50 protein-coding genes and 1 riboswitch (2 of these 51 running past the window's edge) are annotated in these 57,351 nt (G+C 64.1%); of the genes, 10 read left to right on the forward strand and 40 right to left on the reverse strand.

Annotation, left to right across the window (positions count from 1 at the left end):
* Positions 1-226, forward strand: partial view of a M20 metallopeptidase family protein gene (locus tag G394_RS0108925; RefSeq protein WP_028577361.1) — the 3' portion only. Its footprint begins 941 nt before the window's first position; only the last 226 of its 1,167 coding nucleotides appear in the window; its start codon lies off the left edge, out of view; the stop codon is at positions 224-226.
* Between the two features lie 424 nt (positions 227-650).
* Here G394_RS0108925 and G394_RS0108930 read toward each other — a convergent pair whose 3' ends face one another.
* The 14 genes from G394_RS0108930 to G394_RS0108995 form a co-directional block, all read right to left on the reverse strand.
* A complete protein-coding gene (locus G394_RS0108930) occupies positions 651-977 on the reverse strand; it encodes a hypothetical protein (RefSeq protein ID WP_028577362.1) in 327 nt (108 codons plus the stop codon).
* A gap of 31 nt (positions 978-1,008) precedes the next feature.
* Complete coding sequence (locus tag G394_RS20165; protein WP_051307078.1) at positions 1,009-1,731, reverse strand: M48 family metallopeptidase; 723 nt, start codon at positions 1,729-1,731, stop codon at positions 1,009-1,011.
* 32 nt (positions 1,732-1,763) lie between these two features.
* On the reverse strand, positions 1,764-5,357 hold the full coding sequence (locus G394_RS0108940) for a PEP/pyruvate-binding domain-containing protein (protein ID WP_028577363.1): 3,594 nt from the start codon (positions 5,355-5,357) through the stop codon (positions 1,764-1,766).
* A gap of 163 nt (positions 5,358-5,520) precedes the next feature.
* On the reverse strand, positions 5,521-9,210 hold the full coding sequence (locus G394_RS0108945; RefSeq protein WP_043775269.1) for a pyruvate carboxylase: 3,690 nt from the start codon (positions 9,208-9,210) through the stop codon (positions 5,521-5,523).
* A 36-nt stretch (positions 9,211-9,246) separates the two neighbouring features.
* On the reverse strand, positions 9,247-10,077 hold the full coding sequence (locus tag G394_RS18630) for a biotin--[acetyl-CoA-carboxylase] ligase (RefSeq protein WP_084435492.1): 831 nt from the start codon (positions 10,075-10,077) through the stop codon (positions 9,247-9,249).
* A 15-nt stretch (positions 10,078-10,092) separates the two neighbouring features.
* Positions 10,093-11,352: a CheR family methyltransferase gene (locus tag G394_RS18635; protein ID WP_084435494.1), complete on the reverse strand. Its 1,260-nt coding sequence runs from the start codon at positions 11,350-11,352 to the stop codon at positions 10,093-10,095.
* Between the two features lie 28 nt (positions 11,353-11,380).
* Positions 11,381-12,460, reverse strand: coding sequence for a protein-glutamate methylesterase/protein-glutamine glutaminase (locus tag G394_RS0108960; protein ID WP_028577365.1), 1,080 nt, complete (start codon positions 12,458-12,460; stop codon positions 11,381-11,383).
* A gap of 18 nt (positions 12,461-12,478) precedes the next feature.
* Positions 12,479-12,931, reverse strand: a complete 453-nt coding sequence (locus G394_RS0108965) for a chemotaxis protein CheW (RefSeq protein ID WP_028577366.1) — start codon at positions 12,929-12,931, stop codon at positions 12,479-12,481.
* A gap of 21 nt (positions 12,932-12,952) precedes the next feature.
* Positions 12,953-15,028: a methyl-accepting chemotaxis protein gene (locus tag G394_RS20170; protein WP_051307080.1), complete on the reverse strand. Its 2,076-nt coding sequence runs from the start codon at positions 15,026-15,028 to the stop codon at positions 12,953-12,955.
* Positions 15,029-15,067: 39 nt separating this feature from the next.
* On the reverse strand, positions 15,068-18,256 hold the full coding sequence (locus G394_RS0108975; protein ID WP_245578300.1) for a hybrid sensor histidine kinase/response regulator: 3,189 nt from the start codon (positions 18,254-18,256) through the stop codon (positions 15,068-15,070).
* A 186-nt stretch (positions 18,257-18,442) separates the two neighbouring features.
* Positions 18,443-18,745, reverse strand: a complete 303-nt coding sequence (locus G394_RS0108980) for an STAS domain-containing protein (protein ID WP_028577368.1) — start codon at positions 18,743-18,745, stop codon at positions 18,443-18,445.
* A gap of 331 nt (positions 18,746-19,076) precedes the next feature.
* On the reverse strand, positions 19,077-20,459 hold the full coding sequence (locus tag G394_RS0108985; RefSeq protein ID WP_028577369.1) for an NAD(P)/FAD-dependent oxidoreductase: 1,383 nt from the start codon (positions 20,457-20,459) through the stop codon (positions 19,077-19,079).
* 2 nt (positions 20,460-20,461) lie between these two features.
* Complete coding sequence (typA, locus tag G394_RS0108990) at positions 20,462-22,303, reverse strand: translational GTPase TypA (protein ID WP_028577370.1); 1,842 nt, start codon at positions 22,301-22,303, stop codon at positions 20,462-20,464.
* A gap of 194 nt (positions 22,304-22,497) precedes the next feature.
* On the reverse strand, positions 22,498-22,995 hold the full coding sequence (locus tag G394_RS0108995; RefSeq protein ID WP_028577371.1) for a hypothetical protein: 498 nt from the start codon (positions 22,993-22,995) through the stop codon (positions 22,498-22,500).
* Positions 22,996-23,165: 170 nt separating this feature from the next.
* Positions 23,166-23,314, forward strand: a riboswitch (FMN riboswitch).
* Between the two features lie 73 nt (positions 23,315-23,387).
* Here G394_RS0108995 and ribB point away from each other — a divergent pair.
* From ribB to G394_RS18645, 5 genes are all read left to right on the forward strand, one after another.
* Positions 23,388-24,044: a 3,4-dihydroxy-2-butanone-4-phosphate synthase gene (gene ribB / locus G394_RS0109000; RefSeq protein ID WP_028577372.1), complete on the forward strand. Its 657-nt coding sequence runs from the start codon at positions 23,388-23,390 to the stop codon at positions 24,042-24,044.
* An 87-nt stretch (positions 24,045-24,131) separates the two neighbouring features.
* On the forward strand, positions 24,132-24,596 hold the full coding sequence (ybaK, locus tag G394_RS0109005) for a Cys-tRNA(Pro) deacylase (protein ID WP_028577373.1): 465 nt from the start codon (positions 24,132-24,134) through the stop codon (positions 24,594-24,596).
* Between the two features lie 297 nt (positions 24,597-24,893).
* On the forward strand, positions 24,894-26,492 hold the full coding sequence (locus tag G394_RS0109010) for a nuclease-related domain-containing protein (protein ID WP_028577374.1): 1,599 nt from the start codon (positions 24,894-24,896) through the stop codon (positions 26,490-26,492).
* A gap of 265 nt (positions 26,493-26,757) precedes the next feature.
* Entirely contained in the window at positions 26,758-26,988 is a 231-nt protein-coding gene (locus G394_RS0109015; protein WP_028577375.1) for an AbrB/MazE/SpoVT family DNA-binding domain-containing protein, read from the forward strand.
* Positions 26,978-27,334, forward strand: coding sequence for a type II toxin-antitoxin system PemK/MazF family toxin (locus G394_RS18645; protein ID WP_156902554.1), 357 nt, complete (start codon positions 26,978-26,980; stop codon positions 27,332-27,334). The genes G394_RS0109015 and G394_RS18645 overlap by 11 nt, the downstream gene beginning before the upstream one ends.
* A 47-nt stretch (positions 27,335-27,381) precedes the next feature.
* Here the strand turns inward: G394_RS18645 and G394_RS0109025 are convergent, their stop codons facing one another.
* The 14 genes from G394_RS0109025 to G394_RS0109090 form a co-directional block, all read right to left on the reverse strand.
* The gene (locus G394_RS0109025) at positions 27,382-27,858 is read right to left on the reverse strand and encodes a ferritin-like domain-containing protein (protein WP_028577376.1); all 477 of its coding nucleotides are present in this window, start codon (positions 27,856-27,858) and stop codon (positions 27,382-27,384) included.
* An 8-nt stretch (positions 27,859-27,866) separates the two neighbouring features.
* On the reverse strand, positions 27,867-28,697 hold the full coding sequence (locus tag G394_RS0109030) for an FAD/NAD(P)-binding protein (protein ID WP_028577377.1): 831 nt from the start codon (positions 28,695-28,697) through the stop codon (positions 27,867-27,869).
* The gene (locus tag G394_RS0109035) at positions 28,694-29,722 is read right to left on the reverse strand and encodes a 4Fe-4S dicluster domain-containing protein (protein WP_028577378.1); all 1,029 of its coding nucleotides are present in this window, start codon (positions 29,720-29,722) and stop codon (positions 28,694-28,696) included. The genes G394_RS0109030 and G394_RS0109035 overlap by 4 nt, the downstream gene beginning before the upstream one ends.
* Positions 29,722-30,678: a 4Fe-4S dicluster domain-containing protein gene (locus G394_RS0109040; RefSeq protein ID WP_028577379.1), complete on the reverse strand. Its 957-nt coding sequence runs from the start codon at positions 30,676-30,678 to the stop codon at positions 29,722-29,724. Before G394_RS0109040 ends, G394_RS0109035 begins: the two co-directional genes overlap by 1 nt.
* An 8-nt stretch (positions 30,679-30,686) precedes the next feature.
* A complete protein-coding gene (locus G394_RS0109045) occupies positions 30,687-31,190 on the reverse strand; it encodes a hydrogenase iron-sulfur subunit (RefSeq protein ID WP_028577380.1) in 504 nt (167 codons plus the stop codon).
* The gene (locus tag G394_RS0109050; RefSeq protein WP_028577381.1) at positions 31,157-33,139 is read right to left on the reverse strand and encodes a CoB--CoM heterodisulfide reductase iron-sulfur subunit A family protein; all 1,983 of its coding nucleotides are present in this window, start codon (positions 33,137-33,139) and stop codon (positions 31,157-31,159) included. Before G394_RS0109050 ends, G394_RS0109045 begins: the two co-directional genes overlap by 34 nt.
* A gap of 10 nt (positions 33,140-33,149) precedes the next feature.
* Positions 33,150-34,034 carry a CoB--CoM heterodisulfide reductase iron-sulfur subunit B family protein gene (locus G394_RS0109055; RefSeq protein WP_028577382.1) on the reverse strand — a complete coding sequence of 295 codons (885 nt, stop codon included), beginning with the start codon at positions 34,032-34,034 and terminating at the stop codon, positions 33,150-33,152.
* The gene (locus tag G394_RS0109060; RefSeq protein WP_028577383.1) at positions 34,027-34,587 is read right to left on the reverse strand and encodes a 4Fe-4S dicluster domain-containing protein; all 561 of its coding nucleotides are present in this window, start codon (positions 34,585-34,587) and stop codon (positions 34,027-34,029) included. Before G394_RS0109060 ends, G394_RS0109055 begins: the two co-directional genes overlap by 8 nt.
* Positions 34,588-34,924: 337 nt before the next feature.
* Entirely contained in the window at positions 34,925-36,337 is a 1,413-nt protein-coding gene (gene lpdA / locus G394_RS0109065; protein WP_028577384.1) for a dihydrolipoyl dehydrogenase, read from the reverse strand.
* A gap of 115 nt (positions 36,338-36,452) precedes the next feature.
* On the reverse strand, positions 36,453-36,839 hold the full coding sequence (gene gcvH, locus G394_RS0109070; protein ID WP_028577385.1) for a glycine cleavage system protein GcvH: 387 nt from the start codon (positions 36,837-36,839) through the stop codon (positions 36,453-36,455).
* 25 nt (positions 36,840-36,864) lie between these two features.
* Positions 36,865-37,686 carry a thioredoxin domain-containing protein gene (locus G394_RS0109075; protein ID WP_028577386.1) on the reverse strand — a complete coding sequence of 274 codons (822 nt, stop codon included), beginning with the start codon at positions 37,684-37,686 and terminating at the stop codon, positions 36,865-36,867.
* A gap of 54 nt (positions 37,687-37,740) precedes the next feature.
* Positions 37,741-39,189: an aryl-sulfate sulfotransferase gene (locus tag G394_RS0109080; RefSeq protein ID WP_028577387.1), complete on the reverse strand. Its 1,449-nt coding sequence runs from the start codon at positions 39,187-39,189 to the stop codon at positions 37,741-37,743.
* A gap of 212 nt (positions 39,190-39,401) precedes the next feature.
* Positions 39,402-40,298 carry a transporter gene (locus G394_RS0109085; protein WP_028577388.1) on the reverse strand — a complete coding sequence of 299 codons (897 nt, stop codon included), beginning with the start codon at positions 40,296-40,298 and terminating at the stop codon, positions 39,402-39,404.
* 373 nt (positions 40,299-40,671) lie between these two features.
* A complete protein-coding gene (locus G394_RS0109090; RefSeq protein WP_051307081.1) occupies positions 40,672-41,376 on the reverse strand; it encodes a Crp/Fnr family transcriptional regulator in 705 nt (234 codons plus the stop codon).
* Positions 41,377-41,599: 223 nt separating this feature from the next.
* Between G394_RS0109090 and G394_RS0109095 the strand changes: the two genes are divergently transcribed.
* From G394_RS0109095 to G394_RS0109105, 3 genes are all read left to right on the forward strand, one after another.
* Entirely contained in the window at positions 41,600-43,003 is a 1,404-nt protein-coding gene (locus G394_RS0109095) for an SLC13 family permease (protein WP_051307082.1), read from the forward strand.
* 306 nt (positions 43,004-43,309) lie between these two features.
* Positions 43,310-43,639, forward strand: a complete 330-nt coding sequence (locus G394_RS0109100) for a PilZ domain-containing protein (protein ID WP_028577391.1) — start codon at positions 43,310-43,312, stop codon at positions 43,637-43,639.
* Between the two features lie 100 nt (positions 43,640-43,739).
* Positions 43,740-44,087 (forward strand): PilZ domain-containing protein, encoded by a 348-nt coding sequence (locus G394_RS0109105; RefSeq protein ID WP_028577392.1) that lies wholly within the window; start codon positions 43,740-43,742, stop codon positions 44,085-44,087.
* 431 nt (positions 44,088-44,518) lie between these two features.
* On the opposite strand, the gene G394_RS20175 is transcribed toward G394_RS0109105, so the two are convergent.
* The 12 genes from G394_RS20175 to nifH all read right to left on the reverse strand — a co-directional run bounded on the left by G394_RS20175 (position 44,519) and on the right by nifH (position 56,574).
* The gene (locus G394_RS20175) at positions 44,519-45,928 is read right to left on the reverse strand and encodes a D-alanyl-D-alanine carboxypeptidase family protein (protein WP_051307083.1); all 1,410 of its coding nucleotides are present in this window, start codon (positions 45,926-45,928) and stop codon (positions 44,519-44,521) included.
* 395 nt (positions 45,929-46,323) lie between these two features.
* A complete protein-coding gene (gene nifB, locus G394_RS0109115) occupies positions 46,324-47,580 on the reverse strand; it encodes a nitrogenase cofactor biosynthesis protein NifB (protein WP_028577393.1) in 1,257 nt (418 codons plus the stop codon).
* Between the two features lie 234 nt (positions 47,581-47,814).
* Positions 47,815-49,167: a nitrogenase component 1 gene (locus G394_RS0109120; protein WP_028577394.1), complete on the reverse strand. Its 1,353-nt coding sequence runs from the start codon at positions 49,165-49,167 to the stop codon at positions 47,815-47,817.
* The gene (gene nifE / locus G394_RS0109125; RefSeq protein ID WP_028577395.1) at positions 49,160-50,548 is read right to left on the reverse strand and encodes a nitrogenase iron-molybdenum cofactor biosynthesis protein NifE; all 1,389 of its coding nucleotides are present in this window, start codon (positions 50,546-50,548) and stop codon (positions 49,160-49,162) included. Before nifE ends, G394_RS0109120 begins: the two co-directional genes overlap by 8 nt.
* Complete coding sequence (locus G394_RS18655; RefSeq protein WP_084435498.1) at positions 50,526-51,020, reverse strand: GNAT family N-acetyltransferase; 495 nt, start codon at positions 51,018-51,020, stop codon at positions 50,526-50,528. Before G394_RS18655 ends, nifE begins: the two co-directional genes overlap by 23 nt.
* Positions 51,021-51,043: 23 nt before the next feature.
* On the reverse strand, positions 51,044-51,346 hold the full coding sequence (locus G394_RS0109135; protein ID WP_028577396.1) for a (2Fe-2S) ferredoxin domain-containing protein: 303 nt from the start codon (positions 51,344-51,346) through the stop codon (positions 51,044-51,046).
* Positions 51,347-51,373: 27 nt separating this feature from the next.
* Positions 51,374-51,715: a NifB/NifX family molybdenum-iron cluster-binding protein gene (locus tag G394_RS0109140; RefSeq protein WP_084435500.1), complete on the reverse strand. Its 342-nt coding sequence runs from the start codon at positions 51,713-51,715 to the stop codon at positions 51,374-51,376.
* A gap of 45 nt (positions 51,716-51,760) precedes the next feature.
* Positions 51,761-53,137: a nitrogenase molybdenum-iron protein subunit beta gene (gene nifK / locus G394_RS0109145; RefSeq protein ID WP_028577398.1), complete on the reverse strand. Its 1,377-nt coding sequence runs from the start codon at positions 53,135-53,137 to the stop codon at positions 51,761-51,763.
* Between the two features lie 140 nt (positions 53,138-53,277).
* Entirely contained in the window at positions 53,278-54,918 is a 1,641-nt protein-coding gene (nifD, locus tag G394_RS0109150) for a nitrogenase molybdenum-iron protein alpha chain (RefSeq protein WP_028577399.1), read from the reverse strand.
* Positions 54,919-54,959: 41 nt separating this feature from the next.
* Positions 54,960-55,334: a P-II family nitrogen regulator gene (locus G394_RS0109155; protein WP_028577400.1), complete on the reverse strand. Its 375-nt coding sequence runs from the start codon at positions 55,332-55,334 to the stop codon at positions 54,960-54,962.
* A gap of 2 nt (positions 55,335-55,336) precedes the next feature.
* The gene (locus G394_RS0109160) at positions 55,337-55,678 is read right to left on the reverse strand and encodes a P-II family nitrogen regulator (RefSeq protein WP_028577401.1); all 342 of its coding nucleotides are present in this window, start codon (positions 55,676-55,678) and stop codon (positions 55,337-55,339) included.
* 65 nt (positions 55,679-55,743) lie between these two features.
* On the reverse strand, positions 55,744-56,574 hold the full coding sequence (nifH, locus tag G394_RS0109165; protein WP_028577402.1) for a nitrogenase iron protein: 831 nt from the start codon (positions 56,572-56,574) through the stop codon (positions 55,744-55,746).
* A 313-nt stretch (positions 56,575-56,887) separates the two neighbouring features.
* Between nifH and G394_RS18660 the strand changes: the two genes are divergently transcribed.
* Positions 56,888-57,351 carry the 5' portion of a LeuA family protein gene (locus G394_RS18660; protein ID WP_043775274.1) on the forward strand. Its footprint extends 658 nt past the window's final position, so the window shows 464 of its 1,122 coding nt (coding positions 1-464); its start codon is at positions 56,888-56,890; its stop codon lies off the right edge, out of view.

The following is a 57,351-nucleotide window of genomic DNA, read 5'->3' on the forward strand; positions in this document are numbered from 1 at the left end:
CGGGGAGATGTCGGAAATGGTAGAGGGGAACATCGATCCGGTCATGGCCGGAGAAGATTTCTCGCAGTACCAGCAGAAGGTGCCGGGCTGCTTCGTCTTCATGGGCTGCGGCCCCTGCGCCGCCGACGGCCGGGGCGGGCTGCACAGCTCGTGCTTCTGCCTGGACGAGGACTGCTTGCCCTGGGGCGTTACGGCCCTGGCGGCCCTGGCCCTGGATCGGGGGTGAGCCGCGCGCTTCCCCTTCCGCTACAGGTCGAAAATCATGGATTCCCGCCTTCGCGGGAATGACACAAAAAAATGCGGCAGAAATCCACAGGAGGACCCCAAAAGAGAGGCCAACCAGAGGTCTGAAAACGTTCCCTGGCTTTCCATTCTCCCGCTCAAAGTCCAGCCCCAAGCGTGTCGGGCGGTTTCTGCCGAGGGCCGTCGACTGTCCGACTGAGCCAGGCATCGTTGGCGTAAACGTCGCCAAACGCACCGCCCGGGCCTGCCGCGCCGGCACGCGACGTTTCCGCCGTACGAGGCCCGCGAGGAAGTTTCGACGGGCCTCGGCAGAGACCGCCCGACACGCGCCCGCCCCGCCACGCACCCCGTTCTTCGTTCTTTAACTTAGACCGCCGGAAGCTCAACCGGACAGCCGAACCTCCCGGTCAGGGCTGCTCGTAAAACACGTATGTCGCAAACTCAGCGACCTCGAAGTACACCTTCTTCTCACCCGGTCCGACCTTACCGTCAAAATCCGTGTCGGCCACGCCGTAGCCGAAGCGGTAGCCCCTGGCCTGGCGGTCCGCGGTGCCGTAGGCCGTGGACAGCTTGTCGATCTTGATGAAACGGTGGACGAGCTTTTCCCCGGAGAACACCTCCAGGACTCCGTTGGTCCCGGTCCAGTTCTGGATGGAGCGTCCCAGCTGGTTCTGGGCTTCCTGCGTGCAGCCGAAAAGGCCGGCAAGTAACAGAGCGAATACCATCTTTCTCATAGTCCCTCCCTTTCCGGTCATTGCAGGGCGTTCACGCGCCCACGTCCTTCCTGCGCCATTTGGTCCAGGCCGGCAGTTCCTCCCAGGCTGTCCTGATCCGCGCCTCATGTTCGTCCGTCAGCGGATCCAATTCCCGCAGGGCGGCCTTGAAGGCCGGCCCGTGGTTGCGGTACGCCACATGGCAGAGCTCGTGGAGCACGACGTTGCGCGCCAGGGGCCGGGGCAGAAAAAGAAGCTTGGCGTTGAGGCTGATGCCGCCCCTCGCCGAACAGCTGCCCCAGCGGCCGGCCTGGTTGCGCACCCGGACGCTCGAGATGGACACCCCGTGCAGCTGCGCAACCTCCCGGCAGAACGGGACGAGATGGCACTTTCCCAGATCGGCCAGCCACATCTGCAGCAAGAGCGCCCCGGCGCCGGTCTCGCCGCCGGGCAGCAGCACGCGAAGCTGCGTTTCCGCGACATGCAGTTCAGGCCGGACGGCCTCGCCGTAGGCAACGAAATATTCCCGGTTCAGGAACGCGAGAGTGACGGCATCCGGCAAAGGGTTCTGCCCCGGCGCCTGGCCCCTGGTTTCGAGGTCGGCCAGGCGCTCCATGAGCCAGGACTTGTGCCGTTCAAGGATGGACGGCACTTCGGACGTCGAAACCCTGTACGGCAGAACGACCTCGATCCCCCGACAGGAGCGCATCTTGAGCCAGACTTTGCGCGCCCTGGGGTTGCGGGTCACGGTGACGGGGATGGAATTCCACTGCATGGATGAAAAAGGGCGGCTTTCGCCGCCCTCGCTTACCAGGTTTTGGTCCGCTGCTCCGCCAGAGCTTTTTCCTGCTCCGCGAAATCTGCAAACCCGGCCTGATGCAGGGCATCCCTGACCGTGGTCTGCCAGTCCCAGTTGGCGTAGATGACCGGCTTGTGGAAGATGCTGCGGAAGGTGGCCAGCTCCTGCCGGTAGAAATCCTCCTTGGCTGCACCGAGGTTGGACTGCAGCTGCTCGTGCAGGCGGGCCAGCTCGCCTTCGTACCAGTCCATGAGGTCCGGTCCGGAGGTGTTCTTCTTGAGGATGTGCTCGTAGCGGTTCTCAGCCAGGAGCATATGCAGACGCTCCAGGTGCTGTTCCGTGAGCCACGCGCCCAGGCCAGAAAGCGGGATGTTCTCGGACTCGACCTCGGCGATGTCGAACTTGGTCTGCTGGTAGGTGTCCGGCACGACCGAGGCCGAGACGATGCCGGCGATGCACACCAGGCCGCGGATGATCTTGGAGTTGGACACGCCCTGGCCGCAGAAGCCGACCTTCTTGCGGAACTTCTGGCCCGTGAAGATGGTCGTCAGGATGGCCCAGACCACCGCCGGGTCCTCCTCGTCGTAGATGTGGCGCAGGCGGGCGTTGTCACGGTCGGTGCCGAGTACCAACTGGGTCATGTCATTGGAGCCGATGGAGAACCCGTCGAACTCCTTGATGAATTCCTTGGCCAGCACGGCGTTGCTCGGGATCTCGGACATGAGGATGATCTTCAGGCCCGAGTCTCCGGACTGGATGTGGTGCACCTGCTGGAGGTAGCGCTTCATGGAGCGGGCCTCTTCGAGGGTGCGCACGAAGGGCAGCATGAGGTGCAGATTCACGCCGCCAAAGGCGCCGCGGGCCAGCTTGAAGGACTCCAGCTCCCAGTCGTGGATGTTGCGCGACACGCCGCGGTAGCCGAGCATGGGGTTGTCCTCGTGTCCTTCGAACAGGAGGCCGCCCAGGAGGTTGCGGTATTCGTTGGTCTTGTAGTCCGTGGTGCGGTAGACGATGGTCTTGCCGTGGAAGGCCATGGCGAAGAGAGCCAGGCCCTGGGCCAGGGACTGGATGTACAGCTCCTTGCCGCTGCGGTAACCGCGGGCCTTGAGGATTTCGCGGATCTTCTCCGGCAGGGTGCGGACCGTGTCCATTTCCTGCTGCAGGCCGACCTTTTTGGCCACGTCCTCACGCATGGCGGCGATCTTCTCCAGGATGGAGACGATGACCGGATCCTTCTCGATGCGGGCCACGTCACGGGAGATGGCGTCCTGGAGCTCGTGGCGGCGGCGCTGGGACTGCGGGTCCGCGCCAAGGTTCTCCAGCTCGTCGGCGTAGCCCATGATGACGGCCACATGGTCGCGCAGGTTGTGGGAGGTCTTCAAGACTTCAAAGCGCTGTGTGGCGAACTCCAAGTGCTCGTCGAGCTTCTTGTCCAGTTCGCGCAGCTGGCGGTGGATGGCCAGAACCTCGTCGGTGCCCTTGGCGCCTTCGCGCTCGGTCAACTCCTCCATCTTGCGGCCCAGGCCCGTGACGATGCCCACGTAGCTGCGCAGCTTGATGTCCAGGGAAATGATGCCGGCGGCCATCTGCTCGGACACGATCTTGGTCAGGTCGTTCTCGAGGACCGTCAGCTTCTCGGTGACCACGGTCTCCAGGGTGCCCAGGTCATAGGCCTCCAGGGCCAGGGGGTGGACGCCGATGTTGCCGAGCATGAACTCGGCGCGCAGCAGGCCCACCTCGAAATCGGGGACGTCGCGCAGGCGCGACAGGAAGAGCGACTGCCCCACGTCGGCCAGGATGAGGCCGACCTTGGTCTTGGTGTCCGGCAGCTGGCTCACGTCGATCTCGCCGCCCACGTCAACGAGTGGCAACAGACCGCGGTAGACCTTGCCGCGGGAGCCGTCCACGGTCACGTCCTGACCGTCCAGGGTGCGCAGCTTCTCCAAGCGCTTGATGCCGATGACGGCCGGGATGCCCAGTTCGCGGGAGGTGATGGCAGCGTGGCTGGTGTCGCCGCCGGCGTCGGCCATGATGGCCGAGGCGATGCGCATGCCCGGCACCATGTCCGGGTCAGTGCGCTCGGCCGCCAGGACATTGCCCTTGTTGATCTTGTTCAGTTCCAGGGCCGAACGCAGGTAGCGCACCTGGCCCTGGCCGGCGCCGCGGGACGCGCCGTTGCCCTCAAGGAGCACTTCTGCGTACTTGGCGGCCTCGGGGTCCACTTCCTTGCGGCGCATGAAAATCGTGTGCGGGTGATGATCCAGCTCTTCGTTCCAGCGGGTCTCGGGGCGGGCCTGCACGAACCACAGGCGGTCCCACTGGTCGATGCAGAACTCCGAGTCCATGATCATGCCGCCGTAGCCCTTGCTGATGCAGCGCACGCCCTTGGCCACGGATTCTGCCTGGGCCAGAGACAGGGACCAGCGGTAGGCCATGTCCTCGGGCACGGTCTCGACCTTGGTGCCGCGTCCGGACTCCTTGTAGACGATGCGCTTGTCCTTGCAGCCCATGTAGCGAATGACGATCTCCTGACCGTCCTCACGCTGGAAGACATAGAATTTGTCGGGCGTGACCAGGCCGCTGACCACGGCTTCGCCCAGGCCGTAGCTGGCGTCGATGGACACGAGGTCCTTGCGGGAGGTGCCGCGGCAGCCCGTGGACGTGTCGGCCGAGAAGGCTGTGCCCGAGATGACCGGGTTGATCATGCGCATGATGCACACGGACAGGGACGTGTTCTCGATGGCCCATTCCTGCTTGGCCTTGATGGCGATGGAGTCGTCACCGGTCTGCTCGGCCTTGGCCACGGCGTCGAGGATGGCCTCACGGCGGTAGGTCATGGAGCGCAGGTTGTAGGCCGAGGCGCAGTCCCAGTGATAGGCCTGGACCACGTAATTCTCGCCCACGATATTGAGGTAGGTGTCCTGCAGGCCGGCGAAGGCCTTCTTGCGGCTGTCCTCGCCGGCGGCCGAGGAACGCACGGCCACGGGCTCGTTCTCCAGGCCCGCTTCCTTGCAGATGTCGAGGTAGGCGCCACGCACGGCGTCGGCCACGTCCTTGGGCAGATCCACGGACAGGATGGCGACCTGCACGAGGACCGAGCGCTTGCGCAGCTGGTCGATGCCCTCGGGGGAAACGGCGAAGCCTTCGACGACGTTGTTGATGAAGGTGCGCAGGCGGATGAGGGTGCCTTCCTGCTTCTTGGCGGCTTCCTTCACGTCGAGGGCGATCTTGCGGACGAACTTCTGGAGGAACTCGGAGTCCTTGTTGATCTCGGCGTCGCTCCAGTCAGTGGTATCGTAGGCCCTGTCCACGGTGCTGCGAACCAGGGCGGCGTTGACCTTGGTCTCGTCGAGGAGCTTATGGAAGGCGATGGAGGAAACGGCCCTGAACTGCGGGGCGCGGATACCTTCGATGGTGCTGATGATGGCGGTGTTGTAGTTCTTGCCGCCGACCAGAAGCTCCGCCTCCTCGCCAATGGTCACGATGTCCTTGCCGGTCAGGATGAGCTGCTTCTGAATCAGCTCCAACTGCTCCGCGGTCGGCGTGCCAGTATCCGACGCATCGGCTTTCTTCTTGGAACCCTTCTTCTCGCTCTCAGCCATCTTCGCCTCCTTCGTGCGCGATTCGATCACATTCAAGCCCGCAAAAAACTGGGCATGGGGTACAGCCGACATGACGGCTCGTCAACAACGCCGACCCCTCATGACACGAAAAAATGATATACAAAAGTTCTTGACAGCAAAAGGACAGGCCCGAAGGCCTGTCTTACACCTTTTGTCCACACCCCGGACAGAACTTGAAGTCGTCCCTGGTGACCGGCGCGGAGCAGGTCGGGCACTTGCGGGGGGCGGGCACGAGCTTGACCAGCAGTTCCCCTTCCTTGACCGGGACCATTTTCTTGTCCTCCTGGTAGTCGGCGAACTTGAGCACCCGCTCGACCATGCCGTCCACCGGCGCGAGCACGGACTTCTCCTGCTTCATGATGGAGATGTTGAAGAGTTCCTCGCCCTTTTTGACCATGTCGCCGGGCTTGACGTGCACCACCCAGAGGTCGCCGCTGGACGGCGAACCCACCTGGTACGGGTCGCGCGGGTCGACCATCTCCAGACCCGTCTCGGCCTGCCCCACCGCCTCGGCCACCTTGACCTGCTGGCTGAAGGATTCCGAGTCGAGAGTGTAGGAGACCAGGCTCATGCCGTGATCATCGGGCCTGGAGACGTGCTGCATGGCCATGACGTGGTGCTTGCCGCTGGAGTCCTTGAACATGAACTCCTCGCCGGCGCGGACGCCTTCGAACCAGACATTGAGGGGCACCCGGTTGCAGTCCCCGTAGCGGGCCACGAACTTGATGGTGTTCAGGGCGTCGCCGGGCTGGCTCAGGTACATGAGCAGTTCCTCTTCCGTTGGCATGCGGCCGATGTGCTCGGCCAGGCTCTGCTGCTCCTTGGCAACATCGACATCCAGCAGGGTGGACAGCGGGGAGCATTCGGTGCGCCGCTCGATGGCTTCCTGCCAATCGGAGCCGAAGGCCGATTCGTAGACCCAGTCCGGCGGGAAGCCCAGGGGCAGGCGGCCGAACTTGCCCAGGAGCAGGTCGCGGAAGGCGTCGTTGGCGTCCTGGTAGATCTTCAGGCGCTCGGCCCGGATATCCTCGGGCAGGCTCTCCTCGGGCATGGTCACGACCTGGTCCAGGACGGACAGGAGCTTGCGCAGCCCTCTGCGTCCGCCGCGCTTGTAGGCGCCGGTCACGGCCAGGAAGGCCGTGTTCCAGGTGATCTGCGAACCCGGCGTCACGTCGTGGTAGCGCACGATCTTGCGGATGCCGGCCAGGAACTTGAGCATGTATGGCAGCAGGTGGATGTAGCCCTGCTTCATGGCCCCTTCCTGCGAGGACGACGTCGCGCCGCCGGGCATGCCGTGCTCGATGACGTCGTAGTCGATGCCCTGGAAGTGCGGGGCCGTATAGCGGTCGTAGTAGGGCATGATCTGCTTGAGCACGAAGCCCGTGGTGCGGATCATTTCCTTGTTCAGGTTGGTCTTGAGGCCCAGTTCCTCGATGTAGGCCGCTGTGGACAGCACCTCGCCCTGGCCGTACCAGCGCACGGACGCGCCGATGGCCGTGTCCACGATGTGCGCCCCGGCCTTGGCCGCCGCCGCCACCGCCGGCACGAACAGACCGTCGGTGTAGTGGCGATGGTAGTGGACGAGCAGGTCGGGGTAGGCCTTGCGGATGGCCGTGACCAGTTCGGTCATGAATATGGGCGGGCACACGCCGGCCATGTCCTTGAGGCCCAGGATGAACTTCTTCTCCACCTGCTTCTTGGAGCAGCCCAGAACCTGGGCGTTCATGTCGATGATCTCCTGCACCACGCCCAGGTAGTGCGGCACGTCGAAGCCCTTGGCCCAGGACAGGGAGATGGCAGGTTCCCAGATATTGGCCTTGGAATTGAGCGCCACTTCGGCGAAGGGCCGCATGTTCTCGATGTGATTGAGGAAATCGAAGCAGCGCACCACGTCGTAGTGCTCGCAGATCATCTCGCCCGTGCGGCGCATGATGTTACGCGGCACCGGCTTGTAGCCCAGCACGTTGGTCGAGCGGATGAGGAGCTGCTTCAGGGTCTTGGGCGCGAACTCGTTCCACTCGCGGGCTTCGGAGAAGGGGTAGGTCATGTTCGCGAGCATGGCCACGTGGAAGTGCGCCCCGCCGCCGTTCTCCAGGGAGAAGAACCCGCAGTTGTCGAGGTAGGGCCCGATGATGCGGTCCTCGGCCAGGCGGAAGCGGTTGCCCGAGTTGGACTGGGTGATGTCGCGCGTCGTCGTGTCCGTGAAGTGCACATGGTCGGAATCGCGGATGTACGAGAGGATGGCGTCGCGGTCGCCGCGCGGGTACGGATACTCATAGTATTCGGGCTCGATGGCCGGCAGGGACGGCTTGAAGGGGTCCATGCGCTTGCCCTCGCGCGTGCGGTACTCGCCGAGCTTGACGTGCGGGTTGTACCCGTGGGCCGAAATCTCCGCCACCAGGCGCGACAGGCGCACGGCCTCGGACTCCTTGTCCAGGTAGACCATGAGCTCGGGCGCGCTGGCCACGAACTTGGTGTCGTAGTCGCCGCTGCGGAAGCGCGGGTGGGCGATGATCTGGCGGTGGAACGGGATGGTCGTCTTGATGCCGCCGATGATGTATTCGCCCAGGGCCCGCTCCATGATGCCCAGGACCTTGTTCCACTGCGGGCCGTAGGCGATCAGGAGGGACGCGGCCGAGTCATACTGGGCCGGGAACTCGTAGCCGCCGCACACGCAGGAGTCCACGCGCACGCCGGGTCCGCCCGGCGACATGTAGCGCGTGATGCGGCCCGCATTGGGCGAAAAATTGTTCTGCGGGTCCTCGCAGTTCACGCGAACCTGGATGGCGTGGCTTTTCGGGGTGCAGTTCTCGTCGGTCAGGCGCAGCTCGGCCCCGAAGGCCACGGCGATCTGTTCCTCGACCAGGTCGATGCCGTAGCGGCACTCGGTGATGCCGTGCTCGACCTGCAGGCGGGTGTTGACCTCGATGAGGTAGGCCTCGCCCTTGGCGTCCACCAGGAACTCCACCGTGCACAGGGAGTGGTAGCCCACGGCCTGCACCAGCTGGCGCGAGTAGGCCTTGAGCTGGTCGCGCAGTTCCTGGGTCATGCCCGTCCACGGGGAAGGCGTGATCTCGACGAGCTTCTGGTGGTTGCGCTGCACCGTGCAATCGCGCTCGTCGAAGGCAAAGACGTTGCCGTACTTGTCGGCAATGACCTGGATCTCGATGTGGCGCACGGAGGTCAGCAACCGCTCGACATAGAGGCGCGGGTTGCCGAAGGACGCCTGGGCCAGGGTCGAGGCCTTGACGAAGGCGTCGGCCAGCTGGTCCTCGCTGAAGACTTCGTAGATGCCGCGTCCACCGCCGCCGCCCTCGGCCTTGAGCATGACCGGCAGCCCGATCTCCCCGGCGACCTTCTTGGCCTCCTCCACGGACACGGCCCCTTCGGAGCCCGGCACGACCGGGATGCCCAGCTTCTGGGCCAGGGTGCGGACCTGCACCTTGTTGCCCAGCAGACGCATGGCCTCGGACGTGGGTCCGATGAAGAGGACACCCGCCTCGGCGCACTTGGAGGGGAAGGAGTCGTCCTCGGAGGCAAAGCCCCAGCCGGGGTGGATGGCCGCGACGCCGCGCGCCTTGGCCATGGCGATGATCTTGTCGATGTCCAGATAGGCCCTCGGGTTCTCCCCGAGATGCAGAAGCTCCTGGGCGCCGGCGGTGAAGGGCGCGGTCTTGTCCACGTCCGTGGCCGTGATCATGGGTACGGCCTGGAACACTTCCTTGATGGAGCGGACGATGCGCCGGGCCGGAATGCCGCGGTTGGCCACAAGGATCTTCTTGCCCCGGATCTCCCGGGCAATCGCTTCAAAACTGCGGGGATGCAAAGACATATCTTTCTCCGTGCACATGGAATTTGCTTTTTTTGATCACTCCTGCGGCCGCAGCGAACCCGAATGCAACGTCCGCCGCCCTTCCTGCGAGTCGAGGACAATGCCCCCATCCGGGCTCACTCCCGTGAACACGCCGCGAACCGATGATCGATTGTCGGACACGTGCACCACGGCCCCGAGATAGGCCAGAACCCTCTCAACTGACTGGGAAAACTCCAGAGGAGTCGAATCAGAAAGTTCACGACTGTACCGAACCCGTCCAAAATTCACAAGACGTAACCACAGCCCAAAAATGGACATCCCTGCCGTCAGGCTCCCCAGGACGGCGGCCTCGCAGGCCCGGTCGCGCCGCATGGCCCCGTCGTCCGGGCACGTGGCGAGATTGAGGCCGATGCCGGCCAGGAGCACGTCCCCCCGCTCCTCGATGAGGATGCCGCCGACCTTGCGGCCGTGCAGCAGAATATCGTTCGGCCATTTGAGCCGCACGGGCACCCCGAGTTCGGCCAGGCCCAGACACAGGACCCAGCCCGTGAGGACGGAAACCATGTTCTGCCACGGCTCCGGGGAGGCGGGCAGGCGCCAGGCCGCGAAGAGGTTGCCCGGCTCCGAGACCCAGTTGCGGCGCAGCTGGCCGCGGCCCGACCACTGGCGCGAGGCCAGGACCGAGTCCCAGACGTCCAGTTCGCCGCGGCGGGCCAGATGCATGGCCACGTCGAGCACGGATGAGCACGGCCCGCAGAGCCAGAATCGTTCGTCCGGCGGCGACGAAGAGATCTCACCCTCACTGAGGAGTTGGGGCGCATCAGGATGCCGTGCGGAAAACGCTTCCGTCACGCAGGGAATCTCGGGGGACCAGAGGATGGGCATGGACGCGCAGGAATCCTAGGACGAGGCCTTCTGCTTTTTCTGCATGAGCAGACGTTTGAGGTCGGACTTGTCCCCAGCCCGGTAGACCTGGACGGGCTGGGTGCGGACCGGCGCGCGGCGCGGGGCGGCCGGGGCGGATTCCGCCAGGGTCCCGGTTTCGGGTTCCTGGAACGTCTCCGCGGTCATGGCCGCGGGGGCGACCGCCACATGCGCCGCGGGCGCAGGCGGACGCAGCGGTTCTGGGCGCGGGGCCATGGCCGGCGTCGGGGGAGTCGGCGCGGGCCGCGGGGCCACGGGGGCCGCCACTGTCGCGGCCCTGGGCGGTCCCATGGGACGGGCCGGAACCGCGGGAGGCGCAGGAGGAGTCGTGGGAACCGGACGCGGAACGAAGGTCGGGGATGGCGGCTGGGCGCCCGCGACGAACCTGCCCGCCGGGGCTCCGGCCGGCTGGTAGAAGATGGCGCGCATGTAGCGTCTCGCCTCGAAAGCCTCGGTCACTCCCGTCAGGGACTCCGTAGATCCGATGACGAGGGAGCCGTCGGGCTCCAGCACCCCGGCGATCTTCTCGAAGACCAGCTTCTTGTCCATGGGCGTGAAATAGATGGCCACGTTGCGGCAGAAGACCACGTCGAAGCGGCCAAGGCCCGTGAAGGGCTTCATCAGGTTGAACTTCTTGAACACGGCCATGGCCCGGATCTCGTCCTTGATCTTCCAGCCGTCGCCCATGAGGGTGAAATAGCGGTTCAGGGTCTGGGCCGGGAGGCCGCGCTCGATCTCGAACTTGTTGTACTTGCCGTAGCTGGCGCGGGTCACGGCCTCGTCGGAGATGTCCGTGCCGAGGATGGAGATCTGGAAGTTGTTCAGGTTGCCCAGGGCCTCGCGCAGAGCGATGGCGATGCTGTAGACCTCCTGCCCGGTGGAGCAGGCCGCGCTCCAGATGCGGATGGGCACGGGGCGGCCGGGGTTGGCCTTGGAGCGGACGTCGATGAGGTCGGGCAGGATCTTGTGTTTGAACAGCTCGAAGGGCGAAGCGTCGCGAAAGAAAAGGGTCTCGTTGGTCGTAATGGCGTTGACGACCTCCTTCTCCATGTTCCCGCTGCGGTCGGACTTCACCTTGTTGTAGAGGTCCATGAAGGAGGCGCAGGCGTACTGCTGCATCATGGACTTGAGCCGCGTCTCGATCAGGTATGTCTTGGTCGAGTCCAGGGCCACGCCGCAGATGGAGTGGATGTACTTGGACAACAGGCCGAATTCTTCTGCGGTGATGGAACTCATGTTGCCGCCATGGTTGAAATGCACGCTTCTAGCGCACGGTGCGCACGATCTCGGAGGCGATGGACTGCAGGGGGGCGACCACGTCCACGACCCCGGCTTCCGCCGCCATCTTGGGCATGCCGTAGACCACGCATGACTCCTCGTCCTGGCCGATGGTCACGGCGCCGAAGCTCTTCAGCACCCGAAGGCCAAGCGTCCCGTCGCCGCCCATGCCGGTCATGATCACACCCGTGGACAGGGCTCCGTACTCGCGGGCCACGGAGCGGAACATGTAGTCCACGGCCGGCTTGCAGTTGTTCTCGGGCGGGTCGTCGGTGATCTGGATGACCTTGGTCCCGCCCTGCCCCGCCGCCACGCGCATGTGCTTCCCGCCCGGGGCGATGTAGATCACGTCGGGGCGGACGGTCTCGTTGTGCTCGGCCTCCCGCACCTCGTACTGGCACTTGGCGTCCAGGCTCTCGGCCAGGGACTTGGTGAAGACCGGCGGCATGTGCTGGACGACGAAGATGGGCACGCCGAGCCTTGGCAGCTGCGGCAGCATCTTGGTCAGGGCGTTGGGGCCGCCTGTGGAGATGCCGATGGCCACGGCCTTGGACTTGCCCGTGCGCCTGGACGGCGCGGCCGTGGTCACGACGGGCTTCGGCGCGGCGGGCGACGCGGCGCCCGAGGGCCGGACCGTCTGCTTGAGCAGGAGCTTCAGTTCCAGTCGTTTGGCGAAGGCCTTGATGCGCGGCAGCAGTGCTCCTTTGAGCAGTTGCACGTTGGCCTGCATGGCCTCGGCGTCGGGCTTGGGGATGAAATCGAAGGCGCCCAGCTCCAGGGCCTTCATGGTGATGTCGCTGCCCCGCTTGGTCCAGGACGAGAGCATGATCGCGCCCACGTCCGGGTGGCTCTTCTGGATCTCCTGCAGGGTCTCCAGGCCGTCCATGACCGGCATCTCCACGTCGAGGGTGATGAGGTCTGGCTTGAGGGACGCAATGCGGGTCAGAGCGATCCGACCGTTGTTGGCCGTGCCCACAACCTCGACTCCCGGCATCTCGGCCAGGATGTCCCCCACCACCTTGCGGTACATGATCGTGTCATCGACGACCAGAACACGAAGCTTCATCCATACTCCTTAAAGATGTCAGCCCTGATCGTCGGCCAGCACTTCCCCGACATCCAAGACCGCCACGAGGTCCCTGGCCGTCTTGAGCACGCCCTGGAAGTAGCGGCCCTTGAGCCCCTTGATGTTCGAGGGGGTCGGCTCCACATGCTCCCACTTGTCGGTGACCACGTCGGTGATGCGGTCCACCAGCAGGCCGATGTTCTCGTCGCGGGAATTGACGATGATGATGCGGCTGGTTTCGGTCATCTTCGACGGCGCCAGGCCCAGCTTGCGGCCGAGGTCGATGATGGTCACGATGCGGCCGCGCAAGTTCATGATCCCGAGCACATAGGACGGCGCCTGGGGCACCTTGGTCATCTCCATCTGCCGGTTCATTTCCTGGATGAGATTGATGTCGATCCCGCACAGGGCCGAGCCCACGTAGAAGCAGGACAGCTGCAGGGGACCCGTCTTTTCGGCCTGCTGTTTCATGCGATTCTCCTTTGGAACGCCCTAAGCGTTCAGGGTGAAGCGGGACACAAGGTTATGCAGTTTCGCCGCCGTGGCGGACAGGCCCGTGGCGCTTTTCCTGACCTGCTCGCTTGAGGCCAGAAGGTCGTCGGCCTGGCCGGAAACGTCGGAGATGTCCGTGGCGATCTCTCCGGCCACGACGGAACTCTGGGACACGTTGGCGTTGACCTCGGCGATGCCCTGTGAGGCCTGCCCGACATTGGCCGCGATCTCGCGGGTCGTGGAACTCTGCTCCTCCACCGCCGCCGCGATGGTGGCCACGATATGGTCGACGTCTGCGATGACTGCGGAAATGCCGTCGATCTCCGTGACCGTGTTATCCGTGGCGTCCTGGATGGCCAGAATCCTTTCCCGGATCTCCTCCGTGGCCTGGGCCGTCTGCTGCGCCAGTTCCTTGATCTCGTTGGCGACCACGGCGAAGCCCCGGCCGGCCTCGCCCGCCCTGGCCGCCTCGATGGTCGCGTTGAGGGCCAGAAGATTTGTCTGGGACGAAATGGCCGTGATGGTTTCGGTGACCTTGCCGATCTCGCGGGCCGCGGATCCCAGGTCCTGCACCTTGGCCGAGGCCTGGCCCGCGCGGGCCACGGCCTGGTCGGTGATGCTCTTGGCCTTGGCCGAGTTGGAGGCGATCTCGCCGATGGTCGCGCTCATCTCCTCCGCGGCGGCCGCCACGGTGTTGACGTTGGTCGCGGCCTGCCCCATGGCCGCGGCCACGGAGTTCTGGTTGACGCTCATCTCCTCGGCCGCCGCAGCCACCTGCTGGGCGCGCTGCACCGTGTGCGTGGCCCCGCCCGCCATCTGGTCGGATACGCCGGACAGGGAGGACGACGCCATGGACAGGGACGTGACCTCATGGGACACCTCCCCCAGCATGGCCCGCAGACGCTGAACCATCTCGTTCAGGGCCTCCGCCAGGACGCCGATCTCGTCCTTCTGCCTGACGTCCATGGTCCGGGTCAGGTCGCCATCGGCCATGGCCTGGGCCAGGGCCACGCCCTTGAACAGGGGGCCGGTGATGGCCCGGGTCAGAATGACGCCGATACCCAGGCCAAGGGCCGCGCCGACGCAGACCATCAGCAGGGAAAGCAACTTGACCGCGTCGGCATTCGCCTCGGCCGAAGTCACGTGCGAGCCAGCGCTGGTTTTCGCGCGGGACATCAGCTCGTCGAGGTGTTTCTGCACGCCGTCGCGGGCCTGAACCTCCTCTTCCTCGAAAAGCCTCTCCATCTCATGGAAGTTGCTCTGAGCCCGAGCCGAAACGTTCAGCAATTCGGAAAAGGCGGCAAAAAGCTCCTGGGCGCTCGGAATGGTCCGGCTGTCGTATTCCCTCCTGGCTTCGAGGAGATCGCCGTACGAGGCGTACTCCTTGATCTGCGCCACGGATTTGTGCAGTTCGTCATGCACCGGCTTGAGCCGGTCGATGAGCCCCGACACGTCCTTGTTCCGGGTTGAGAACGTCTGCAGCCAGCGCCCCAGGGGGCAGGCGTCCCCACTCTCACCGCCCTCGAACGCCTTGCCGTAGAGGACCAGGGCCGCAACCTTGTTCATCAGTTCGTGGTGCCAGGCGGTCAGGGTCTGCACGTCCGCAACCAGGGCGTCCGGCCTGACCACGTCCTTGTCCACCAACTCCGAGGAAATTGCGAGTATTTTGCCCGTGGCGGCGCTCCAGGCGTCCAGGGCCTTTTCCAGGTCAGCTATGGTCCCGCGGATTTCGTCAGCCTTCTGGATCTCCGCCCCGAGGTCGGGAATGTCCTTGAGCTTCGCCAGCGAGGCGCGCACTTCGCCCTGGCGCGCGGCAATCCGGCCTGCGGCGTCCTGCCGCTCACCGGGCGTCATGACCTGGCCAAGCATCAGGTTCATATTGCTGCGAATGCGTTGCTGCAGGTTCTCGATCTCGAGGACGGTCTGCACTGCCGCCATCTCCTCGTCGGCGAGCAGCTTCAGGTCGGATTCAAGGGCATTGAGGGCCACCCTGTCCTGGAAACCCACGACAAGGGTGATGATTGTCGTGATGACGAACCCTCCGATCAGCTTGTAGCTCAGCTTGATGTTCTTCAAATCGAAACTCCGGTCCGTATGCGCAATGGGAATTCGTTATCAGGAAGCGTACCGTTTCAGCCATTCGTAGATTGTCTGCAGGAGCCGCTCCTTGTCGAGCTTGACCTGGTAGTCGTCGATGCCCACGGCCTTGCCCCGGGCCACGTCCTCGTCGCCGGCCAGGGAGGTCAGGGCGATGATGGGCGTGAGCGAGAAGCGCTTGTCCTGGCGGATGGTCTGGGCCAGGGTGAAGCCGTCCATGTTGGGCATCTCGATGTCCGTCACGACCAGGTCGTACTTCTGCGGTTCGGCGTCGAGCATGCTCCAGGCCACCAGCCCGTCCTCGGCCGTGTCCACGGTGTAGCCGTCGTCCTCGATGAACTTGCGGACCTGGTTGCGGAAGAAGTCCGAATCCTCGACCAGGAGCAGGTGCGGCACGCCCACCTCCCCGGCGTCGTCGGCCACCTCGATGCTGCCGCGCACGGCGAACCAATCTGGCTGGACCGACTGGATCAGTTCGTAGATGTCGACGATGAGCGTCGTGTTCTCGCCGATGACGGCGGAACCGCTGATGCCGGACTGCTTCAGGGTGAAGGTGTCGACGGTCACCTCGGTCTCGATGGCGTCCACAGGCGGCTTGGCCAGGAGACCGATCTCGTGGCCGGCCATGAGGAAGACGATGACGATGAGTTCGCCCGTCAGGTCGAGGTGCTGGACCGTGGTGGCCTGGTCCAGGGAGAAGACGGGCAGCGTGCCGCCGCGGTACTTGATGACCCTGCGGCCTCCGACCTCCTCGATCTCGCCGGCGTCGATGAGTTCGACGCGGGCCACGAGATCGAGCGGCACGGCGCAGTACTCCTCGGGCGTGTTGCGGAAGACGAAGAGGGACAGCTTGTCCTGGGTCTTGACCGTCTCGGCTTCCTTGGCGGCCAGGGCGCCGCGCTCGCGCACGCCCGTCAGGCTCAGGTCGCCCAGGCGGCCCAGGCCCGCCACGTCGAGGATGAGGGCCACATGGCCGTCGCCCATGATGGTCGCGCCGGCGTAGCCCTGACATTCCTTGAAATGCCGCCCCAGCGGCTTGACCACGATCTCCACGGAGTCGTGGAGCTGGTCCACCACCAGGCCGTAACGGAACTGCCCGGCCGAGACCACGACCAGATTCACGTCGGCCATGGTGCAACCCGATTCCTGCATCTGGCTGGCGTTCTTCCCGCCGCGCAGGAGTTCGCCGACCATGGACGAGGTGGTGCAGGCCGAACCGTCGAGCCCGAGCACGTTGGAAAGATAGAGCATCGGGATGAGTTCGCCGCGCAGGAGCAGGACCTCGGCGTCGCCGACCATCTCGATCCGCTCCGTGATCTGGTCCACGGGGATGCGCAGCAGCTCGTCCACGTTGACCTGCGGGATGGCGTAGCGTTCCTGGCCCACCGAAACCAGCAGGCTCGGGATGATGGCCAGGGTCAGGGGCAGCTTGATGCGGATGGTCGTGCCCTTGCCGCGGGCCGTCTCGATGTCCACCTGGCCGCCGAGCTGGTCGAGGTTGGACTTGACCACGTCCATGCCCACGCCTCGGCCCGACACGTCCGTGACCTGCTCGGCCGTGGACAGGCCCGGCAGGAATATGAGGTTGGCCTTGTCCTTGTCGGACATGGACTTGGCCTGGTCGGGCGAGATGAGCCCGCGCGAGAGGGCCTTTTCCACGATCTTGTCCGTGTTCAGGCCCCGGCCGTCGTCGACGATCTCGATGATGACCTGCCCGGCCTCGTGATAGGCCTTGAGGACGATGGTGCCCATGGCCGGCTTGCCGGCCAGTACGCGCTCGTCCGGCGGCTCGATGCCATGGTCCGCTGAGTTTCGCACCAAGTGGGTCAGGGGGTCGCCCAGGCCCTCGATGATGGTCTTGTCCAGCTCGACGTCGTTGCCTTCGAGCTGCAGGTCGATCTCCTTGCCCAGGTTGCGGGCCAGGTCGCGGACCACGCGCGGAAACTTGTTGAAGATGTTGCCCACGGTCTGCATGCGGGTCAGCATGATGGTTTCCTGCAGCTCGGACGTGACCAGGTCGATACGCTGCCCGGCCACCTCGATCTGGTGCAGGGCGGCCGAGGAGATGGCCTGCATGAGCTGGTTGCGGCTCAAGACCAGCTCGCCGGCCAGGTTCATGAGGTCCTCCAGGAGGCTCACGTGCACGCGCAGGGTGTCGGGCTGGGTGATGGCTGATTTGGAGGCCTTGGCGTCGCCCTTGCGGTCATCCTCGGGAGCGGGGCGCGGCTCCGGTTTCGGCTCCGGTTTCGGCTCGGGTTTCGGCTCGGGCTTCGGCTCCGGCGGCGACGCCGGGCCGGCCTTCGGTGCCGGCGGCGCTTCGGCGGCGCCTGCTCCGCCCAGGGCTTCGGCCAGGTTCACGCCGTTGAAGATTTCCGAAACCAGGGAGTCGGTCCTGTCCTCTTCAGGCGCCGCCGGAGTCGACTCCAGCAACTCCCTGGCGAAATCGGCCTCGGGCGCCGGGACCGAAGACGGCTCGAACTTCAGGGGCAGGATGAACTCGCTGGCGAGGTCCAGCAGGGCCGGCATGATGTCGTCCTCGATGATGGAGCCGAAGAGGACGAAAAGCGGAATGCGGTTGGAGAAGCCGTCGTCCTCCAGGGTCCCGACGGCCTCGAAGTCGACCTTCAGGTCCAGCACGACGCCCGTGGAGTCCATGCACTTGAGGATATCGAAAATGGTCTTTTCCTTGCGCTGCACGTCATGGATGAGGTCGAACTCCAGCAGGTAGAGATTCTTCCCGCCCTTGCGGTTCTGCAGCAGGTCGAACTCCGGAACCTCGAAGACGACCCTGCCGCGGCCGTCCTTGATCTCCACCCGGCGGTCGACGGAGGCCTTCTCATGGCCCTTGAGGTTGGCCGAGGTGGCCGCCGTCAGGGCCGCGATATGGTCGTCGATGTAGGCGTCCTCGCTCTCGGCCACGTTGACGATCATGTCCCGGAGCTTGTCGAAGGCCAGCAGGACTATATTGACCACTTCCGGGTCGGGCACGAGTTCGCGGTTGCGCACCATGTCCAGCACGTTCTCGATCTTGTGGCCCAGGTCCTTGATCTTGACCAGCCCCAGAAATCCGGCCCCACCCTTGATGGAGTGCGCTGCGCGGAAGACTTTATTGACCAGTTCGACATCGATGTCGGCCCCGGACTGCTCGATGGCCAAGAGATCGTTCTCGATGTCCCCGAGATGCTCGGTGGCTTCTTCCACGTACATTTGTAGAGTTTCGTCATCCATCATCATCGTGCGAACTCCGTGTAGATTTCATGTTGGGGCTTCCGCCGCGGCAACCTTCATGCATCCATGCAGACGTCCCAGGCGTCGTCCGCCCGAAGAACCCATCCGAAACAAACCCTCCGCCCCCTGCGGCCTGAACGCCGGGAGAGGAAGCGGAACCGTCGGCTACGCGCCGAGATTGAGATGCTGGTCAAGGCGCATGGACTTGAACAGCTTCACGATATTTTCTGAAGCCCCGCTGATGACGAGCCGGCCGCCCTTCTTCTTCATGGAATTGTGCGTGGCGATGACCACGCCGATGCCGATGGAATCCATCATGGTCGTGCCGGACAGGTCCAGCCGGAGAACCTGGGGGGACTCGTCGAGCACGGTGCTCAGTTCGTGCTTGAAATCCGGCACCATCGTGGACACGAGGTCCCGGTCCGGGATGATCGTCACGGTGCTTCCTTCACGGGTAATTGTGGACATGGCCTCTCCTGATGAAAAAATCCGAGTTTTCTGTGTCCTACACGCAGCCGCCGAGGATATCAATTTACACGAGCGGCATATTTTTGCAACAAAATGCGAGTGTTGCGCTAGAGATGCCACATCCGGCGAACAACAGGGCCGGCTGGAATGCGTACGTGGCTGTCAGACAATACCACCCTACACTCTTTATTGTCCGGAAATAAAGCAAAATCTTGTTTGCACCTTTCGGCCGCGGAGCAGGCGTCTTCCCCCATCGAAAAAAAACGGGCGATCCCGTCATGCCGTCGGAAACGCCCGTCATCGCCATTTTCAGCCCGTACCACCGGGAGCGCTACTTCCCGGCCAGGATGCTCTTGGCGGGGATGAGCCCCGTGGCCGCCGCCGAAACGATGTTCCCGGCCACGCCCGGCCCGTCACCGGCCACGTAGAGCCCAGCGATGGCCGTTTCCAGGTTCTCGGCGCAGTCGACCTGGGTGGCGAAGAACTTGATCTCCGGGGCGTAGAGAAGGGTCTCGTCGTTGGCCACGCCTGGCACCACGAGGTTGAGCTTCTCCAGACCCTCGACCAGGTTGGTCAGGATGCGCTCGGGCAGGGCCATGGCGATGTCGCCGCAGACCACCTTTTTGAGCGTCGGCTCGATGTAGCTGTTGCGGATGCGGTTCCAGGTGGAGCGCCGGCCGCGCTTCAGGTCGCCGAAGCGCTGCAGGATGGGCTTGCCGCCGCCGATGAGGGTCGCCAGGCGGCCGATGGACTCGCCGTAGGCCTGGTTGTCCGTTACCGGTTCGTTCAGGACCACCTTGGACAGGAAGGCGAAGTTGGTGTTCTCGCTCTTCTTGTCCATGTAGGCGTGGCCGTTGACGCAGACGAAGTCCTGGTAGTTCTCCTGGGCGATGAACCCGCCGTAGTTGGTGCAGAAGGTGCGGGTCAGGTCGTCGTACTTGGAGGTGCGGATGAAGAAGGTCGGGTCGTAGATGATGGAGCACAGGTCCTGCATGATCTCGTTGTGGACCTCGACGCGCACGCCGACCTCGATGCCGCGCTGGGTCACGGCCAGGCCGTGGCGCTGCACGAGCTGTCCGACCCACTCGGCGCCCACCCGGCCCGGGGCCAGGATGACGTTTTCGGCGCGGTGCTCGCCCTTGTCCGTGACCACCCCGCGCACGCGGCCGTCCTCGACCAGGATGTCGCGGACCTCCTCCCTGGTGCGCACGGTCACGCCCTTGGACTGGATGTACTCGACCATGCCGGTGATGTGGCCGGGCAGGTTGTCGCTGCCGAGGTGCTTCTGCTTGATGACCAGCAGGTCGATGCCGAACTTGCGGGCCTCCTTGCGGATGGACCTGGCCTCCTCGATGTTGGTCGGGTAGACCTTGCCGTCCATGCCGAAGCGGTTGAAGATGGCTTCGGTCTCCTCAATGAGCGCCGTGGCCTTGCCCACGCTCATGAACTGGGTCAGGTCGGTCTTGCCGAGCTTATGGATGAAATTGAGCTTGCCGTCGGAAAAGAGCCCCGCCCCACCCATGCCCGAAAGGATGTTGCAGGGCTTGCAGTGGATGCAGTCCTGCTCGCCCACCAAGGGGCAGTTGCGCTTCAGGGACGCCTTCCCCTTCTCGATGAGGAGCACGTCCAGGCCTGAATGCTCGGCCAGGTGGTAGGCGGCGAACAGGCCGGCGGGGCCGCCGCCGACGATGATGACGTCATGGACTTTGTTCATGGCTATTTCCCGTCGACCTTCTTCTTTTTCACGGACATGGAGTGCCGTTTCTGGGCCGAGAGCTCGACCTTGCGCAGGCGGATGTTCTGGGGCGTGACCTCGACCATCTCGTCGTCGCGGATGAAGTTCAAAGCCTTCTCCAGGGTCATGGGCAGCACCGGCGTGAGGATGATGGCCTCGTCCTTGCCCGAAGCGCGGAGGTTGGTCAGCTTCTTCTCCTTGCAGGGGTTGACGTCGATGTCGTTGTCCCTGTTGTGCTCGCCGACGATCATGCCTTCGTAGACCGCGTCGTTGGGCTGGACGAACATGCGGCCGCGCGGCTCGAGGTTGAAGATGGCGTAGGGCACGGCCTGGCCCTGGCGGTCCGAGACGATGGAGCCCGAGAAGCGGGTCGGGAAGTCCCCGCGGTACTCACCGTAGCCGTCGAAGAGGGAGTTCATGATGCCCGTGCCCTTGGTGTCGGTCAGGAACTCGTCGCGGTAGCCGATCAGCGCGCGGGAAGGCACGGAGAACTCCATGCGCACGCGGCCGCTGCCGTTGTTGACCAGGTTCAGGAGCTTGCCACGGCGGATGGACAGCTTCTCCGTGACTACACCCATGAAGGCCTCGTCGCAGTCCACGTAGACGTGCTCCAGGGGCTCCAGAAGCTTGCCGCCGTCCTTCTTGTAGATGACCTCGGGCCGGCCCACGCCCAGCTCGAAGCCCTCGCGGCGCATGGTCTCGATGATGATGGCCAGCTGGAACTCGCCGCGGCCCTTGACGATCATGGAGTCCTTGTCCTCGCTCTCCTCGACCTGGATGGCCACGTTGGTCAGGGCCTCCTTCTCCAGGCGGTCCTTGATCTTGCGGGACTGCACGATCTTGCCCTCGCGGCCGGCGAAGGGCGAGGTATTGATGGTGAAGCGCATGGACACCGTGGGCTCGTCCACGTCGATGCGCTTCAGGCGCACGGGGGAGTCCTTGAGGCAGATGGTGTCGCCGATGGATACCTTGTCCAGACCCGCAAGGACCACGATGTCACCCATCGCCACGGACTTCTGTTCGGCCAGCTGCAAGCCTTCGTAGGCCTGAACCTTGGAAGGCCGGAAGGCGGTCTGGTTCGCTTCGGTCATGCACAGGAGGTCCGTCTTCTCCTCCAGGGTGCCGGCCTTGATCTTGCCGATGACCAGTCGGCCCAGGTAGTCGGAGTAGCCCAGATCGGAGACGAGCATCTGGAAGGGCGCTGCCGGATCGAAGCTGGGCCCGGGGATGCGTTCCAGGATCAGGTCGAAGAGGCACTGCAGGTTCTCGCCGCGCTCCTCCAGAACCGGGGAAGCCACTCCGTCGCGGCCGATGGCGTAGACCACCGGAAATTCGAGCTGGTCCTCGTCGGCGCCGAGGTCGATGAACAGGTCGTAGACCTCGTCCAGCACTTCCTGGGGCCGGGCGTCGGCGCGGTCGATCTTGTTGACCGCGACGATGATCGGCAGGCTGGCGTCCAGGGCCTTCTTCAGCACGAAGCGGGTCTGGGGCAGCGGCCCCTCGGAGGCGTCCACCAGCAGGACCGCGCCATCGACCATGGACAGGGCCCGCTCCACTTCCCCGCCGAAATCGGCGTGGCCGGGAGTGTCGACGATGTTGATCTTCACGTCCTTCCAGCGCACGGAGCAGTTCTTGGCGGCGATGGTGATGCCGCGCTCGCGTTCGAGGTCCATGGAGTCCATGACGCGATCGTCAACGGACTGGTTGTCCCGGAACACTCCGGACTGGCGGAACATGGCGTCCACCAGGGTGGTCTTGCCATGGTCGACGTGGGCGATGATGGCGATGTTTCTGATGCGGTCGTTCTTCTGCGTATTGGGCATTCTCTTTCCTCTTGGGGACATAAAAAACGGCTCCCTGAGCGAAGCCGATGCTGCGCCATGCACACGACGCACGACACTATTTTTCCACTACGCGCAGTTTTCGTGCGCCGTCAAGATGGGAAAACGGGCAAGGGCGGGTTCGGCCGGACCGACTGGCGGCCGGGGGAGCCGGGCTGCGGAAACTCCGCGAAGACCTACGAAAGCTTGCCGCAACGCAGGTTGCGCACGGCATCCTTGAACATGACCTCGATGGTGTTTGGCTTCATCAACTTCTGCACGTAGCCGGACCCGAAGACGGGATGGTCGATGACGTCGCCGGTGCGGAAGGTGCGGTCCATGCTGTAGGCCAGGGGCGAGGGGCACGACCCCACCAGCTTCTCCCACTGTTCGGCCTGGGCCTGGGCCTGCCGGCTTGCCGCAGCGCTGGTCTTGCGCGGGCTCGCGGCCTTGGGCGCAGCCGCCTGGGGGGTTTCCTTGACGATCCCCGTGGCGGCGCTCCGCACCCGCGACGCGGCGGGAGCCTTGGCCTCGGCCTTGGGGGAGGTGTAGGAATGGCGGGCGCGGCAAACCTTGCACTCGACCTTGGCGATCTTGTCGCCCAGCATGGCCACCACGTGGTGGTCAGTGACGGTCTTGCATTTCTTGCAGAGTGATTCGACGGAACTCCCGGCCTGTATCTGATTCTCGCTCATGACATATCCTTTGAGATGCGGTGTGGAAAAAAAAGCCACAAGGCATGACCTTGTGGCGAAAGCATGTACGAGGACCCTACCCCCTTCCCTTCCGGGAGGCAACGCCTGAGTTCAACCTTCCTCCCGAGGGCTTCCGGACGTTGACAGAGGGACCGTCCGCACGCATGATGCGCGCTTCTCAGGGCGGGGTGGAAGTCCCCACCGGCGGTGTCCCGCGTGCGCGCGGGGAGCCCGCGAGCGCTCCCGGAGGTCCGGGAGGTCAGCAGATCCGGTGAGAAGCCGGAGCCGACGGTTACAGTCCGGATGAAAGAGAAAGATGGCCGCCGTCCGCGTGCGCGGGCGGTTCTTTCCGGCCGCGCCCTGGTTCACGCCCAATTTCCAAGGAGAGCAACGTGAATCAGACCTCCCCCACTATCGACGGCACCCCCTCCCGCGACCGCGTGGCGCGGGCCCTCCAGGCCCTGCGCGCAGGCCGGGGTGTGCTGGTCACGGACAACGAGAACCGCGAAAACGAGGGCGACCTCATCTTCGCGGCCGAGTCCCTGACCACCTCCCAGATGGCCATGCTCATCCGCGAGTGCAGCGGCATCGTCTGCCTCTGCCTGCCCGACGAAAAGGTCCGGGCCCTGGATCTGCCCCCCATGGTCGGCGACAACTCCAGCCGGTACCAGACGGCCTTCACTGTCTCCATCGAAGCCGCCGAGGGCGTGACCACGGGCGTGTCCGCCGCCGACCGCGTGCGCACGGTCCAGGCCGCCATCGCCGACGATGCCCGGCCGGGCGACCTGAACCGCCCAGGCCACATCTTCCCACTGCGGGCCAGACCGGGCGGAGTGCTGGAGCGCGAGGGACACACCGAAGCCACGGTGGACCTCATGCGCCTGGCGGGCCTCAAGCCCTTCGGCGTGCTGTGCGAACTGACCAACGAGGACGGGACCATGGCCCGCATGCCCCAGATCCGGGAGTTCGGGCGGCGTCACGACCTGCCGGTGGTGACCATCGACGATCTCAAGGAATACATCCAGGACGCGGCCCGGGCCGCCGTCTGACCCAACCGCCGCGGAGCCCTCGTCGGCGCTCCGCGGCGCTCATGACCGGCCTGGACTTTTGACCGGCCGCTCTGTACGCGAACTGCCATGACTCCCGCCATCAACGCCGCCAAGAAAGCGAAAATCGCCTTCACCGTCCACGAGTACGCGCACGACCCGGCCTGCGCCTCCTACGGCCTGGAAGCCGCGGAAAAGCTGAACATCGATCCCGCGCGGGTCTTCAAGACCCTGGTCGCGGACCTCGGCGGCGAACTCGTCGTGGCAATCATCCCCGTGGAAGCCATGCTCGGCCTCAAGAACCTGGCCAAGGCCGCCGGGTCCAAGAAGGCGGCCATGGCCGACAAGGCCCTGGTCGAGCGGACCACGGGCTACGTCCTGGGCGGCGTCAGCCCCCTGGGCCAGAAGAAGCGCCTGCGCACCTTCATCGACGCCTCGGCCCAATCCCTCCCGACCATGCACGTCAGCGCCGGTCGCCGCGGCCTGGAGATCGAGCTCGCCCCGGCCGACCTAACGCGGCTGACCGGCGGGACCTTCGCCGACCTGCGCCAATAACCCCAACGGCGTTCAGCCTTCGGCGCCGTACCACGCACCAATTTGCGCGAAACCGCGCCGTCTCGCACCGCCATGGACCAGCCGCGGCCCGCATTACGCCGATCAGGCCTGATCGGCCGAACCGCCACACCCATACGGACTCCACCATCATCATGTCCGACAGAGCCACGCCATGCACGATGCGGCATGACGAAACGACGCGAATTGTCTGACACGCATTTCCCTTGACTTTTTTCCTCCACCAATGCTTAAGCAACCAAATCATACTCATAAACACGCACGACTTCCCAGGACGCGATGGCATACATCTACGGTAGCCATGGACGAGACGGCATCGCCCCTCCCTGTGCAGGGCGCACGGATATCCTTCTGCGCATCGCTCTGCCCCTGCTTTTCCTTTTCGCCCTCGCGTCGGCGGGCTTGCATGCCTTTCTGCATGGCGGCTACGTCATCACGGCGCTCTTCGCTATTTTCTTCGTTTTCCTGCTGCTTCGCTTCGAAGAACTCGGCCTGACGCTGGCCCTGCGTCTCTCGGGAGCCGACGCCGCGGCCCGCGCCAACGGCATTGTGGCCAGGACGCTGCGCCTCCTGCCCGAAGGGTACCATGTCTTCCACGGCCTGGAGTTCGACGGCGTGCGCATCGACCACGCCGTTGTCGGCCCGGGCGGCTTCTTCCTCATCGCGGTCCAATCGAACATCGGCAGGATCACGGAGGCCCGCGAAGCGCTGCGGCTGAACGGATGGCCGTTCCTGGGGGACCTCATCGGCAGAAGCTGGCGCCAATCCCGCGCGCTGCTGCGCCGTCTGGACCTGGAGAATTCCGGTGCCGTGCAGGTCTGCCCCGTGCTGTGCTTCAGCCGGGGAAGCGTCGAGACGGGACGTCTCGTGCGCGGCGTGATGGTCGCCCAGGCCTCGACCCTCGTGCGCATGATCCTCGAACACGAAAGCCCGCTGTCGAGCGAAAAGGTCCTGCAGCTGACCGACAAGCTCGCGCCCCTCGTGCGCGACGGGACGACGGAACCCGAGGCCACGCACCGCGACGCGCTCGACGGCATGGACGACGGACTCTCCGGCGCCACGGCCCAGCGACCGACCTGCAGCAAATGCCGGCATACGCCGAGCGACCTGGAAGCCCACCTGTTCCCCAACGAATGCCCACGATGCGGCCGCCTTTACGCTCACGGACACGCAGAGGAACCGACCGCCCTCGCGTCGCCCCGCACGTCCGCCGCGGCCGTGGCGGCCACCTGCCTGATCATCGCCGCCGGCTCCGCCCTGCTGGCCTATCAGGCCGGCCTGTTCGACCAGGATAGTCCCGTCACCATCCAGGCCGCGGAGGACGCGGACAACACCTCACAGCAGGCCGCAGAGGTCTCCCTGGCCCCTGCCGCGCCGACCGCGACTCCTCCCCAGACGACACGGCCATCGTCAGCGACGCAGGTCGCAGAAAAAGCCGCCGGCCCCGCCGAAGCTCACGTCCTGGAACCGGAAAACCAGACCCCGGACGCATCCGACAGTGTACAGAGCGTCAACGCCGATGACCGGGAATCCCACGCATCGCCATCGCCATCCGAACCCGTCCGCGAATCCGCCGCCATCGCCCCGGTCGGCGACGTGAACGCCACAGCCGGGACGCAAACCCAGCCCGCGCCCGCCGAACCAAAGAACCTCACCCCAGCCGAAGGAATTCTGACCATCGTCACCGCCAGGCCCACGACCCTGGTGCTGACCAACGACCAGACCTCAAAGCGTTTCGGCCCCTACGAAACCAGACCCAGCAAGGCCCTCGACATCGTCCTGCCCAAAGGCTGCTACTCCGTGGTCCTCGTGGACAGCGGACGGCGCAGGCAGACCACCGTGAGCTTCCTCGGCGACACGGGCCGGCTCGAATTCTAGCAGGGCCGCATCGCCGCGACCTTGTCCAGAGACGCCGGGGCCTCACTCTGCGCACGTTTCCATGTGCGGCGGTTCAGCCACCATGTCGAAGTACCCCGAAGTTCATGCACAACCGAATGGGGGCACTATTTCCCGTTCATGAGCACCCTCGGGCCCGCATTCCAGCCAGACAAGACGACCGCGCACCCCGTTTCATTGACAGGAAGAAAGGCGGTCCTTACTTCATGACCTGAAAGGACAGTATGGATTCATCCACGGAGGTCGAATGCTAGCCATCGCAAAAATAACGTCCAAGGGGCAAACCACGATTCCCCAGGCTGTTCGAGACGCTCTCGGCGTCCGCCCGGGAGACGCCATCGTGTGGGAGGTGAACCGAGACGGTGTGGCCAGGGTCCGCAAGGTCGCACCCCTCGACGAGGAGTACCTGAGCGCTGTGGAGGCCGGACTTTCCGAATGGAACTGCGCCGAAGACGAGGAGGCGTACCGTGATCTGTGAGCGATTCGACGTGGTTCGCGTCCCTTTCCCCTTCACGGACCGGATGGCCGTCAAGAACAGGCCCGCCCTGGTGCTTTCGGACACGGATGTGTTCAACGCGCCAAGCGGACACGCCGTCATGGCCATGATCACCTCGCTGGCCAATGCCCCATGGCCATGCGACTGCCCCATCCTGGATCTTGAATCCGCCGGCCTGCCCGCCCCGTCAAAAGTGCGCCTCAAGCTCTTCACTCTGGATCTTCGGCTCGTGCGCGGGACCCTGGGCCGATTGTCGGGCCGGGATGAATCCGCGGTGCTGGCCATGCTCACTGCCGCCTTGGCGTGCCCTGAGCCGCCAAAAAAATAGGGCCCCCGGACTTTCGCCCAAGGGCCCCGCAAGGAGGAGAAAGCCGCTTATTTGCGCAGCATGCCGGCCAGGAGGCGCAGGTGGGAGCGCTCCTCGTCGATGCAGGCCTTGATGTATTTCTTTTCCCCTTCGGGCACGAATTCCTGCATCTCCACGAAGAAGAGGATGGTGTCCTTTTCGAAGCCCATGGCCGTCTCGATGGCCTCTTCGGCCGTGCCCATGAACTGCTTCAGATGGTCCACGTCGCCCAGGCGAAAGAGCGTGTGGGAGTCGAGCAGGAACTTCAGGTAGTCCACATACTCGTCCTCCTCGGCCCAGGCCGGGAGTTCCACCTCGCCCACGCGCTCGTAGAGCTTGGCGAAGATCTCGCGGTGCTTGGTCTCTTCCCCCGCAAGGAAGCTGAACAGGTCCTTGAGTTTGGGTTCCGTCGTGGTCTCGACCAGGCGGTTGTAGAAGACCTCGCCCCTGGTCTCGACTTCCTGAGCGGCCAGGAGGATGTCGGTAGCCTTGAATATTCCAGCCATAAAACCTCCTAGAGTTCCGAAGGCAGCTCTTTGAGCTGGGCATAGGTGAAGACGGGTCCGTCGATGCAGACGTACTTCGTGCCGATGTTGCAGCGCCCGCAGATGCCCACGCCGCACTTCATGCGCTTCTCGAGCGTGGTGATGATGTTCTGGTCCTCGAAGCCCAGTTTCTTGAGGGCCTGCAGGGTGAACTTGATCATGATGGGCGGTCCGCAGGTGATGGCCACGGTGTTCTTGGGCTTGGGGTTGATCTCGAGCAGCACGTTCGGGATGAGGCCCACCTTGTGCTCCCAGCCTTCGGACGGGTTGTCGATGGTCAGGACGGTGTTGACGTCCTTGCGGCTCGTCCACTCGGGCAGTTCGGCCTTGTAGGTCAGGTCGGCCGGGCTGCGCGCGCCGTAGAGAAGCGTGATGTCTTTGTAATCCTTGCGGTTGTCGAGCATGTAGGTGAACAGGGTCCGCAAAGGGGCCATGCCGATGCCGCCGCCCACGAAGACGATGTTCTTGCCCTTCAGGTCTTCGAGGGGGAAGGAGTTGCCCAAGGGGGCGCGCACGCCGATCTGGTCGCCGGGCTGCAGCTGGTGCAGGCGGGTTGTCACCTCGCCGACGCGCATGACGCTGAACTGCAGGTAGTCCTTGCGGGTCGGGGAGGAGTTGATGACGAAGGTCGACTCGCCCACGCCGAAGACCGAGAGCTGCCCCACCTGGCCGGGCCGGAAGGTGAAGTCCTTCATGCGCTGCTCGTTGTTGAGCACGATGCGGAAGGTCTTGATGTTGTGCGTCTCCTGGATCACCTCGACGATGGTGGCCATGTCCGGGAGATAGGGATTGGCGTTCATTCGGCGTACTCCTGTGCGGCGTTGACGATCTGCCGGATATCGACTCCGGCGGGGCACTGCTTGATGCACCGGCCGCACCCGCAGCAGGCGATGACGCCCTTGTGCAGGTCCGGATAGTAGCTGAACTTGTGCCCGACGCGGTTCTTCAGACGATGAGCCTTGGTCGAGCGCGGGTTGTGGCCGCTGCCCTCCAGGGTGAAGGTGTGGGACATGCAGTTGTCCCAGGTGCGGATGCGCTGGCTGGAGAGGCCCAGGTCGTCGTCCGTGATGTTGAAGCAATAGCAGGTCGGGCACATGTAGGTGCAGGCCCCGCAGGAGATGCACTTGGCCGACTGGGCCAGCCAGAAGTCCATGTCGTCGAAACGCGCCAGGAGCTTGGCCGGGGCCGACGCATAGTCGTGGGCCTCGCCCATCAACTCGCGCGCCTTGGCGTTCTTGGCGTCGGCCTCCTTGCCCTTGTCGCCGGCGTCGGTGAACAGGGCCATCTTCATGATCTCCTCGCCCTCCGGCGTGACGGAGCGGGCCACGTAGCCCTCGCCCACCAGGGTCAGGAGCACGTCTGAGCCGCTCGGGTCGGCCGGGCCGCTGCCCACGCTGTGGCAGAAGCAGGTCGTCTCGGGCCGGTCGCAGGCCAGGGAGATGAAGACCGTGTTTTGGCGACGCTGCAGGTAGTACGGGTCCTTGATCTTGTCGGTCTCGTAGACCGGGTCAAAGATCAGCTTGCCGCGCGCCCCGCAGGGACGGCAGCCGATGACCACGTTCTTGCCCTCGGGCAGGGTCTCAATGATTTCCGGTTTTTTCTCGGGGATTTCGCGCTTGACCACCAGCAGGGTCTCGGTCTGCGGGAAGGTCGCGGCCTTTGGGGACACGGCGGCCATGCGGGAATGCAGGTCCATGACCATGCCCGGCTGGAAGCGGCGGAAGGTCACGGTGCCGCAGTCCGCCACGGGCGCCAGCACGCGGCAGGTGGCGGCCAGTTCCCCGGCCAGGCGGTTCAGGTTTTCCTTGGTGATGAATTTTTCCATTACCAGCCTCGCTCGTTGATGCGCTCTTCCTCGACCTTGAAGGTCAGGAGCGGCGGTGTCTGATCAAGGGCCTTGCCGGCCTCGTGCTGGAACACGTCCTTGACCTGCTTGTTCATGTAGCGCCGCAGGAGCATGAGCGGGATGTCCACGGGACAGGCCCGCTCGCATTCGCCGCACTCGGTGCAGCGCCCGGCCAGATGGGACACGTGGATCATCTGGAACATCATGTTCTCGGACGGCAGGTTCTCCTGGCTGACCCACAGGGGATCGCGGCTGGTCGCGATGCAGTAGTCGCGGCAGACGCACATGGGGCAGGCGTTGCGGCAGGCGTAGCAGCGGATGCAGCGGCCCATGGTCTCCTGCCAGAAGGCGAACTTCTCGGCGTCGGACTTGGCCTCGAACTCTTCCTGGCACTTCAGGCTCGCGGCCGGGGCCGGGGTGTGGGGCTTGCCGACCAGGACGTCGGAGACGATGGCGTCGGGGGCGTCGCAGACCGCGCACTTGTCGGCGCGGATGTCGGCCAGCTTCAGGGTGGCCGACTGGCCCGCCACCGTGATCTTGAGAGCGTCGTCGCCGACCTCCACGGATTCGACGAAGCCCGGGTCCGCCGGCAGGGCCGCGCGGATCTTGCGCTGGCTGATCACGCCGTCGCAGCACAGGCCGAAGATGACGACGTCTTCGCGGTTGATGAGCGTTTCGTTCATGAGCTCGATGACGCTCTTGCTGTCGCAGCCCTTGACCACGACGCCGACCTTCTTGCCCTTGAAGCCCGTCAGGTAGGTGGCCAGGTTGTGCACGGCCAGGGGGCCTATGATGAGCCGGTCCAGATCGGCTTCGGAGCGGATGAAGAGCGGCGTGGCGTGGAGCGAGTCGTAGCCCTGCTCCCAGCCGATGACGCACTCGAGCTCGCCGAGCTGGCTCTTGATGGCTGTCTTGAGATCATCCAATTGGGACATGTGTCCTCCTATGCTTGAATCGAACCGTGACAGGGGCATCCCTGCCCCTGGCTGGCCTTCACGGCCAGAGCGTTCCAGTCCACGTCGCTTTTCGGGTTGAAGCTCGGCGCGGGGCCGAGTTCGTGAATGCGGCGGGTGAACTCCGTGACCACGTGCTGCCAGCGCTGCCCTTCCGAAGCCGAGACCCAGGTGTACTCGAAGCGGCGCTCGTCGATGCCCGTGATGGGCAGGAAGCGCTTGAGCATCTCCAGGCGGCGCCGGGCGTAGAAGTTGCCCTCGGCGTAGTGGCAGTCGCGCGGGTGGCAGCCCGAGACCAGCACGCCGTCGGCCCCGTTCATGAGGGCGCGGACGATGAAGAGCGGGTCGATGCGGCCCGAACAGGGGACGCGGATGATGCGCAGGTCCGTGGGCTGCGTGAACCGCCCCACTCCCGCCGTGTCCGCGCCGCCGTAGGAGCACCAGTTACACAGGAAGCCTACTATTCGAAGTTCGCGAACATCTTGGGCGGGCATAAGGCATTCACCTCCGCGAGGATCTGGTTATCTGTGAAGTGTTCGAGCTGGATGGCGCCCTGCGGGCAGGTCACCGTACAGATGCCGCAGCCCTGGCAGACCGTGTCGATGACCTCGGCCTTGGGGTTGCCGAAGCGGTCCTGGACTGCCTTGATGGCGCCGAAGGGGCAGGTCTGGATGCACTTGCCGCAGCCCACGCAGCGGGCCGGGTTGACGCGCGAGACCGCCGGGTCGGACTCCAGCATGGCCTTGGACAGGAGGCCCAGGACCTTGGATGCGGCGGCGCTGCCCTGTCCAACCGAGGCCGGGATGTCCTTGGGACCCTGGCACGCGCCGGCCAGAAACACGCCGGCCGTATTGGTCTCGACAGGCTTCAATTTGGGGTGGCTCTCGACGAAGAAGCCGTACTGGTCCGGGGCCACGCGCAGCTTTTCGCCCAGCTGCACCGCGCCCTTGGCGGACTCGGCGCCCACGGCCAGGACCACCAGGTCGGCCGGGACCTCGACCTGCGTGCCGGCCAGGGTATCGGCGCCGCGCACGACGAGCTTGTCGCCCTTGGGATAGATCATGGCCACGCGACCGCGCACGTACTGCGCCCCGTACTCTTCCATGGCCCGGCGGACGAACTCGTCGTACAGCTTACCGGGGGAACGGATGTCCATGTAGAAGACGTAAGACTGGGAGTCCGGGATGTGGTCCTTGGTCAGGATGGCCTGCTTGGCCGTGTACATGCAGCAGAAGCCCGAGCAGTACGGACGGTTCACGGACTTGTCGCGCGAACCCACGCACTGGATGAAGACCACGTTCTTGGGCTCCTTGCCGTCCGAGGGGCGCTTGATGTGCCCGCCCGTGGGGCCCGAGGCCGAAAGCAGACGCTCGTACTGCAGGGACGTGATGACGTCCTTGTAGCGGCCCTCGCCGTACTGCGGGTACTTGTGCCAGTCGAAGAGGTCGTAGCCCGTGGCCACGACGATGGCGCCCACGTCGACGTTGACCAGTTCGTCCTTCTGCTCGAAGTCGATGCACTTGACCGGGCAGACCTTGGCGCACAGCCCGCACTTGCCCTTGGTCAGCATCAGGCAGGAAGCGGCGTTGATGGCCGCTTTCTTGGGGATGGCCTGGGGGAACGGGATGTTGATGGACGGGGCGTTGCAGAGATTCTCGTTGAAGGGGTCCGGCATCTTGCGGCTGGGGCACTTCTCGACGCACAGCCCGCAGCCGGTGCACCTGGCCCAATCGACGTAGGTGGCCTTCTTGCGGACGGTGACCTGGAAATTGCCGACGTAGCCGCCGACGCTCTCCACCTCAGCGCAGGTGTAGAGAGTAATGTTGGGATGCTGGGCGATGTCGACCATCTTGGGGCCGAGCACGCACGAGGAGCAGTCGACCGTGGGAAAGGTCTTGTCCAGCTTGGCCATCTTGCCGCCGATGCTCTGCTCGCGCTCGACCAGGATGACCTCCTGGCCGCCGTCTGCGCAGTCCAGGGCCGCCTGGATGCCGGCCACGCCGCCGCCGATGACCAGCACGCGCTTGGTCGTCTCGAAGCGCTTGGCCATGAGCGGCCGGTTGCGGCGCAGCTTCTCCACGGCCATGCGCACCAGTTCGGACGCCTTGCCGGTATTGAGGTCCTTGGTCTTGCCGATCCAGGAGACGTGCTCGCGGATGTTGGCCATCTCGAACATGTAGCGGTTCAGACCGGCGCGCTCCACGGCACGGCGGAAGGTCTGCTCGTGCATGCGCGGGGTGCAGGAGGCCACGACCACGCCGTCGAGGTTCTTGTCCTTGACCGCCTGGATGATGGCGTCCTGGCCCGGTTCGGAGCAGGCGTACATCGTGTCCGTGGAAAACACCACGTCGGGGTAGGTCAGGGCGGTGGCCGCCACGGAGGGACAGTCCACGGTGCCGGCTATGTTGCTGCCGCAATGGCAGATGAAAACACCAATTCGCATCGCGCCCTCCCTACATGGCCTGCTGCGGTTGTTTGATCCTGCCCAGGGCAAGCCTCGGATCCACACAGAGCTTCTCGAAGCCGAGCTCGGCGCGGTCGATCCCCAGGGCGTAGCCAAGGAGCTGGGTGTAGTAGAAAACCGGAATCCGGAAATTCTCGCGCAGGGCGTCGTTGATCTGCCCCTGCCGCAGGTCCAGGTTCATCTGGCACAGCGGGCAGGCGGTCACGATGGCGTCGGCGCCGACGTCACGCGCGGCGTCCAGGAGCTTGCCGGACAGCCTGTGCACGATGTCCCCGCGGGGAATGCCGTACGAAGCGCCGCAGCACTCGACCTTCAGGGGGAACGGCACCACCTCGGCGCCCAGGAGCGCCATGAGGTTGTCCATGGCCATGGGGTTTTCGTGGTGGTCGAACTTCATGACCTCGGGCGGACGGTTCATGATGCAGCCATAGTAGCAGGCGATCTTGATGCCCGAGAGGGGCTTGACGACCTTGCCCTTGATCAGGTCGGGGTCGACGTTCTCGGCCAGGACCTGCAGCACAGACTGGGTGTCCACGGCGTTCCTGCACGGCACGTCCAGCAGGGCGTTGACCTTGTCCTTGAACTCCGGGTCGTCCATCTTGTGGGACGCGGTGCGCAGGTTGGTCAGGCAGCTGGGGCAGGGTGTGGTGGCCTTGGTCATGCCCATGGACTCGACCTGGGCCAGGTTGCGGGCCGACAGGGCGGCGGAGAGAACGTGATTGACGGTGTGGGCCGGCGTGGAGCCGCAGCAGCTCCAATCCGGGATGTCCACCAGCTCCACGTCCAGGGCCTTGCACACGGCGCGGGTGGACGTGTCGTATTCCAGGGACGTCCCCTGCCCGGAGCATCCCGGATAATACGCGATTTTAAGCATTTTTGCCTCCTTTGCGGAACCGCTCGAAAATGCGCGCCACCTGCTCGCGGCCCTGGATCGGGTGCGGCTTGAACGGCAGCTTGCCGCGCATGAGCACCTGCGGGGCGAGGTCGACATCGGTGAAGACGCGGCCCGAGCGGGTCATGTACGAAGCCATGAGACCCAGTTCGTAGGCACGCCCATGGCGTTCCACGGATTCGAGGAAGGAATCGGCGAAGACCTTCACGGAACGCTCCGTGGCGTAGCCCTCCTCGCGCGCCATGTGCCGACAGACGTCCATGATCAGCGCCACGTCGATCTTGTTCGGACAGCGCGTGGTGCAGGACTGGCACGAGCCGCACAGCCAGATGGACCGGCATTTCAGGACTGCTTCCTTCTGCCCGGTCTGGACCAGACGCATGATCTGGCTGACCGAATAGTCGTAGGCGAAGGTGTACGGGCATCCGGCCGTACAGTTGCCGCACTGGTAGCAGGTCTTGACATTCTGGTGGCTGCGGGCTTCGACCTCGGCAGTGAAGCCCTGGTCGGCATCAGCGAGATTAAAGATTTGCATAGGCATACCCAACTTTGCGGTAAGGAACGGCGAGCCGTCCGGTTGAGAGGAAACCCGTCCCGGGGAAGCAGTGTACCGGATGCACCTTTTTGACACACCGCCGACACGGACGGATGACCCAAAGTGATACACAGATTCCCCCTAACTCCCCAGTTTTCGGGACTTGGGATATCTTTTAAGCAGATTCAATGCCATAGTCCCCGGAACAGGCGCTTGTCCAGCCCCGGCCCTGTTCCGGACAGCGGCCGCGACAGCCGGCACTGGCGGTTTGAGGGAAAAAATGCATTTCCGGGGGCATGCCCAAATCGGCATGCCCCCGGACGTGATGACGCGGGGCCTAGAGCAGGTGCGCCGTTTCGAAGATCCCTTCCGCCAAAGTGGGATGGGCGTGGATGGTCTTGGCCAGGTCCTTGGCCGTGGCTCCGAGCTGCAGGGCCAGGGTCGGTTCGGCGATGATGTCCGAAACGTGCGCGCCGGCCAGGTGCGCGCCCAGCAGCTTGCCGCTGTCGGCGTCGACGACGAGCTTGAACACGCCGGCCAGTTCGCCCATGGCCTGGGCCTTGCCCAGTTCGCGGAAGTTGCTCTGGGGGCAGGTCACGTTGAAGCCTTTCTCCCGCGCCTGGGCCTCGGTCAGACCCACCGTGGCCACTTCGGGCGAGGTGAAGACCGCCGCCGGAACCGCGGAGTAGTCCATGGCCTCGGACGCGCCCAGGCAGTTTTTCACCGCCACCATGCCCTCCACCGCCGCCACGTGGGCCAGCATGATCCGCGCAGGACCGAGCACGTCACCCACGGCGTAGATGCCCGGAACGGAAGTTTCCAGCCGCGCGTCGGCCTTGATCCAGCCGCGCTGGTCCGTCTCCACCCCGGCCCCGGCCAGTCCCAGGCCCGCGGTGTTGGGCACCCGGCCCACGGCCACCAGGACCACGTCGGCCTCCAGCACGCTCTCCTTCTGTGCGGACGCGGGAAGATCCTTGACGAAGGGGGAGGGCCCGAGGGTCACCTGTACGCCGGTTGCCGTCACTTCCGCCTTGGACGCCGTGCGGGCCAGCTCGCAGCCGATGCCGCGCTTCTTCATCTCGCGCTGGATGAGCTTGCTCAGGTCCGCGTCGATGGACGGGACGGGCAGGATGCGGTCCAGGCCTTCCACCACCGTGACCTTGGAGCCCAGGGCCTGGAAGATGAAGGCCAGCTCGCAGCCGATGACGCCGCCGCCGACCACGAGCATCCGGCTCGGGATGGTCTTAAGTTCCAGGGCGTCGTCGCTGGTGATGATGTGCGTGTGGTCCACGGGCAGGGTCGGCAGGTTGAGGGTGCTCGATCCCGTGGCGATGATGACCTTGTCCCCCGCCACTTCCTGCACGGCGCCGTCGGCGCCGTGCACGCGCACCAGGCCCGCGCTCACGACCTCGCCCCGGCCGCGCAGGAGCGTGACCTTGAGCTTGGCGCAGGTCTTTTCCAGACCGCCGCGCAGGATCTCCGAAACCTTGTTCTTGCGGGCCACGATGGCCGGCATGTCCGGCCGGGCCTCGCCGCCGCCGCTGATGCCGAACTCGGCCAGACGGTGGGCCGTCTCCAGGGCCTCGGCCGAGGCCTTGAGAGTCTTGGTCGGGATGCAGCCCCAGTTCAGGCAGGTCCCGCCCATGTGGGCCGCTTCGACAAGGGTGACCTGCGCCCCGGCCTTGGCCGCGGCGAATGCGGCCGTGTACCCGCCGGGGCCGCCGCCGATGATGGTGATGCGTTGCGACATGGCAACCTCCTCGTGAGTGGATTGACTCCGGGCGACAGGGCGTCCCGGTTTGCAGAATCGTTCCCGGACCGGCCCGCAGAGTCGGCCCGGGAACAGGGAGGGAAACAGAGAAAGATCAGGCCGATACGAGCTGGGCGTACTGGGCGGCCGTGATGGTCGCCTCGGACGCGTCGTCGGCCGTGATGCGCACCAGCCAACCGGCGCCGTACGGGTCGGAGTTGACCAGCTCGGGCGTGTCGCTCAAGGCCGCGTTCACCTCCACCACGGTCCCCGAGAGGGGGATGATGGCCGGGGACACGACCTTGGCCGACTCGATCTCGGCACAGGACACGCCCTGGGCGAAATGCGCGCCCGCTTCGGGCAGGTCGATGAAGATGACCTCGCCCAACTGGTCCTGGGCGAAATCGGTGATGCCGATGACGAAGGAGCCGTCACCGGCCTCCTTGGCCCAAAGGTGTTCGGCGTGGTAACGGCGGTCGTCGGGATAGGTCAGTGCGGACATGTCGGTTCCTCCTTGGGTGGAAAGATCAATGCGCCTCGGGCTTGCGGATCTCGGCCTTGACCAGAGACGCGCGCACCTTGGAGCGGTACGGCAGCAGGGCCTGATCTTCGAGCTTTTCCAGCCCCTGAACCTGCTGCGCCTCGATGAACACAGGCAGCATGCGGTCCCCGCAGGCCTCGAAGACCATCTTCGCGGCCTCGGCAACCTCGACCGGCGTGACGCGGGTCATGGCCCCGCCCTCTCCCGCGTAGGCGGACACGACAAGGCGGATCAGGTGATCCTTGTGCCCGCGGGTCAGGGCGATGCTTCGCTTCAGGTCTTCCTGGGCGATCTCGCCGCCGGCGATGGCCGGGTACAAAGCGGCAGGAGCGACCACGTCGAGGACCACGCGGCTGACGTGCCCTTCGTCCAGCACGCGCTGCAGCAGGTCGGCGCGGCGGCCGTCGGCATGCAGCTCCACGGTCAGGCCGCCCTTGGCCAGCAGGCGCACCAGGGTCACGAAGTTGTCCTCCTGCCCGGCGGGACAGGCCGAAACGTTGAGGCCCGAAATCCAGCCGTGCAGCAACTCGCTGCGCGTCACGCAGGCTTCGAGGACCCGGCCCGACAGCAGGTAGGCCAGGATCTCGCCCGTGCCCTGTTTGATGACCGTGCCGTCGTCGAAAATGGGGAATTCCACGCCTTCGGGGTTGCGGTAGATGGCGGAACGGTTGGCGCGGTAGTAGGCGTTGAAGATGTCCTTGTCGGCCTTGAAATCGTAGGCCGTGTACTCCTGTCCGCGCTCGGCCAGGAATTCCTTGACGATCTTGCAGCGCAGGCAGTCGGGGGCGGTGTAGAGGGTGATGCTCATGGTCTTTTCTCCGAAAGAGGCGCGGGAGAGGGCGACCCCTCCCCCGCTGCCGGGTTATTTGTCATCGTCGTCGACGGAGGCCACGCACAGGGCGTTGCTGCCGCCGTAGGGCACGCAGCCGTCGACGGTCACTTCCTTGGCACGGTCGCCCAGGGCTGCCGCGCCGGGAACGCGGAAGGAGAACACGTCCAGGGGCCTTATGGGCGTCTCGACGGGCTTCTTGACCTGCGGAACCCACTCGTAGGGCACGCGGTAGGCGCGGTACGTCATGTTCATGGGAACGTGCTTGCCCTTGTAGGGCGAGATGAATTCCCACACGATCTCGTGGTCAGGGGTGACCTCGAAGACGCGACCGTCGGAGCCCTCGGTGATCAGGGTGTTGCCGTTGGGCAGGCGCTGCATGCCGCTGATGAAGGGGCTGTAGAAGCGGTTGCTGTCCATGGGGAAGAGGAAGCCGGCTTCGCTGGGCGTGTACTGCCAGACGATCTTCATGGCCACGGGGTCGATCTCGAGTACCCGGGAGTAGTCGCGCAGGGCGGCCTTCACGCCCGTGGGGGCGCCGGGATTGGGCACGTCGTAGCCGCCCCATCCGCCGTTGTCGAAGATGAGGATGTTGCCGGCGCCGGGCAGCCCGGCCGGAATCATGTGGCAGTGGTGCTGGCCGATGATCCAGCCGATGGCCTTGAGCTCTGGCGTGGAGTCGTAGTCGGGGCCCAGCTTCCAGACGACCTTGCCGCTCTTCTTGTCGATGATGAAGGTGATGTTGGCTTCGCGGCCGTCGACGATGATGTTGTCCGGGTGGAAGCGCTGGTCGCCGGCGTCGTACCACTTGTTGGGCCCCAGGACGGACATGGAGTTGATGTGCATCCAGTCGCCCATGCCCTCGGGCTTGGTCGGGCGGTAGTTGGGATTGCGGGACAGGGTGTTCTTGGGGCCTTCGCGGAAGCCGAACTCCTCGAAATGCTCGTGGCAGTTCCATTCCCAGACGATCTCGCCTTCCCAGTTCACTTCAAGGATCAGGTCGTCCAGGAGCAGCTTGTCGGAAATGGCCGAATTGCGGGCGTTGCGGTGGGCCAGGACCAGGGTGTTGCCCGAGTCGGTCTTGGGTTCCATGCCCGGGGCGTAGTAGCCGACGGGGTTGCCCTCGCGCTGGAAATCGTGATGGTAGCGCGCCATCCAGCGGCCTTCATAGCCCGGGTCCTCGATGAACTCGTTCTGGTCGAATTTCCAGACGACCTTGCCTTCCCAGTCGATCTGGACCACGTCGACGCCGTCCTGGACGCTGAACTTGCCGTCGCGACGGCCGCGGCTGGACATCAGGTAGCCGCCGGGGAAGATCTTGTTGGGCATGCCGAGCACGCCCTTCCAGACGTTGTGTTCACGGCCGTTCATGTCCATGAGCACGGCGCCCACTTCCTGGGCCTGAAAAATGGTGAGACCGTTCCAGCATTTTTCGGGATCGTAAACCGTGACGCCGGTGGGATAGATGGTTGGGTGACCCATGATGTACTCCTTCTTTGTTTTATGGGGATCATGCCGGCAAGCCCCGGCAGCCTCCTTGATCTAGCTTGCATAGGAAACGTTCTTCCACGAAACGCAAGCCTGTGCTGTTGCCTTTCTTACAGTCCCGCAGAAAATTTTTGCTTTTCTTGGATAAAAAAAACTCAAGATTCTAGAAAGCTACAGCCTATTTCATTCTTTGGCGGTAAAAATTATCAAAACATTTTGATCAGCTTGAATTCCGCCCGCCAGTCCTCGGTCAGGCTCATCTTCTCATATTCCCTGTAGGCCGCACCGAGAAGTGCGCCGCCGAAGGTCACGCCGTATTCAGGCAACTTCAGGTTGAACTTGGGACCGGCGTAGAGGGTCTTGGCATCGTTTTCGAGGTCTTCCCCGTCGGCCTCGTCGGCCTGCGTCCATTCGTAATATCCTTCAAGGCCCAGATCGAGACGCGTATTCAAGGCGTAGGCGTAATGGCCGTTGACGCGCAACCGATCGCCCTTGGTGACGTCCTTGTAGCCTTCCGTGTAGATGAGGTAGCTCATGTCGGTCTCAAGGCGGTGGGAGCCGATCATCCAGGTCGCGCCCAGCCCGACCAGGCCGCCCCAGGCTCCGGTGCCTATGTTGTTGGACCCGACCTCGCCCGTGGGGACGAGAACGCCCAGATCCCAGGCCAGGTTCAGGGGAGCGCCCTTCTTCTGCGACGCGAACTGATTGTGCAGGATGGCGGTGGTGTCCCCCAGGCCGCCGGACCAGGCGTCGTTGCGTCCTTCCGTCTCAATGGTATTGAGCATGAAAGGCGTGGCCGTGCGCACGTCCCAGCCCTCGGCGATGCCGTAGCGAGTCTTGAAGACGATGTTGTGGCTGAACACTTCCCGGTCCAGTCCGTCCTCCTCGGACGTGTGCAGGTACCACTGATCCTTGTGGGCATAGCGGTAGTTCGCCACGGCAGAGAACTTGCCTACGGGAAAACCCAGGCCGCCCGCGCCATGATTCACGCCCACCGGGCCGGCAGGAACCGGAGCGGAGGCGTTTTGCGCGGCGGTACTCGAAACGGAGGGCAGGATGAAGCAACAGGCCAGTAACAGAATCGACAGAACTTTCTGACGCATGTGAATCTCCCTAGGATGTCCCGGTTGAAGAAAACGCAATCGCGACAGAGGGCGCGACCGCGAACCGCTTGTGAAACCAAGAACGACCTAAGGGAATTCCCCCGGCAAACGCTGTTGCTTTTGTTACAATCCGTGCAAACTCGTCATGAGTTCAGACCAATGGATGATTCGGGGAGAGAAGCCCGCGGGGAAATATCAAGGCCGGAAAGCGCCGTGATCCGCAAGATCGGTGGCGAGGGATTCGATTGCCGGCCGGTTCGCGGCGTGCGACGCCCGAAACTGCGGACAGATATGGACGTTCGATCCATACCTAATCCTAGCCTGCAGAGCGGAAAAGTCGCGGGGAGGGGTGAAAAACCGCGCCGGGATCGACCTATTCGTTCTGGCGCACCAGTTCATCGAACCGTTTCCTGTCCAAAACGTAGACCTCGTTGCGCGAATACGGACCCAGGACACCGGACTTCTCCAGTTCGCGAAGGGATTTGTTCAGCGTGACCCGGTGCACGCCCAAGAGGTTGGCCAGGTCCTGCTGGTTGAGGCCGGGCGAAACGACCAGGGGGCCTTTCGCCGGGGCGTCGGCCGGCTGGCGCAGGTGCAGATACTTGCAGATGCGGGACGGCAGGTCGTCGAGGCTCAGACTGACAGCCTGATTGCTCAACACCCGGACCTTGAGGGCGAGGGACCGGAACAGGGCCAGCATGAGGTCGGGATGGGCGGGCAGAATCTGAGACAGGACGCACTGCCGGGCAAAGGCGTAAACCGTGCAGTCCTCGGCGGCGACCATGGCGCTGCGGGCCGGGAGCTCGTCGAAAAACGGGGTTTCGCCGAACAGGGAGTCAGGGCCTATGGCCCAGATGATCTTTTCCCGGCCGTCCATTGTTGTCCGCAACAGCCAGATCTCTCCCCGTTCCAAATAATAAAGGGAACCGGCGTCAGACCCGTGGGGAGAGACGTGGGTTCCCTTGGCGAATTTCATCCTCCGCCCCTGGGACAGGACCTTGCGCCAGCATTCCGCCACGGATGGGATGCGGGAAAACTCCAGTTCATTGAGTCCGCCATCGATTTTTTCCGCTGTCATCGGCCACTCCTCGGGCTCACGTGCGCAGGATTGCGGCTTGTCGCGGGAAGATTCCCGACCGCGCCCGGATTCCGAATGCGGAACGTGCACGCGCCATCCCTGGCCTGGTCGTGAAAAAAATGACAATATTCGATGTCAACCTTGAAAAATGTGGCGTTTGTTACAGCACGGTTGCTGCCGCCCCCGTATTCTCCATATAACATTTTTCCAAAGGAGAGTTCCCATGGCCGCAACACAGTCTATGTTCGAAAAAGGTACCCTGGTCAAATGGGCCTTGAGCTTCGCCGTTCCTCTCGCCGTCTTCGCGGCCATGCCCGTGGACGGCACCGTCGTGACCAAACCCATGGCCATGTTCCTGGCCATCACCGCCTGGGCGGTCACGGTCTGGGCCACGGACATCATCAACGAAATCGCCGTGGGCCTGGCCCTGCCCGTGCTGTATGTTGTCTTCTGCGGCGTGAAGCAGCAGGCCGTGTACACGCCGTGGCTGTCCGAAGTGCCCATCATTGTCATCGGCGGTTTCGCCCTGGGCAAGATTCTGCAGGACACGGGCCTTGGCAAACGCATCGGGCTGACCTGCGTGCGGGCCATGGGCGGCAGCTTTGTCGGCGCCCTCTGGGGCCTGACCCTGGCGGTCTTCATCGTCGCCCCCCTGGTCCCGGCCGTGACGGGCAAGGCGGCCATTTTCTGCGCCATCGCCATCAGCCTGTGCGAAGCCCTGGATTTCAAGGAGAAGAGCCGCGAGGCAACGGCGGTCCTCATGGCGGCCTGTCTGGCCGTCATGTCCACGAAGATCTGCTACCTGACCGGCGGGGCCGACACGGTCCTGGGCATGGGCCTGGTGGAAAAGGTCACGAACACCAAGACCACATGGATGGAATACGCCTACCACAACTTCCTGCCCGGCACGCTGTACACGATCATGTCCCTGTTGCTGGTCACCTTCCTGCTGCCGTCCAAGGTGGACCGCAAAACCCTGCAACCGGTCCTGGAAGCCAAATTCAAGGAAATGGGCCCCGTCACGCGGGAACAGAAGACCGCCTCCATCCTCATGCTCCTGACCCTGGTCCTGCTGGCCACGGACAAGCTGCACGGCGTGGCGGCGGGCTTGGTGCTCATCCTGATCACCTTTGCGGCCTTTCTGCCGGGCATCAATCTTCTGAACGGGGCCCGGTTCGGAAAAATCAATTTCGCCCCGCTGTTCTTCATCATGGGCTGCATGACCATCGGCAGCGCCGGCGGAGCCCTCAAGGTCACCGAATGGGTCGCCAACATGCTGCTCCCGTATTTTCACGACATGAGCAGTTCCTCCGCCAGCGCCACGGCCTACGTTTTCGGGGCGGCGGTCAATTTCCTTCTCACCCCGCTGGCCGCCATCACGACCATGACCTCGCCCCTGGCCGAACTCGGCCTCAAGTTGGGAATGGACCCCCGTATGCTCTACTACTCCTTCGCTTACGGACTGGACAATATCATCTTCCCTTACGAGTACGCGGTGCCCCTGTATTTCTTCAGCACGGGCTACATCCTTTTCACGGACTTCATCAAAGTCATGGCCGTGCGCATGGTCCTTGCGGGCTTGTTCGTCGCCTTCATCGCCATCCCGTTCTGGAAATTCGTTCTCTAGCTGCACACGCCCCCTCCCCTGCCCGGGCCCTGACCATGGCGCCCGGGCAGCTTCCCCCCGGTCCTGCACGCTCTTCGAACTGCCCGGCTGACTGCGCCCAAGCGCTTGATCCCCTCATAGGGACCAGGGTCAGCAACCTTACGGACAAAGATTACCTTGAATAACGGCTCGAATACGTACATATTTGGAATACGAAGACGTTCGTGCCGCGCTTTTTCCGCTGCCCTTCTGGCTCGTTCGGACGCATCGTCCAGGGCATTCGGACCGGCTCCCGATCGCCAAACCTCCAGCGCCTGAGGAGAAAACATGACCGGCAACAATCGACGCTGGGAGCGCCAGCCCGTCGAGGTGCAATGCCTCATCAGCTATGCCGACGGCATCCCGAACCCGGCCCGGGCCAGCATCGTCAACCTGAGCCCAGGCGGGTTGATGCTCGCCGCGGAGCAGAATTTCATCGCCAACGAGCGCGTGTCCATCACCCTTGAGGACGGCAATGACTCCCTGCTCTTCGAATTCGCCGAGACCATGCGGGGCACCGTTCGCTGGAGCCAGGCGACGGCCGGGCGCGGCCGCTACCATGTGGGCGTCGCCCTGGAGGCGGAGCTGCCGACACGAATTGTGCTGACTGAACAATAAACAAGCCGTATTCTGCTTGTCTTGTATCCCCTTGTCTTCTAATGGTACGGGGAGATACTGATTTTTCGTCACTCGTACATTCATAATCCCAGGACCACCAATGCCAGACGAGACGCCCCGGAACAGAAAATGGGAACGGTACGGATGCCTGCTCCCATGCCGCGTCATCCCCGAGAAGGAAGCCGACATGTTCATCTCGGCCCGCATCATCAACATCGGTCGAGGCGGGGTGCTCATTGAAGCCGACTACGACTTCCCCACCGGCGCCAGAGTCATCATCGCCACAGGTGCGGAATCGGAAGCGGACCGCTTCGGGGGCCTCGAGGAGGTGCATGGCACGGTGCGCTGGGGACAGCTCGACAAGGTATCCCTGATGGGCCTCTTCTACATTGGCATCGAGTTCGACGATCTCCTGCCCCTCAAGCAGGCCGCCACGCAGAAGTCCTGATTTATGTGAGCCCTGCTGCAGAAACCGGAATCGTTCATTCCGGACCGAAGTCGCCATAACCAAGCCATCTGATCAAGAAAAAAGGGGCCATCAGGGTTGCGCGTCCATGGGATTGTCAGTCGCGACAGTCAACTCTGGACGTGCTCAACCAGAATGGATCATTGTGGAAGCCCGTCATCGCGAGGCGTCTTCGCCGTGGTGATCCATGCCTCGTCCGCCTTTGTCGACCGAATATCTGGATTGCTTCGTCGAAGACTCCTCGCAATGACGATGACGGGGCACTTGTGGCGATGCGCTCGGTTCAACATTCAACGACGTGAGTGGGCATCCAATGACAGCCTGGATGCTCTGACCGGATGAGCCAAAAAAAGGGATTTTGTCGCCAAAATCCCTTTTCGTCTTTCGGGGCTCAGATCCCCCTGTCGCCCGGTTCAGGCTTTGGGCTTTTTGGACGGGCCTGAAGCCCGGTTGCCGAGGCCGTTCTCACGTTCCACCCGCTTGAACCCGAAATCGAGCAGTTTGGCGGTCTCACGCTGACGCACGGCGGAATTCTGCGCGCCGAGCACGACGGCCAGCAGGCGGGTGTTGCCGCGCTTGGCCGTGGCGGTGATGTTGTAACCCGCCTCGCAGACGAAGCCGGTCTTCAACCCGTCCGCCCCTTTGTACGTCTTCAGGAGCGAATTGGCGTTGCGGTGGGTCGACCCGTGGAAGGTGTGGGTGGTCATGGAGTGAATCTGCAGCGACTCGGGGAAGCTGCGCAGATAGTTCATGGAAAGTTTGGCGATGTCCCTGGCCGTGGAGAGCTGTGCCCTGTCGGGCAGGCCGCTGGGGTTCCTGAAACGGCTGCTGGTCATGCCGATCTTTCTGGCCTTTTCGTTCATCTGCGCCACGAACTTCGACGGGTCGCCGCCGCCCATGTACTCGGCCACGGCCACGCAGGCGTTGTTGGCCGAGACCACGCTGATGCCCTTGATGAGTTCGCTCAGGGGGACCTTCTCCCCGCGCTTGAGGCGCATGCGCGAGCCGCCCGTCTGGACAGCCGCCGTACTGACGGGGATGGGCGTGGAGGCCGAGATGCGGCCCTGGGCAATGGCTTCGCGAATCAGATAGAGCGTCAGCAGCTTGGTGATGGAGGCGGGCTGAATGGTCTTGTCCGCATTGTGTTCGTAGTAGACTTGGCCCGTGGTCATGTTGATGAGGATGGCAGACTTGACGTTGAGAAAGAGATCCTTGGCCGACGCCGTTCCGTCATCACCGGCCGGGGGCCGGACCCTGATCCCGGCGTCCGGTTCGACGGCCGCCACGGCCGGCGCATCCTGGGCGTCAGGCATGACGGCCTCGACCGTGGAAACTTCGTCCGCAGGCGCTTCGGTCACGGGAGCCTCGACAGTCTGCGGCATTGCGGGAGACGGCGCGGAAACGGACCGACGCACAACGTTCTTGGAACTCTTCTTGGCTGGGGTAGCGGTCTTGACGGCTGCGGACTTGGTCTTCGCAGCCGACGGGGCCTTGGTCTTCTGCACGGTCTTGGCGGACCCTGACTTCTTCGAGGACGCCGCGGCCTTGGTCTTCTTCACCGACTTGGCGGGCTGGGCCTTCACTTTCTTGGCTGCCGGAGCCGGAACCGAAGCGACATTCGCCGGGGCCTTTGCCGGAGCCTGGACCTGCTCGGTCTTGGCGGACGGACTGGCGGGCTTGGATTCGGGCCGCGGAGCGATGGAGGCCCTATAGACATGCGAGCCGGAGGGCGCAGTGGCGACCGCGATGGGCCCGGCCTGGCTGGCGGAAACTGCAACGACAAGAAGAAAACACAGAAAATTCAGAAAAGCTCGTTTCTTCATGGGCCTTGCCATACGGTTGATGCAGACACAGGTCAAGGAAGAATGCGGTCAAAAAAACAGACTTTAATCTGCAAATTCAACACACTAGATCTTCACATCGTCGCCATGGCGGCAACAAGCCGCCCTGCAGACGCTCATGTCTTACAGCAAAACACCATGCATTTCAACCTGAAGCGGCAAAAAAACACTCGCAATGCGAGAGGATACAAGGGCTTTCCGCACGCTGTTGCCGTGGCGCCCATCTGTAGGACACACCCAACAATCTCCACCACGGGCGAGAACGAAAATCCGAACGATCCGCATCCACATCGGCACTGCGTGTGCGCGCAGAAAGGCGAAAACGGCGACAAGCCGCCCTGTCGCCGTTTCGGGACATGAACTCCCGCCGAAGCGGATCATCCGCAGCCCGTTCCCATCCCTGCGCAGCCGGCCTTGTGGTGGCGGGTTCTGTAGCGGGTGATGTCCCCGCCCTGGAAATGCTCTGCAACAATCCCGGCAATGAGCCCGTTGCATTCCAGAACAGAAATCCCGTGTTCGCCCAGGACCTGCTTGGGCTGCTTGCCCGCCGCTTCGACCAGGACGAGGGAACAGTCGTGCATGATTTCCGCCAGCCTGTGCCAGCGGTCCGGTCCGCAGCCAACCTCCGGCGCGGCCCGCTCCTCGATCATGCGCGCGCCCTTGCCCTGAGGCGCCCAAATCTGGAAGGACGGCGCCTCGCCCAGATGCATGTTGACGAGCATGCCTTCACGGGTGGCCACGGCCACATAGGGTTTGGCGTTCTTCTTACCGCCACAGGCCAGAGCGTTCAGGGTCGGGATGAGCTCGCTGGAGCGGTCCGAGCACAAGAGGCCCACGGCGTCGGCCCGGCAGCGACGGCAATGGGTCATCTGGGGGATCATTTGGCCGTTTTTCGCCCGCAGTTCGTGAACCAGTTCCTTCGAGGGCTCCTCCATGTCCGCAAACGGTGTATCGCCCGTGGGGTGCAGGGGGATGAGATTCTGGATGTCGGCCCCGAGCTCCGCCGCCACCCTGGCCACTTCGGCCAGATGCCCGTCGTTCACGCCGGGGATGATGATGCTGTTGACCTTGACGGTCACGCCTTTGGCCTTGAGCAGGCGGATGGATTCGAGCTGCCGCTCCAGGAGCAGTCGGGCCCCTTCCACACCCCGGTACACGACCTTGCCGACGCGCACCCAGGAATAGATCTTCGCCCCGATCTCGGGGTCCACGGCGTTCATGGTCACGGTGACATGGGTCACGCCAAGCTCTACAAGCCTGTCCACATGCTCGGGCAGGGCCAAGCCGTTGGACGACAGGCAGTAGAGCATACCGGGGTATTTGGCGTTTATGCGCTCGATGGTGGCGATGGTCTTCTGGGCCTCGGCCATGGGATCGCCGGGCCCGGCGATGCCGACCACGGTGATGCGCGGCTCCTTCTTCAGCACCTCGTCCAGGTACTCCACGGCCCTGTCCGGCGGCAGCACGGCGCTGGTCACGCCGGGACGGGACTCGTTCACGCAGTCGTACTTGCGGTTGCAGTAGTTGCACTGGATGTTGCAGCCAGGCGCCACGGGCAGGTGCACACGGCCGCAGGAACCGGAGGAACTCTTATTGAAACAGGGATGCTTGGATCTGTCTTTGGCTTCGGACATGGTGTCCTCCCTTGTATGTTGGCGCGTCTGAGACGCTTATGAAATCCGGAGATGGATTCCCGCCTTCGCGGGAATGACATCGGGGTGAAGCGCAATGTTCGCGCATTGATCGGGAATCCGCCAAGGAACCAGGCCCAGCCTGCCGCATCTTCCACGCGTCATTCCCGCGAAGGCGGGCTTGTGCCCGCCAGGGTAAATCCATGCTTTTCAACCCCGGCACTTCAAAAAATCCGCCTACAAATACCCATACCCCACCGGACATTCGTCCTGACTCTTCTCCAGGACCGCGTTGACCAGCCTGTCGTAGAGCGCCAGCGCCCCTTCGTAGCCGACGTGCAGGATGCGCTGGCCGCCGAAGCGGTCGTGGATGGGGAAGCCCACGCGGATGAGCGGGATGTTCTTCGCCCGGGCCAGCTTGTAGCCCTTGCTGTGGCCCACCAGCAGGTCGGGGTTCAACTCGGCGGCCTCGTCCTCGATGTCCTTGAAGTCCGCGTCGTCGCGGATGACCGGCATGGTCTGGCAGACCTCGGCCAACGCGTTCGTCACGGCGGCCTTGAACCGGTCGCTTTTGGCGCCCGTGGCCACCAGGACCGGCTGCACGCCGATCTCGCCCAGGAAGGAGCACAGGGCGACGACGAAGTCCTCCTCGCCGTAGACCACCGCCCGCTTCCCGAAAATGTACTTGTGCCCGTCAACCATGGCGTCGAGCAGGCGGCCGCGGTCGAAGGCGTCCTTGGCCGGCATGTCGCAGGACGCGAACTCGGCCAACACGTCCATGAACTGGTCCGTCGCCCGCAGGCCGATGGGCATGGCGGTCCGCCGCGCCGGCACGCCGAACTTGCGCTCCAGCACCCCGGCGGCGGACTCGGGCAGGCCGCCCGACATGCCGAACTCCACCGTCCCGGCAGCGCCGCCCATGGCCCGTATCTCGGCCACGGGGGTGCCACCGTCGGGCAGGGAGTGGTAGTCGTCCCAGATCACGCCATCCATGGTCTCGGACAGGTCGGGCAGCATGGTGAAGCGCACGCACGCCCGCTCGCCCAGGGCTTTGAGGAAGCGGTAGTCGGCCGGCGAGAGGAAGCCGGGCAGCAGGTTCACCCCGCCATGGGCCCTGCCCTTGTCCTTGACCACCTGATCGGCCAGGGAGCGCACGGCGGCGTGCCAGCCCTCCATGTGCGTGCCCGAGTAGCTCGGTGTGGACACGTGGACCAGTTCGGGCAGGGACAGGTCGGAGAACTCCTCGCGGAACTCGTTCAGGTAGCGCCCCACGTCGTCGCCGATGGTCTCGGTCAGGCAGGTCGTGGCCACGCCGACCAGGGACACGTCGTACTTGCGCATGACGTTCAAAATGCCCTTCTTCAGGTTCGGCCCGCCGCCGTAGACCGCGCTCTTCTCGCCCAGGGCCGAGGAGGCGATGTCCACGGGTTCGCGGTAGTGGCTGATGATGTAGCGGCGCATGTAGGTCGCGCAGCCCTGGGAGCCGTGCAGGAAGGGGACGGCGTTCTCGATGCCCTTGAAGACCAGGGCCGCGCCCATGGGCGTGCACATCTTGCAGGCGTTGGTGGTGGATACGTAGTTCTCAGCCATTGACGGCCTCCTTGGCGGCGCAGGCCGCGCGGGCGGGGGATCGGCGGGGCATGAACCTCCAGACCGGGCTCATGACCGAGGCGTGGATCTCCCTGGCGAAATTGTACATGCCGACGAACCCTTCCAGGGCGATCTTGCGCTCGTGGTTGTGGTCGCAGAAGCCCACGCCCAGCTTGTAGGCGATGGGGCGCTCCTTGACGCCGCCGACAAAGACGTCGACGTCCTTCTCCTTGATGAACTGGGCCAGCTCCAGGGGGTTGGCGTCATCGACGATGATGGTGCCGGGGTCGGAAATCTCGGCCAGTTCCTTGTAGTCCTCCTCGGTTCCCGTCTGGGAGCCCACGACCACGACCCGCATCCCCAGGTGCCGGAAGGCCTTGATCAGCGAAAAGGCCTTGAAGGACCCGCCGACGTACATGGCGACCTTCTTGCCTTCCAGGTCCGTTCTGAGCTCGGCCAGCTTGGGCATGAGATCCGAAAGCTCCGCGCGGACGAGTTCCACGGTCCTGGACTTGATGGACGGGTCATGCCCGGCGAAAAAGTCGGCCACCTTGTACAGGGATTCGGCCATGTCCTCCACGCCGAGGTAGGATACCCGGTGGAAGGGCGTGCCGTATTTTTCCTGCATCATCTTGGCGAGTTCCATGGTCGCCCCGGAGCACTGCACGAGATTCAGCGCCGCGCCGTGGCAGCGCCGGATGTCGTCCACGCGGCCGTCGCCCGTGACGTTGGCCACGACTTCCACGCCCATCTTGCGGAAATATTCGCGCACGATCCATGTCTCGCCCGCCAGGTTGAAGTCGCCCAGGATGTTCACGCTCATGGGGGAGATGCCCGCCGTGTCGCCCGTGCCGACCAGCCGGAACATGGCCTTGCAGGCCGCGGTGTAACCTTCGCGCTTGTTGCCCTTGAAGCCCTCGCTCATGACCGGCAGGACCGGGATGCCCGTGTCGGCCGAGACGCGGCGGCAGACGGCCTCCATGTCGTCGCCGATGAGGCCGACGATGCAGGTCGAGTAGACGAAGGCCGCCTTGGGGCTGTGCAGTTGGATCAGTTCGCGAAGGCTTGCTTCGAGCTTCTTCTCGCCGCCGAAAATGACGTCCATCTCCTGCAGGTCCGTGGAGAAGCTCAGGCGGTGCAGCTGCGGGCCGGAGGAGATGGCGCCGCGGATGTCCCAGGTGTAGGTGGCGCAGCCGATGGGGCCGTGCACGAGGTGCAGGGCGTCGGCTATGGGATAGAGCACCACCCGCGAACCGCAGAACACGCAGGCCCGCTGGCTGACCGCGCCGGCAAGGCTCGGGCGGTTGCAGGCCATGGCGAAGGGCTCTTCGCCGATGCGGTGGACCTGGCTTTTTCGTTCATCGAGTATGGTCTGGTTCATGGAGTGCTCCTTGGTGTGCGGCCGTCGATCGGTGCGTGATGCGCAGGCAGACGAGCTGCGTGCCGCAAAAACCGTGTTTGCCATAAAATTCAGTTGCTTTTGTGTTATTTTTGTCAGCCAGAAGCTGCACGCGGGTCATCCCCTGTTCCCCGGCCCAGGCCAGGGCGGCGTGGAGCAACCGGGAACCGATGCCCCGACCCCGACGCTCTTCGGCAACCACCAGATCCTCCATGAGACCCACCGTACCGCCCTCGGCCGTGGAGATCACAGTCTGGATGGAAACCATGCCCACCACCGCTCCATCCTCATCGGCGACCAGAAGGCAGGCTCCCGCACGAAGGAGAAGCGACAGCCCGCGCATCTGCGCCTGCTCGTCGGCCGCGAAGTCGGCTTCAATGGCAAAGAGATGCCCGAGCAGGCCGGTCATGGCCGCAATGTCTTCAGCCTGGGCGTGTCGGATGGTGATGGGCATGAGCGTCTCCGCACGGGCAAAGGTTACGCGATCAGGTATTCGGGACAGGCCTCGCCCGCCTCGATGCCGTCCAGGATGGCGTCGATGGCTTCCTCGCTGCTGACGCCGCCGAACCACCAGTTGTCGGGCTGGACGACCATGATCGGCCCCTTCTCGCACAGCTTCATGCAGCCCGTGGCCGTGATCAGGATATCCAGCCCCCGGGCCAGGATCTCCTCCTCCAGGTACTGCAGGAAGCCGTCGGTCTGCTTGAAGCACACGCCCTTGGGGTCGCCGCCGACGCGAAAGCTCTGACACACCAGAATCTGTCTCTCAGGAATGGCCATTTCTCTCTCCAATATATTGAAATGTTTTTACTCTATTCCGCCGTAGAGCTGCCGCACGAGGCTCTGCACGTAGCCTTCGGCCTCGATGACCGTCAGCCCTCGCGCTGCCAGGAGTTCCAGCGGCTTGCGCCCCACCCCCGCCACCAGCAGGTACGTGCAGTCCGAAAGGATCTCGGCCACGCCCTCCCAGCGGGCGTCGCCGGAGCCGGGCTGGGGTGCGGGGCGTGTGCCGATCAGGCCGACCACGCCATCGTCGCTGCCGTAGATCCGGAATTCCCGGGCATGTCCGAGGTGGGTGTCCACGATGGAGCCCGAGCTGCTGGCGACGGCCACCATCGGACGTTTTCCTTGAGGGGGTGCGCAGGTCATGGTCGGCTCCTTGGGTGGCGGCGGGAAAGCCCCGCCGCCAGGCAATCAGTAGACGAGTTCGAACTTCTCTTCGGTTTCGTCGCGGTCCGTACGGGTCAGGATCAGGTCCAGGATCCTGGTCAGCATGTGCAGCCCGCCCTTGTACCCGACCGTCGGGAAGTACTGGTGGCCGACGCGGTCGAGGATGGGGAAGCCGAAGCGCAGGAAGGGGATGTCCTCGTCGCGGGCGATGTACTTGCAGTAGGTGTTGCCGATCAGCAGATCCACGGGCTCATTCTTGATCCACTGATGCAGCAGGAACATGTCCCCGCCGGCCTTGACGTTGGCCTTGTATCCGGCCTCGGCCGTGATCTCGTCGATGCGCTTCTCGAACTTGGACCCCGGCGTGCCGGTGACGATGTGCATGGGCTTCATGTCCAGGGAAACCAGGAATTCGGTCAGGGCGATAACCTGATCGGGGTCGCCGACCAGAGCCACCTTCTTGCCGTAGAAGTACTGGTGCATGTCGGAGATGAGGTCCACGAGCTGGCCGCGCTCGAAGGCGACCGACTCGGGCACGCTCACACCGCCGACCTTGCGCAGGGTGTCGATGAAGCGGTCCGTGGCCTTGAGCCCGAAAGGCATGTCCAGGACCGAGCACGGCACCTTGCACTGCGTGTCGAGCCAGCGCGCGGCGTCGGCCGAGCACCACTCGCCCAGGGCCAGGGTGCCGATAGCGTCGCCCGCGGCCACGAGGTCGGAGATGGGGGTGCCGCCTTCGGGGAACATCTTGTACTCGCCCGTCAGCGCGCCGTTCAGGACGCCGGAGGTATCGGGGAAGAGGATGATGTCCAGGCCCATGAGGGCGGCCAGGCGCTTGACCTCTTCCATGTCCGAGGGCTCGACCCAGCCGGGGATGATGTTCACGCGGCCGTTCTTCTTGCCCGTGGCGACGGCGAAGCCCTTGGCCATGCCCTTGACCATGTTGGAGAAGCCCGTGACGTGGGAGCCGACGTAGCTCGGGGTGTTGGCGTAGATGACGTGCTTGCCGGCCGGGACCTTGCCGGCCTTCTTGGCCTTGTCGGTCATCTGCGGCAGGTCGTCGCCGATGGTCTCGGACAGGCAGGTGGTGTGCACGGCGATGACGTCGGGCTCGTAGACCGTGAAGATGTTCTCGATGGCGGTCTGCAGGTTGGCGCCGCCGCCGAAGACCGAGGCGCCCTCGGTGAAGGAGCTGGTAGCCGCCGAGACGGGCTCCTTGTAATGCCGGGTCAGGGCGCTGCGGTGGTAGGCGCAGCAGCCCTGGGAGCCGTGGGAGTGCGGCAGGCAGCCGTGGATGCCGAGCGCCGCGTACATGGCCCCGATGGGCTGGCAGGTCTTGGCCGGGTTGATGGTCAAGGCGCTGCGGTCCTTTATTTCGGTGGGGGTGTGTCGAAGTAGCATATCATTTCCTCATTATTCCGGTTTCAGATCAAAGATCCTCTCAAGGAGGCGCGGAGGATGCGACGCAGGCGTACTCTTACGGTACGTCGAGGAGCAGCCGACAAAGCCGACGCAGAGAGGGCTTTGATATGGAATCGGGCTTATTCCCAGACGTAGGTGGCTGAAAGTTCCGGGTTTTCCTGCCAGGGCGCCTTCATGTAGCCCCAGACCCTGCTGTTCACGAGGCGGTCGATCTCCTTGTAGAAGTTCACCGCGCCCTGGAAGCCCGCATAGGGCCCGCCGGAATCGTAGCTGTGCAGCTGCTTCATGGGCACGCCCAGCTTCTGGATGGAGAACTTCTCCTTGATGCCCGCGCAGAAGATGTCGGGCCTTACGATTTCGACCAGCTTTTCGGCCTCGTACTGGTTCAGGTCGTCGACGATGAGGGTCTGGTGCTCCATGTCAGGGATCAGGCCGTCGTAATGCTTGAACTTGAACCCGGCCGCTTCCAGCTTGGCCATCTCCTCGGAGCTCTTGCGCGGGGCGTAGCGCTTCTCGTCGGCCTCGACGTGGATTTCCTCGATGTTGCGGCTGTCGGCGTCGACCTTCAGGTCCGGGATGACCTGACGGCCTTCGTAGTCGTCGCGGTGGGCGAACTCGTAGCCGGCGGCCAGGGTCTTCATGCCCATCTCGGCGAAGAGGTCCTGATAGTGGTGGGCGCGGGAGCCGCCGACGAAGAGCATGGCCTTCTTGCCTTCGGTGCGCGGGCGGACGTCGGCGATGACCTCCTCGACGGCGGGCATCTCCTCGGCGATGACCTCCTCAACGCGCGCGGTCAGTTCGGGGTCGGCAAAGTATTCCGCAATCTTGCGCAGTGACTTGGCCGTGGACTTGGCGCCGATGAAGTTGACCTTGATCCACGGGATGCCGAACTTGGTCTCGAGCATGTCGGCCACGTAGTTGATGGAGCGGTGGCACATGACGGCGGACAGGTCGGCCTTGTGGGCCGAGGCGAACTGGTCGTAGGTCGAGTTGCCGGAGAAGGTGGCGATGTTGGTGATGCCGCACTTCTTCAGGATGCGGTCGATCTCGAACCCGTCGCCGCCGATGTTGTATTCGCCCAGGAGGTTGATCTTGAACTTGCCGGGCTTCTCGGCGTCGTTCTCGCCCACGACCTCGCTGAAGATCTTGTTGTTGGCGATGTGGTGGCCGGCGGACTGGCTGACGCCCTTGTAGCCTTCGCAGCTGAAGGCGAAGACGTTGCAGTCCCCGAACTTGGCCTTCATCTTGCGGGCCACGGCGTGGATGTCGTCGCCGATGAGGCCCACGGGACAGGTCGCGAAAACCGCGATGGCCTTGGGGTGGAAGAGGTCGTAGGCTTCCTGGATGGCCGCCTCCAGCTTCTTCTCGCCGCCGAAGATGATGTCCTGGTCCTGCATGTCCGTGGAAAAGCAGTAGGGCATGAAGTTCTCGTCGCCCTCGCCCGACGCGTCGGTCTGGTTGCGGCGGGTCAGCCAGGAGTAGAAGCCGCAGCCGATGGGGCCGTGGGTGATGTTGACGATGTCGCGGGTGGGCCCGAGGATGACGCCCTTGCAGCCGGCGTAGGTGCAGCCGCGCATGGTGATGATGCCGGGGATGGTGCGCACGTTGGCCGATATTTCAGGCGTCTCGTTGCCGAGAGCCTCGTTGACGAGGATCTGGGAGGCGCGCTTCCTGGCCACCTTGGGCGGATACTTGGCGAGCATTTCCGCCTTCACGTCCGTCGGCGTCCAGTTGACGAGCTTTTTCGCAGTCGATGCCATGGTGTTCTCCTTATCTGTCCCGATTTCATTCGAAATCGGGTCTATTCGATGGACTTGGCGCCCTTTTCTCCGGTTCTGACCCGCACCGCGTCGATCATGGGCAGGACGAAGATCTTGCCGTCGCCGGGCTGGCCGGTCTTGTTGGTGTCGGTGATGACCCTGACCACCTCGGGCACCAGGTCGTCGGTGACCACCACGGTCAGCATGCGCTTGGGGTAGAGCTTGCCCTTTTCGCCGAGCACGGCCACGGCCTCCTCGATCCCCTTCTTGGCCCCCTCAAGGGGCTTCAGGTCCACCAAGCCCTTGCCGCGGCCGTAGGCCTCGTGGGCGAAGAAGGCGACCACGCCCGCGTCCTGCAGGGCCTTCTTGGTCTTGTTCATCATGTTCATGCGGATGACCGCGATCACTTCTTTCATGGCTAGGCTCCTGTCGGGGCGCTGTCGCAGATGCCGGAGCTGATGGTGTAGACGTCGCCCACTTCGCTGACGAAGATCTTGCCGTCGCCGAAGGCGCCCTTGGCGCCGCTGCGGGCGGCCTTCATGATCACGCTGATGACGAAGTCCTTGTCCTCGGCCTTGACCACGCTCATGAGCATGGTCTTGGGGATCTCGTCGTAGGTCACTTCGCCGATCTTGATGCCGCGCTGCTTGCCGCGACCGGCCACGGAATACTTGGTCACCGCCGGGAAACCCGCATCCATGAGGGCGGCGAGGACGTCGTCGGACTTTTCGGGGCGTACGATTGCTCTGACCATGATCATATGCTTTCTCTCCATAAAAATTATTAATTTCGGACAGTTGGATTCATCTTCAGCGTGCCGACGACCTAGACGGCTTCAAGGAGACCGTAATCCATCAGGAGCTGCTCCAGTTCCTCGATTTCCAGAGGCTTCGGCACGACGAACATCTGGTTCTGGTCGATGGCCCGGGCCAGGTTGCGGTAGTGGTCGGCCTGGGGGGCTTCGGGCTTCCACTCGATGACGGTCATGCGGTTGATCTCGGCGCGCTGCACGTCGTTGTCGCGGGGCACGAAGTAGATCATCTGGGTGCCGATCTTCTTGGCCAGTTCCTCGATCATCTCGCGCTCGTTATCGACGTTGCGGGAGTTGCAGATCAGGCCGCCCAGGCGCACGCCGCCGGACTCGGCGTACTTCATGATGCCCTTGCAGATGTTGTTGGCCGCATACATGGCCATCATCTCGCCGGAGCAGACGATGTAGATCTCCTCGGCCTTGCCGTCGCGGATGGGCATGGCGAACCCGCCGCAGACCACGTCGCCCAGGACGTCGTAGAAGGCGTAGTCCAGGCCTTCGGACTCATGGTATGCGCCCAGGGATTCAAGCATGTTGATGGAGGTGATGATGCCGCGGCCGGCGCAACCGACGCCCGGTTCGGGCCCGCCGGACTCGACGCACCAGGTGCCGCTGAAGCCGCCCTTGCGGATGTCGGCCAGTTCAACGTCCTCGCCTTCGTCACGCAGGGTGTCGAGAACCGACTTCTGGGCCAGGCCGCCCAGCAGCAGGCGCGTGGAGTCGGCCTTGGGGTCGCAGCCCACGACCATGACCTTCTTGCCCATCTCGGCCAGGCCGGCGACGGTGTTCTGCGTGGTGGTGGACTTGCCGATGCCGCCCTTTCCGTAAATCGCGATCTTCCTCATGACGTGTGCTCCTTTATGTGAGAGTTGTGGTGTGCTTGGTGTGCCGTACCTGGAGCAGCCTAGGGCAACGGCCGTGCCAAAACCCCACAATCGAAGCAACTGCTTGAAAAAACACATATTTCAGACATTGCCCGGCAATTTCAGACAACTTCGATCTACACTGCCTACAAAGACAAAAGTGTAGCCGCGGACACTTCCGTCCGTTGCGACGCAGGTGCCTGTGACATGATGTCGTTCAATGTTTCCGACATGTTGTGCTTGATCCACGATTGGCATCGACCGTGCACAGGGAGAGGCAAACACGGGAGGTAGCATGCTGATCGACACGACACTGAGGGAAGGGGCGCAAATGTTCGGGAACTATGTCCCGCAATCCGTGCGCATAGAGATGGCCAGCCGCATCGCGGCCATGGGCGTGGAGGAAATCGAGGTGGGCTGGGTCGGCCAGGAAGGACTGGGACAGCTGGTGGGAGCCCTGCGCGCCCAGGGCGTGACCGCGGACCTGAGCGTCTGGTCCCCGTGCCGCCCCGTGGACGTCTACCGGGCCGCAGGACTGGGCATAGACACCATCAACATCGGCCTGCCCGTCTCGGACCTGCATATCGCCGAGCGCCTGCGCACGGACCGCGAAGGACTGACGCGAATGCTCCGGGAGACCGTGGGCCTGGCCCACTCCTGCGGCATCCGGCGCATCAGCGTCGGTCTGGAGGACGTGACCCGCGCGGACCAGGACTTCGCCCTGGCCATGGCCCGCACGGCCAAGGGACTGGGCGCGGC

Origin of the sequence: Desulfomicrobium escambiense DSM 10707, assembly GCF_000428825.1 — a bacterium.
Lineage (GTDB): Bacteria > Desulfobacterota > Desulfovibrionia > Desulfovibrionales > Desulfomicrobiaceae > Desulfomicrobium > Desulfomicrobium escambiense.

Bases quoted from the DNA above. Each gene is read 5' to 3' on its own strand.
- G394_RS0108930 (WP_028577362.1), bottom strand. From the start codon at position 977: ATGAGAAAGATGGTATTCGCTCTGTTACTTGCCGGCCTTTTCGGCTGC.
- G394_RS20165 (WP_051307078.1), bottom strand. From the start codon at position 1,731: ATGCAGTGGAATTCCATCCCCGTCACCGTGACCCGCAACCCCAGGGCG.
- G394_RS0108940 (WP_028577363.1), bottom strand. From the start codon at position 5,357: ATGGCTGAGAGCGAGAAGAAGGGTTCCAAGAAGAAAGCCGATGCGTCG.
- G394_RS0108945 (WP_043775269.1), bottom strand. From the start codon at position 9,210: ATGTCTTTGCATCCCCGCAGTTTTGAAGCGATTGCCCGGGAGATCCGG.
- G394_RS18630 (WP_084435492.1), bottom strand. From the start codon at position 10,077: ATGCCCATCCTCTGGTCCCCCGAGATTCCCTGCGTGACGGAAGCGTTT.
- G394_RS18635 (WP_084435494.1), bottom strand. From the start codon at position 11,352: ATGAGTTCCATCACCGCAGAAGAATTCGGCCTGTTGTCCAAGTACATC.
- G394_RS0108960 (WP_028577365.1), bottom strand. From the start codon at position 12,460: ATGAAGCTTCGTGTTCTGGTCGTCGATGACACGATCATGTACCGCAAG.
- G394_RS0108965 (WP_028577366.1), bottom strand. From the start codon at position 12,931: ATGAAACAGCAGGCCGAAAAGACGGGTCCCCTGCAGCTGTCCTGCTTC.
- G394_RS0108975 (WP_245578300.1), bottom strand. From the start codon at position 18,256: ATGTACGTGGAAGAAGCCACCGAGCATCTCGGGGACATCGAGAACGAT.
- G394_RS0108980 (WP_028577368.1), bottom strand. From the start codon at position 18,745: ATGTCCACAATTACCCGTGAAGGAAGCACCGTGACGATCATCCCGGAC.
- G394_RS0108985 (WP_028577369.1), bottom strand. From the start codon at position 20,459: ATGAACAAAGTCCATGACGTCATCATCGTCGGCGGCGGCCCCGCCGGC.
- typA (WP_028577370.1), bottom strand. From the start codon at position 22,303: ATGCCCAATACGCAGAAGAACGACCGCATCAGAAACATCGCCATCATC.
- G394_RS0108995 (WP_028577371.1), bottom strand. From the start codon at position 22,995: ATGAGCGAGAATCAGATACAGGCCGGGAGTTCCGTCGAATCACTCTGC.
- ybaK (WP_028577373.1), top strand. From the start codon at position 24,132: ATGACTCCCGCCATCAACGCCGCCAAGAAAGCGAAAATCGCCTTCACC.
- G394_RS0109010 (WP_028577374.1), top strand. From the start codon at position 24,894: ATGGCATACATCTACGGTAGCCATGGACGAGACGGCATCGCCCCTCCC.
- G394_RS0109015 (WP_028577375.1), top strand. From the start codon at position 26,758: ATGCTAGCCATCGCAAAAATAACGTCCAAGGGGCAAACCACGATTCCC.
- G394_RS0109025 (WP_028577376.1), bottom strand. From the start codon at position 27,858: ATGGCTGGAATATTCAAGGCTACCGACATCCTCCTGGCCGCTCAGGAA.
- G394_RS0109030 (WP_028577377.1), bottom strand. From the start codon at position 28,697: ATGAACGCCAATCCCTATCTCCCGGACATGGCCACCATCGTCGAGGTG.
- G394_RS0109035 (WP_028577378.1), bottom strand. From the start codon at position 29,722: ATGGAAAAATTCATCACCAAGGAAAACCTGAACCGCCTGGCCGGGGAA.
- G394_RS0109040 (WP_028577379.1), bottom strand. From the start codon at position 30,678: ATGTCCCAATTGGATGATCTCAAGACAGCCATCAAGAGCCAGCTCGGC.
- G394_RS0109045 (WP_028577380.1), bottom strand. From the start codon at position 31,190: ATGCCCGCCCAAGATGTTCGCGAACTTCGAATAGTAGGCTTCCTGTGT.
- G394_RS0109050 (WP_028577381.1), bottom strand. From the start codon at position 33,139: ATGCGAATTGGTGTTTTCATCTGCCATTGCGGCAGCAACATAGCCGGC.
- G394_RS0109055 (WP_028577382.1), bottom strand. From the start codon at position 34,034: ATGCTTAAAATCGCGTATTATCCGGGATGCTCCGGGCAGGGGACGTCC.
- G394_RS0109060 (WP_028577383.1), bottom strand. From the start codon at position 34,587: ATGCAAATCTTTAATCTCGCTGATGCCGACCAGGGCTTCACTGCCGAG.
- lpdA (WP_028577384.1), bottom strand. From the start codon at position 36,337: ATGTCGCAACGCATCACCATCATCGGCGGCGGCCCCGGCGGGTACACG.
- gcvH (WP_028577385.1), bottom strand. From the start codon at position 36,839: ATGTCCGCACTGACCTATCCCGACGACCGCCGTTACCACGCCGAACAC.
- G394_RS0109075 (WP_028577386.1), bottom strand. From the start codon at position 37,686: ATGAGCATCACCCTCTACACCGCCCCCGACTGCCTGCGCTGCAAGATC.
- G394_RS0109080 (WP_028577387.1), bottom strand. From the start codon at position 39,189: ATGGGTCACCCAACCATCTATCCCACCGGCGTCACGGTTTACGATCCC.
- G394_RS0109085 (WP_028577388.1), bottom strand. From the start codon at position 40,298: ATGCGTCAGAAAGTTCTGTCGATTCTGTTACTGGCCTGTTGCTTCATC.
- G394_RS0109090 (WP_051307081.1), bottom strand. From the start codon at position 41,376: ATGACAGCGGAAAAAATCGATGGCGGACTCAATGAACTGGAGTTTTCC.
- G394_RS0109095 (WP_051307082.1), top strand. From the start codon at position 41,600: ATGGCCGCAACACAGTCTATGTTCGAAAAAGGTACCCTGGTCAAATGG.
- G394_RS0109100 (WP_028577391.1), top strand. From the start codon at position 43,310: ATGACCGGCAACAATCGACGCTGGGAGCGCCAGCCCGTCGAGGTGCAA.
- G394_RS0109105 (WP_028577392.1), top strand. From the start codon at position 43,740: ATGCCAGACGAGACGCCCCGGAACAGAAAATGGGAACGGTACGGATGC.
- G394_RS20175 (WP_051307083.1), bottom strand. From the start codon at position 45,928: ATGAAGAAACGAGCTTTTCTGAATTTTCTGTGTTTTCTTCTTGTCGTT.
- nifB (WP_028577393.1), bottom strand. From the start codon at position 47,580: ATGTCCGAAGCCAAAGACAGATCCAAGCATCCCTGTTTCAATAAGAGT.
- G394_RS0109120 (WP_028577394.1), bottom strand. From the start codon at position 49,167: ATGGCTGAGAACTACGTATCCACCACCAACGCCTGCAAGATGTGCACG.
- nifE (WP_028577395.1), bottom strand. From the start codon at position 50,548: ATGAACCAGACCATACTCGATGAACGAAAAAGCCAGGTCCACCGCATC.
- G394_RS18655 (WP_084435498.1), bottom strand. From the start codon at position 51,020: ATGCCCATCACCATCCGACACGCCCAGGCTGAAGACATTGCGGCCATG.
- G394_RS0109135 (WP_028577396.1), bottom strand. From the start codon at position 51,346: ATGGCCATTCCTGAGAGACAGATTCTGGTGTGTCAGAGCTTTCGCGTC.
- G394_RS0109140 (WP_084435500.1), bottom strand. From the start codon at position 51,715: ATGACCTGCGCACCCCCTCAAGGAAAACGTCCGATGGTGGCCGTCGCC.
- nifK (WP_028577398.1), bottom strand. From the start codon at position 53,137: ATGCTACTTCGACACACCCCCACCGAAATAAAGGACCGCAGCGCCTTG.
- nifD (WP_028577399.1), bottom strand. From the start codon at position 54,918: ATGGCATCGACTGCGAAAAAGCTCGTCAACTGGACGCCGACGGACGTG.
- G394_RS0109155 (WP_028577400.1), bottom strand. From the start codon at position 55,334: ATGAAAGAAGTGATCGCGGTCATCCGCATGAACATGATGAACAAGACC.
- G394_RS0109160 (WP_028577401.1), bottom strand. From the start codon at position 55,678: ATGATCATGGTCAGAGCAATCGTACGCCCCGAAAAGTCCGACGACGTC.
- nifH (WP_028577402.1), bottom strand. From the start codon at position 56,574: ATGAGGAAGATCGCGATTTACGGAAAGGGCGGCATCGGCAAGTCCACC.